Annotated in this window: 49 protein-coding genes and 3 tRNA genes (1 of these 52 running past the window's edge); 21 read left to right on the forward strand and 31 right to left on the reverse strand. The window is 69.3% G+C overall.

The genetic code is table 11. From position 1 onward, the window contains the following. Nucleotides 1–35: 35 nt before the first annotated feature. Both ACFU5F_RS27825 and ACFU5F_RS27830 read right to left on the reverse strand, forming a co-directional pair. Nucleotides 36–626 carry a TetR/AcrR family transcriptional regulator gene (locus ACFU5F_RS27825; protein ID WP_383892733.1) on the reverse strand — a complete coding sequence of 197 codons (591 nt, stop codon included), beginning with the start codon at nt 624–626 and terminating at the stop codon, nt 36–38. Further along, nucleotides 623–2,140, reverse strand: coding sequence for a 3-hydroxyacyl-CoA dehydrogenase (locus tag ACFU5F_RS27830; protein ID WP_383892735.1), 1,518 nt, complete (start codon nt 2,138–2,140; stop codon nt 623–625). The genes ACFU5F_RS27825 and ACFU5F_RS27830 overlap by 4 nt, the downstream gene beginning before the upstream one ends. Before the next feature lie 212 nt (nt 2,141–2,352). Here ACFU5F_RS27830 and paaN point away from each other — a divergent pair, with 212 nt between their 5' ends. After that, on the forward strand, nt 2,353–4,065 hold the full coding sequence (paaN, locus tag ACFU5F_RS27835; protein ID WP_383892738.1) for a phenylacetic acid degradation protein PaaN: 1,713 nt from the start codon (nt 2,353–2,355) through the stop codon (nt 4,063–4,065). Nucleotides 4,066–4,099: 34 nt separating this feature from the next. On the opposite strand, the gene ACFU5F_RS27840 is transcribed toward paaN, so the two are convergent. Genes ACFU5F_RS27840 through ACFU5F_RS27850 form a run of 3 tightly spaced genes read right to left on the reverse strand, consistent with a single transcriptional unit; the run spans nt 4,100 to nt 7,406 of the window. Then, nucleotides 4,100–4,957, reverse strand: coding sequence for a TrmH family RNA methyltransferase (locus tag ACFU5F_RS27840; protein WP_383892741.1), 858 nt, complete (start codon nt 4,955–4,957; stop codon nt 4,100–4,102). Continuing rightward, nucleotides 4,954–6,198 (reverse strand): HTTM domain-containing protein, encoded by a 1,245-nt coding sequence (locus ACFU5F_RS27845; protein WP_383892744.1) that lies wholly within the window; start codon nt 6,196–6,198, stop codon nt 4,954–4,956. The genes ACFU5F_RS27840 and ACFU5F_RS27845 overlap by 4 nt, the downstream gene beginning before the upstream one ends. A 47-nt stretch (nt 6,199–6,245) precedes the next feature. Then, nucleotides 6,246–7,406: a DUF5819 family protein gene (locus tag ACFU5F_RS27850; protein WP_383892747.1), complete on the reverse strand. Its 1,161-nt coding sequence runs from the start codon at nt 7,404–7,406 to the stop codon at nt 6,246–6,248. Nucleotides 7,407–7,769: 363 nt separating this feature from the next. On the opposite strand from ACFU5F_RS27850, the gene ACFU5F_RS27855 reads away from it, so the two are divergent. Continuing rightward, a complete protein-coding gene (locus tag ACFU5F_RS27855) occupies nt 7,770–8,975 on the forward strand; it encodes an acyl-CoA dehydrogenase family protein (protein ID WP_383892750.1) in 1,206 nt (401 codons plus the stop codon). 104 nt (nt 8,976–9,079) lie between these two features. On the opposite strand, the gene ACFU5F_RS27860 is transcribed toward ACFU5F_RS27855, so the two are convergent. The 4 genes from ACFU5F_RS27860 to ACFU5F_RS27875 all read right to left on the reverse strand — a co-directional run bounded on the left by ACFU5F_RS27860 (nt 9,080) and on the right by ACFU5F_RS27875 (nt 12,594). Next, entirely contained in the window at nt 9,080–9,409 is a 330-nt protein-coding gene (locus ACFU5F_RS27860) for a rhodanese-like domain-containing protein (RefSeq protein WP_383892856.1), read from the reverse strand. 48 nt (nt 9,410–9,457) lie between these two features. Continuing rightward, the gene (locus tag ACFU5F_RS27865) at nt 9,458–10,435 is read right to left on the reverse strand and encodes a hypothetical protein (RefSeq protein WP_383892753.1); all 978 of its coding nucleotides are present in this window, start codon (nt 10,433–10,435) and stop codon (nt 9,458–9,460) included. Nucleotides 10,436–10,571: 136 nt separating this feature from the next. After that, nucleotides 10,572–12,059 carry a DUF2252 domain-containing protein gene (locus ACFU5F_RS27870; protein ID WP_383892756.1) on the reverse strand — a complete coding sequence of 496 codons (1,488 nt, stop codon included), beginning with the start codon at nt 12,057–12,059 and terminating at the stop codon, nt 10,572–10,574. Nucleotides 12,060–12,219: 160 nt separating this feature from the next. Beyond that, nucleotides 12,220–12,594 (reverse strand): winged helix-turn-helix transcriptional regulator, encoded by a 375-nt coding sequence (locus ACFU5F_RS27875; RefSeq protein WP_383892759.1) that lies wholly within the window; start codon nt 12,592–12,594, stop codon nt 12,220–12,222. 103 nt (nt 12,595–12,697) lie between these two features. Between ACFU5F_RS27875 and ACFU5F_RS27880 the strand changes: the two genes are divergently transcribed. Then, entirely contained in the window at nt 12,698–13,351 is a 654-nt protein-coding gene (locus ACFU5F_RS27880) for an FMN-dependent NADH-azoreductase (protein ID WP_383892762.1), read from the forward strand. Between the two features lie 60 nt (nt 13,352–13,411). On the opposite strand, the gene ACFU5F_RS27885 is transcribed toward ACFU5F_RS27880, so the two are convergent. After that, on the reverse strand, nt 13,412–16,222 hold the full coding sequence (locus ACFU5F_RS27885; protein WP_383892765.1) for a beta-L-arabinofuranosidase domain-containing protein: 2,811 nt from the start codon (nt 16,220–16,222) through the stop codon (nt 13,412–13,414). A 446-nt stretch (nt 16,223–16,668) separates the two neighbouring features. Then, a tRNA-Leu gene (locus ACFU5F_RS27890) sits at nt 16,669–16,752 on the reverse strand. A gap of 486 nt (nt 16,753–17,238) precedes the next feature. Here ACFU5F_RS27890 and ACFU5F_RS27895 point away from each other — a divergent pair. The 6 genes from ACFU5F_RS27895 (at nt 17,239) to pknB (ending at nt 25,366) form a co-directional block, all read left to right on the forward strand. Next, nucleotides 17,239–18,081 (forward strand): FhaA domain-containing protein, encoded by an 843-nt coding sequence (locus ACFU5F_RS27895; RefSeq protein ID WP_383892768.1) that lies wholly within the window; start codon nt 17,239–17,241, stop codon nt 18,079–18,081. 10 nt (nt 18,082–18,091) lie between these two features. After that, nucleotides 18,092–18,613 (forward strand): FHA domain-containing protein, encoded by a 522-nt coding sequence (locus ACFU5F_RS27900; RefSeq protein ID WP_383892771.1) that lies wholly within the window; start codon nt 18,092–18,094, stop codon nt 18,611–18,613. Between the two features lie 128 nt (nt 18,614–18,741). Further along, the gene (locus tag ACFU5F_RS27905; RefSeq protein WP_383892774.1) at nt 18,742–20,271 is read left to right on the forward strand and encodes a Stp1/IreP family PP2C-type Ser/Thr phosphatase; all 1,530 of its coding nucleotides are present in this window, start codon (nt 18,742–18,744) and stop codon (nt 20,269–20,271) included. Nucleotides 20,272–20,298: 27 nt separating this feature from the next. Next, complete coding sequence (locus tag ACFU5F_RS27910) at nt 20,299–21,738, forward strand: FtsW/RodA/SpoVE family cell cycle protein (RefSeq protein WP_383892776.1); 1,440 nt, start codon at nt 20,299–20,301, stop codon at nt 21,736–21,738. Continuing rightward, complete coding sequence (locus ACFU5F_RS27915) at nt 21,735–23,204, forward strand: peptidoglycan D,D-transpeptidase FtsI family protein (RefSeq protein ID WP_383892779.1); 1,470 nt, start codon at nt 21,735–21,737, stop codon at nt 23,202–23,204. Before ACFU5F_RS27910 ends, ACFU5F_RS27915 begins: the two co-directional genes overlap by 4 nt. A gap of 170 nt (nt 23,205–23,374) precedes the next feature. Continuing rightward, nucleotides 23,375–25,366, forward strand: a complete 1,992-nt coding sequence (gene pknB / locus ACFU5F_RS27920; protein WP_383892782.1) for a Stk1 family PASTA domain-containing Ser/Thr kinase — start codon at nt 23,375–23,377, stop codon at nt 25,364–25,366. A gap of 136 nt (nt 25,367–25,502) precedes the next feature. Here the strand turns inward: pknB and ACFU5F_RS27925 are convergent, their stop codons facing one another. From ACFU5F_RS27925 to ACFU5F_RS27950, 6 genes are read right to left on the reverse strand one after another with little or no spacing between them, the layout of a single operon-like run. Then, nucleotides 25,503–26,258, reverse strand: coding sequence for a class E sortase (locus tag ACFU5F_RS27925; RefSeq protein ID WP_383892785.1), 756 nt, complete (start codon nt 26,256–26,258; stop codon nt 25,503–25,505). A 34-nt stretch (nt 26,259–26,292) separates the two neighbouring features. Continuing rightward, nucleotides 26,293–27,579, reverse strand: a complete 1,287-nt coding sequence (locus ACFU5F_RS27930) for a class E sortase (protein WP_383892788.1) — start codon at nt 27,577–27,579, stop codon at nt 26,293–26,295. Then, the gene (locus tag ACFU5F_RS27935; protein ID WP_383892791.1) at nt 27,576–28,226 is read right to left on the reverse strand and encodes an aminodeoxychorismate/anthranilate synthase component II; all 651 of its coding nucleotides are present in this window, start codon (nt 28,224–28,226) and stop codon (nt 27,576–27,578) included. Before ACFU5F_RS27935 ends, ACFU5F_RS27930 begins: the two co-directional genes overlap by 4 nt. Continuing rightward, a complete protein-coding gene (locus ACFU5F_RS27940) occupies nt 28,223–28,384 on the reverse strand; it encodes a hypothetical protein (protein WP_020113582.1) in 162 nt (53 codons plus the stop codon). Before ACFU5F_RS27940 ends, ACFU5F_RS27935 begins: the two co-directional genes overlap by 4 nt. Nucleotides 28,385–28,437: 53 nt before the next feature. Continuing rightward, the gene (locus tag ACFU5F_RS27945; RefSeq protein ID WP_383892794.1) at nt 28,438–29,130 is read right to left on the reverse strand and encodes a class E sortase; all 693 of its coding nucleotides are present in this window, start codon (nt 29,128–29,130) and stop codon (nt 28,438–28,440) included. Nucleotides 29,131–29,148: 18 nt separating this feature from the next. Beyond that, nucleotides 29,149–29,994, reverse strand: a complete 846-nt coding sequence (locus ACFU5F_RS27950; protein WP_383892797.1) for a DUF881 domain-containing protein — start codon at nt 29,992–29,994, stop codon at nt 29,149–29,151. A gap of 142 nt (nt 29,995–30,136) precedes the next feature. On the opposite strand from ACFU5F_RS27950, the gene crgA reads away from it, so the two are divergent. Further along, nucleotides 30,137–30,391: a cell division protein CrgA gene (crgA, locus tag ACFU5F_RS27955; RefSeq protein WP_013002230.1), complete on the forward strand. Its 255-nt coding sequence runs from the start codon at nt 30,137–30,139 to the stop codon at nt 30,389–30,391. 303 nt (nt 30,392–30,694) lie between these two features. On the opposite strand, the gene ACFU5F_RS27960 is transcribed toward crgA, so the two are convergent. Together ACFU5F_RS27960 and ACFU5F_RS27965 are read right to left on the reverse strand one after the other, a co-directional pair. After that, nucleotides 30,695–31,588: a rhomboid family intramembrane serine protease gene (locus ACFU5F_RS27960; RefSeq protein WP_383892801.1), complete on the reverse strand. Its 894-nt coding sequence runs from the start codon at nt 31,586–31,588 to the stop codon at nt 30,695–30,697. A 155-nt stretch (nt 31,589–31,743) separates the two neighbouring features. Next, nucleotides 31,744–32,277 (reverse strand): peptidylprolyl isomerase, encoded by a 534-nt coding sequence (locus ACFU5F_RS27965; RefSeq protein ID WP_383892804.1) that lies wholly within the window; start codon nt 32,275–32,277, stop codon nt 31,744–31,746. Between the two features lie 386 nt (nt 32,278–32,663). Here ACFU5F_RS27965 and ACFU5F_RS27970 point away from each other — a divergent pair, with 386 nt between their 5' ends. Next, nucleotides 32,664–33,365: a DUF5324 family protein gene (locus ACFU5F_RS27970; RefSeq protein WP_383892807.1), complete on the forward strand. Its 702-nt coding sequence runs from the start codon at nt 32,664–32,666 to the stop codon at nt 33,363–33,365. Between the two features lie 457 nt (nt 33,366–33,822). Here the strand turns inward: ACFU5F_RS27970 and ACFU5F_RS27975 are convergent. Further along, nucleotides 33,823–33,895, reverse strand: a tRNA-Ala gene (locus ACFU5F_RS27975). 182 nt (nt 33,896–34,077) lie between these two features. Between ACFU5F_RS27975 and ACFU5F_RS27980 the strand changes: the two genes are divergently transcribed. Continuing rightward, complete coding sequence (locus ACFU5F_RS27980) at nt 34,078–34,626, forward strand: transcriptional regulator (protein ID WP_005482990.1); 549 nt, start codon at nt 34,078–34,080, stop codon at nt 34,624–34,626. 284 nt (nt 34,627–34,910) lie between these two features. Next, nucleotides 34,911–36,830 carry a serine/threonine-protein kinase gene (locus ACFU5F_RS27985; protein WP_383892810.1) on the forward strand — a complete coding sequence of 640 codons (1,920 nt, stop codon included), beginning with the start codon at nt 34,911–34,913 and terminating at the stop codon, nt 36,828–36,830. 41 nt (nt 36,831–36,871) lie between these two features. Here the strand turns inward: ACFU5F_RS27985 and ACFU5F_RS27990 are convergent, their stop codons facing one another. Together ACFU5F_RS27990 and ACFU5F_RS27995 are read right to left on the reverse strand one after the other, a co-directional pair. Next, complete coding sequence (locus ACFU5F_RS27990) at nt 36,872–38,425, reverse strand: hypothetical protein (RefSeq protein WP_383892813.1); 1,554 nt, start codon at nt 38,423–38,425, stop codon at nt 36,872–36,874. A 344-nt stretch (nt 38,426–38,769) separates the two neighbouring features. After that, a complete protein-coding gene (locus tag ACFU5F_RS27995; protein WP_003999697.1) occupies nt 38,770–38,898 on the reverse strand; it encodes a DLW-39 family protein in 129 nt (42 codons plus the stop codon). Between the two features lie 416 nt (nt 38,899–39,314). Between ACFU5F_RS27995 and ACFU5F_RS28000 the strand changes: the two genes are divergently transcribed. After that, nucleotides 39,315–39,680, forward strand: a complete 366-nt coding sequence (locus ACFU5F_RS28000) for a DUF6344 domain-containing protein (RefSeq protein WP_383892816.1) — start codon at nt 39,315–39,317, stop codon at nt 39,678–39,680. A gap of 235 nt (nt 39,681–39,915) precedes the next feature. On the opposite strand, the gene ACFU5F_RS28005 is transcribed toward ACFU5F_RS28000, so the two are convergent. From ACFU5F_RS28005 to dnaA, 9 genes are all read right to left on the reverse strand, one after another. After that, a tRNA-Ile gene (locus ACFU5F_RS28005) sits at nt 39,916–39,992 on the reverse strand. A gap of 168 nt (nt 39,993–40,160) precedes the next feature. After that, on the reverse strand, nt 40,161–40,973 hold the full coding sequence (locus ACFU5F_RS28010) for a DUF3566 domain-containing protein (RefSeq protein ID WP_383892819.1): 813 nt from the start codon (nt 40,971–40,973) through the stop codon (nt 40,161–40,163). Between the two features lie 18 nt (nt 40,974–40,991). Further along, nucleotides 40,992–43,586 (reverse strand): DNA gyrase subunit A, encoded by a 2,595-nt coding sequence (gyrA, locus tag ACFU5F_RS28015; RefSeq protein WP_383892821.1) that lies wholly within the window; start codon nt 43,584–43,586, stop codon nt 40,992–40,994. 42 nt (nt 43,587–43,628) lie between these two features. Further along, nucleotides 43,629–45,674 (reverse strand): DNA topoisomerase (ATP-hydrolyzing) subunit B, encoded by a 2,046-nt coding sequence (gene gyrB / locus ACFU5F_RS28020; RefSeq protein WP_383892824.1) that lies wholly within the window; start codon nt 45,672–45,674, stop codon nt 43,629–43,631. 417 nt (nt 45,675–46,091) lie between these two features. After that, a complete protein-coding gene (locus tag ACFU5F_RS28025; protein WP_319366169.1) occupies nt 46,092–46,625 on the reverse strand; it encodes a DciA family protein in 534 nt (177 codons plus the stop codon). Further along, on the reverse strand, nt 46,622–47,746 hold the full coding sequence (gene recF, locus ACFU5F_RS28030; RefSeq protein ID WP_383892827.1) for a DNA replication/repair protein RecF: 1,125 nt from the start codon (nt 47,744–47,746) through the stop codon (nt 46,622–46,624). Before recF ends, ACFU5F_RS28025 begins: the two co-directional genes overlap by 4 nt. 102 nt (nt 47,747–47,848) lie before the next feature. Then, nucleotides 47,849–48,724 (reverse strand): phosphogluconate dehydrogenase (NAD(+)-dependent, decarboxylating), encoded by an 876-nt coding sequence (gene gnd, locus ACFU5F_RS28035; protein ID WP_383892830.1) that lies wholly within the window; start codon nt 48,722–48,724, stop codon nt 47,849–47,851. 191 nt (nt 48,725–48,915) lie between these two features. Beyond that, nucleotides 48,916–50,046 carry a DNA polymerase III subunit beta gene (gene dnaN, locus ACFU5F_RS28040; RefSeq protein WP_037689673.1) on the reverse strand — a complete coding sequence of 377 codons (1,131 nt, stop codon included), beginning with the start codon at nt 50,044–50,046 and terminating at the stop codon, nt 48,916–48,918. Between the two features lie 924 nt (nt 50,047–50,970). Beyond that, nucleotides 50,971–52,995 (reverse strand): chromosomal replication initiator protein DnaA, encoded by a 2,025-nt coding sequence (gene dnaA, locus ACFU5F_RS28045; protein WP_383892833.1) that lies wholly within the window; start codon nt 52,993–52,995, stop codon nt 50,971–50,973. Nucleotides 52,996–53,413: 418 nt separating this feature from the next. Here dnaA and rpmH point away from each other — a divergent pair, with 418 nt between their 5' ends. The 7 genes from rpmH to ACFU5F_RS28080 all read left to right on the forward strand — a co-directional run. Beyond that, complete coding sequence (gene rpmH / locus ACFU5F_RS28050) at nt 53,414–53,551, forward strand: 50S ribosomal protein L34 (RefSeq protein ID WP_005482975.1); 138 nt, start codon at nt 53,414–53,416, stop codon at nt 53,549–53,551. A 21-nt stretch (nt 53,552–53,572) separates the two neighbouring features. Next, entirely contained in the window at nt 53,573–53,944 is a 372-nt protein-coding gene (rnpA, locus tag ACFU5F_RS28055) for a ribonuclease P protein component (protein WP_078531538.1), read from the forward strand. Continuing rightward, nucleotides 53,941–54,294 carry a membrane protein insertion efficiency factor YidD gene (gene yidD / locus ACFU5F_RS28060; protein WP_383892837.1) on the forward strand — a complete coding sequence of 118 codons (354 nt, stop codon included), beginning with the start codon at nt 53,941–53,943 and terminating at the stop codon, nt 54,292–54,294. Before rnpA ends, yidD begins: the two co-directional genes overlap by 4 nt. Nucleotides 54,295–54,297: 3 nt before the next feature. Beyond that, nucleotides 54,298–55,578 (forward strand): membrane protein insertase YidC, encoded by a 1,281-nt coding sequence (gene yidC / locus ACFU5F_RS28065; protein WP_383892841.1) that lies wholly within the window; start codon nt 54,298–54,300, stop codon nt 55,576–55,578. 15 nt (nt 55,579–55,593) lie between these two features. Further along, nucleotides 55,594–56,106, forward strand: a complete 513-nt coding sequence (locus ACFU5F_RS28070) for a protein jag (RefSeq protein ID WP_383892844.1) — start codon at nt 55,594–55,596, stop codon at nt 56,104–56,106. 115 nt (nt 56,107–56,221) lie between these two features. After that, on the forward strand, nt 56,222–56,938 hold the full coding sequence (rsmG, locus tag ACFU5F_RS28075; protein ID WP_383892847.1) for a 16S rRNA (guanine(527)-N(7))-methyltransferase RsmG: 717 nt from the start codon (nt 56,222–56,224) through the stop codon (nt 56,936–56,938). Between the two features lie 288 nt (nt 56,939–57,226). After that, nucleotides 57,227–57,671, forward strand: the start of a protein-coding gene (locus ACFU5F_RS28080; RefSeq protein WP_078852329.1) for a ParA family protein. It continues 629 nt past the right edge of the window; 445 of the gene's 1,074 nt are visible here — the first part of the coding sequence; its start codon is at nt 57,227–57,229; its stop codon lies beyond the right edge, outside the window.

Consider the following 57,671-nt stretch of genomic DNA (forward strand, 5'->3'; position numbering starts at 1 on the left):
TGAGCCCGCCGACGGCCCGGCCTCCCCGCAGGCGCTCACTCCTGGGCGCGCAACCCCGAGAAGACCAGGTGCGTCACCGCTTCGGACACTTCCCGCTCGCCCATGCCCCGCCCGTCCGGCCGGTACCACTCCACGATCGAGTTGATCATCCCGAACACCAGCCGGGTCGCGAGCCGCACCTCCACGTCGCGCCGTACGTCGCCCTCGGCGGCCGCGGCCTTCAGCAGGTCGGCGACCCGGTGGTCGAAGTCGCGGCGCCGCTCCAGCGCCCAGCGCTCGGTGTCGGTGTTGCCGCGCACCCGCAGCAGCAGGGTCACGTAGGGCAGTTCGGCCATGAGCACCTCGACCATGCGCCGCACGACGTGCTCCAGGCGCTCCACCGCGCGCCCGGCGCGCGCGGGCTCCTCGTCGAGGATGCCGAAGAGGCCGTCCAGCGCCCGGCTGACGGCCCGGCGCAGCAACTCCTCCTTGCCCGTGACGTGGTGGTATATCGACGACTTGGAGATTCCGGCCGCCTTGGAGAGATGCTCCATGGAGGTGCCGTCGTAACCACGTTCGTTGAAGACCCGGACCGCGACGGACAGCAGCGTCTCCGGGGTGTATGTGTCGCGCTTGGCGGTCGTCATGAGGACGTGCCCTCCCGCTTGTCCGAGGCGTAGGCGTGGCGGTAGAGCGCCAGCGAGGGCGCGTAGCGCCCGGAGGGGTCGCGCAGGTGCAGGTCGTCCAGGAGGGCGTACGCCCAGTTCCGGCCCAGTCTGCGGCTCCATTCGAAGGGCCCCAGCGGGTAGTTGACGCCCAGCCGCATCGCCGTGTCGATGTCCTCCTGGGTGGCCACGCCCTTGGCGACGGCGTCGTGCGCGAGGTCGATGATCCGCGCGACCGTGCGCGCGACGATCATGCCGGGGGCGTCCCCGATGACGCTGACGTCCTTGCCGAGCGCCTGGAAGAGGCCCGTGGCCTCCGCGAGGGTCTGCGGCGAGGTGTCCTGGGAGGCGGACAGGGCGATCCGGGTGGCCCTGCGGTAGTCGAGCGCGAGGTCGAAGTAGACGACGTCCCGGAACTCTACGGAGGTCTGACCGTCGGCGAGGGCCAGCTGGCCACCGCTCGGCAGGACGAGCCGGGTGCCGTGGTCCTCCTCGTCCTCGCGGACCGAGACACCCGCCTCGCGGATCAGGGTGAGCAGGTCGGCGGCGGGGCCGAGGTCGCCCTCGACGACCACGTACGCGGGCGCCGGGACCGGGTCGGCGGTGTGCGGCTCGGGACGCTCGGCGTCGTCGCCGTGGTCGTACCAGCCGTGCCCCGTCTTGCGGCCGAGACGGCCCGACTCGACGAGCCGGCGCTGGGCCAGCGAGGGCGTGAAGCGCACGTCCTGGAAGAAGGCCCGCCACACGGACTGGGTGACTGATTCGTTGACGTCCTGCCCGATCAGGTCGGTCAGCTCGAAGGCGCCCATCCTGAACCCGCCGCACTCGCGCAGGATCGCGTCGATGGTGACGGGCTCGGCGGCCTGCGACTCGTACACCGCGAAGGCCTCGGCATAGAACGGCCGTGCGATGCGATTGACGATGAACCCGGGGGTGTCGGCGCAGGCGACCGGCGTCTTGCCCCAGGCGCGGGCCGTCTCGTACGCGCGCGTGGCCGAGGTGACGTCGGTGGCGAAGCCGGAGACGACCTCCACGAGGGGCAGCAGCGGCGCGGGGTTGAAGAAGTGCAGGCCCACGAAACGGCCCGGGTTGCGCAGGGCGCCGCCGATGGCGGTGACGGACAGGGACGAGGTGTTGGTGGCGAGCAGGCAGTCCTCGCCGACGACGTCCTCCAGCGCGCGGAACAGCTCCTGCTTGACGTCCAGCCGCTCCAGGACGGCCTCGACGACCAGACCGCAGTCCGCGAGGTCGGCGAGATCCTCGGCGGCGCGCAGCCGGGCGCGCGCGGCGTCCCGGTCTGCGCCGGTCATCCGGTCCTTGGCGACGAGCCGGTCGAGCCGGGCGCCGATCGCGTCGGCCGCCTCCCGCGCTCGGCCGGGCGCGGCATCGAACAGCCATACGAAGTGGCCCGCGGTCAGTGCGACCTGGGCGATGCCCTGGCCCATGGTGCCGGTGCCTACGACGGCCACGGGGCTGCCGGGGTCGAGTCCTGTCATGTGCGCGATCCTCCCGCACGGGGTTGTCCACAGATACGGCGGACCCCCTTGTCCCGACCGATCGTTCGGTTACTCTAACTCTGTCCGCCCACCCGCCGCCCACCCCTCGGTGCAACACGGCGCCTCGCGCCACCCCCCGAGCACCCCTCGAATCCATTCCTGCCCAGGTCAGAGCTTTGAGAAGAGTCTTTGACGTGAGGAGTTGGTCCAGCATGGCCGCCGAACCGTCCGCGCACGCCCTGATCGTCAAGCACCGGCCCGTCCTCGACCAGGCGCTGGAAGCGATCCGCACCCGCGCGTACTGGTCACCCCACCCCGAGCACCCCAAGGCGTACGGCGAGAACGGCAGCCTGGGCATGGCCGAGGGCAAGGCGGCCTTCGACGCCCTCCTCGGCACCCGGCTCGACCTCGGCCAGCCCGGCACCGACGACTGGGTGGGCGGGGAGATCTCCCCGTACGGCATCGAGCTGGGCGTCACCTATCCGCACGCCGACCTCGACACGCTGCTGCCCGCCATGAAGGCCGGGCAGCGCGCGTGGCGCGACGCGGGCGCCGAGGCGCGCGCGGCGGTGTGTCTGGAGATCCTCAAGCGGATCAGCGACCGCACCCACGAGTTCGCCCACGCCGTCATGCACACCAGCGGCCAGGCCTTCATGATGGCCTTCCAGGCGGGCGGCCCGCACGCCCAGGACCGGGGCCTGGAGGCGGTGGCGTACGCGTACGCGGAGCAGGTCCGCACCCCCGACGCGGCCGAGTGGAGCAAGCCCCAGGGCAAGCGCGACCCGCTCGCGCTCACCAAGAGGTTCAAGCCGGTGCCGCGTGGGACGGCCCTCGTCATCGGCTGCAACACCTTCCCCACGTGGAACGGCTACCCGGGCCTGTTCGCCTCCCTCGCCACCGGCAACGCGGTCCTGGTGAAGCCCCACCCGCGCGCGGTTCTGCCGCTCGCCCTCACCGTCCAGGTCGCCCGCGAGGTGCTCACCGAGACCGGCTTCGACCCCAACCTGGTCGCGCTGGCCGCCGAGCGCCCCGGCGAGGGCATCGCCAAGGACCTGGCCACCCGCCCCGAGATCCGCATCATCGACTACACCGGCTCGACGTCCTTCGGCGACTGGCTGGAGGCCAACGCCCGGCAGGCGGAGGTCTACACGGAGAAGGCCGGCGTCAACGCCGTGCTGATCGACTCCACCGCCGACTACAAGGGCATGCTCTCCAACCTGGCCTTCTCCCTGTCCCTGTACAGCGGCCAGATGTGCACCACCCCGCAGAACCTGCTCATCCCCCGCGACGGCATCACCACCGACCAGGGCCCCAAGTCCTACGACGAGGTCGTGGCCGATCTCGCCGGGTCGGTCGGCGGCCTGCTGGGCGACGACGCGCGCGCCAACGCCCTGCTCGGTGCCCTCGTGAACCCCGACGTCAAGGCCCGCCTCGACGCCGCCGCCTCGCTCGGCGAGGTCGCGCTGCCCTCACGGGAGATCACCAACCCCGAGTTCCCGGACGCGGTCGTCCGGACACCGGTGATCGTGAAGCTCGACGGCGCGCGGAAGTACTGGGAGCGCGCGGAGGACGAGGCCGCCTACCTGAGCGAGTGCTTCGGGCCGGTGTCGTTCGCCGTCGCCGTCGACTCGGCCGCGGAAGGGCTGGCGCTGCTGCGCCGGACCATCGGCGACAAGGGCGCGATGACCGTCGGCGCGTACACGACCTCCGACGAGGTGGCCGAGGCCGTCGAGGAGGTCTGCCTGGAGGAGTGCGCGCAGCTGTCGCTGAACCTCACGGGCGGGGTGTACGTGAACCAGACGGCTGCCTTCTCGGACTTCCACGGGTCCGGAGGCAACCCGGCGGCGAACGCGGCCCTGTGCGACGGAGCCTTCGTCGCCAACCGGTTCCGGGTGGTCGAGGTCCGCAGCGAGACGCTCCGGTAGGGCCTCCGGCTGCGGCGCGCGCTGCCTCGCCTCCTCAGAAGGAGCCCGCGCTCCAGTGGTACAGCGTCATCGCCACGCTCGTCGCCAGGTTGTAGCTGGAGACCTGGGGGCGCATCGGGAGGGACAGCAGGTGGTCGGCGCGGGCGCGCAGTCCGGCCGACAGACCGCTGCGTTCGGAGCCGAACGCGAGGACGGCGTCGTCCGGGAGCTTCAGGCCCCGGATGTCGTCGCCCTCGGGGTCGAGCGCGAAGATCGGGCCGGGAGGCAGGTCGGCAACCTCCAGTCGCTCGACGGCGGTGGCGAAGTGCAGCCCGGCCCCGCCCCGCACGACCGTGGGGTGCCAGGGGTCAAGGGTGCCCGTGGTGACCACCCCGGTCGCCCCGAAACCGGCGGCCAGTCGGATCACGGCCCCCGCGTTGCCCAGGTTGCGCGGATTGTCGAGGACGACGACGGGGGCGGCGCGCGGGATGCGGGCCAGCACCGCCAGGTGCTCCGCCCGCGAGGGCCGTACCGCCAGCGCGGCGACGGCGGTGGGGTGCGGGCGCGGTACGAGCGCCTGGTACGTCTCCTGCGGGACCTCCTGGAGGAGGTCCGCGAGCCGGTCCCGTACGTCCGGAGCCAGGTCGTCGGCGAGCGCGAGGGCAGCCGTACGGTCGGCGGTGACGGCCACCGGCACCTCGGCGCCGAAGCGGACGGCGTGCTTGAGCGCGTGGAAACCGTCGAGCAGGACGGCGGTGTCGGCGAGACGGCGCCAGGCGCGCAGGGGGTCGCCCGCCGGGCGGCCGGTCGTAGCAACCTGGCCGGCCGCGGGTCCCGTCACAGGACCGGCGGGGGATCCGGCCGCCGGTCCGGCCGCCGGGTCGCCCGCGGGTCCGCTCACCGGATCGTTCATGCGGTGAAGCCTACGCGGGCCTGCTCGGCCGCCTCCCCTTCGTCGGGGACGCGTGGCCGGCGCGGGCCCGGGATCTTGAGGGCGCGACCCGGCAGGAGGCGGCGTACGACGCGGTCGCGTACGCCTGCCACCAGTCCGCCCAGGCGCTTCAGGAAGGGCGTGGGCAGGAAGACGGCATCGGCGGCGATCATCGCGAGCGAGAAGAACGGCAGGCCGAGCACGACGGCGATCACGGCGTGCTCGGTCATCATGACCGCCAGCAGCACGTTCTTGACGCGCCGGTTGAAGAGCGTGAACGGGAAGGCGACCTGCACGATCACCGTCCCGTACGTCGCCAGCATCACCATCGTGCCGCTCGACGACAGGAGGTCGGAGAGCGAGGCCCAGGGCGAGAAGTAGTCCAGGTGGAACGGGTAGTAGGCCGCCGTACCGTCCTGCCAGCGCCCGCCCTGGATCTTGTACCAGCCGGCCGCCGCGTAGATCAGACACGCCTCGGCCATGATCACGACGAGCGCGGCGTTGTGCGCGAGGTTGCCCACGATGTCGAGCAGCGCGCGCGGCTTGCTGTCCGACTCGATGCGCCCGGCGGCCCACCACAGGGCGTGCACCGTCCACAGCCCCCAGAAGAACGTCAGCCAGCCGCCCAGCAGACCTCCGGGGACCAGACCGCCGAAGGTCGCCAGCAGCAGCGCGAACCCGAGCGCGCACCACAGCGCGACGCCGACCCGGTCCTCCGGCACCCTGCCGTCCAGCTCCGTGCGCGCGCTTCCGCGTCGCGCGCGCCGCGCGTCCAGCGACCAGACCTGGGCACAGCGGACGAAGACGAGATAGATCGCCATGAGGTGGAGGACGTTGTCGCCGCCGTCGCCCATGAAGACGCTGCGGTTCTGCAGCGAGAGCACGCCGATCATGAACAGCACGCTCATGGCACGGGTGCGCCACCCGAGCAACAGAAGCACGGTGGACAGGACGGCGACGGCGTAGACGATCTCGAACCACACCATGCTGTCGGACCACATCAGCACCGTGAGCGCGTCGTTGCTCGCGGTGAGCTGCTGGGCCAGCTCCCAGCTCCAAGGCCCGTTCGGGCCGTAGAGCTCGCGTCGGTGCGGGAACTCGCGCAGCAGGAACAGCAGCCAGGTCGCGGAGAAGCCGATACGGATGATCGCGCTCTGGTAGGGGCCCAGGGCGCGATCCGTGACACGGGTGATCCCGTTGCCTATCGGGGCGGTCAGCCGCATCAGAGGGCTCCCCTGGCGGACCGGGCCGGTCGGACGCACGGAGCCGCTCATTCGGCACTCGCCTCCGTCCGGCCGGTGGTGGCCCGGCCGGCGCCTCCCGCGTTGGCGGCGGCGTCCGCCCGGTCGTCGTCGGTCACCTGCCACCAGGGCAGCTCTCGGACGACTGGCTTGTCGGACACCTTTTCCTCGCTCCACTCGGGCGGTGGCACGTTGGTGGTACGGGACCGGAGCTGGATCCGCTCGATCACACCGCCGGACTCGCCGGCCCCCTCGCGGTCGAGGCGCATCACCACGATCCGGCGCACATAGCGCTGGGAGAGGTCACCGCGCGAGGTGGTGGCGCGGTTCTCCGCGTCGTGCGTGGAGACATAGAAGTCCCAGGCCCGGCGCAGTTCGTTCTGCTGGGTGTGACTCGGCACCGGGTTCCCGTCGATCGCGGCGCCGTCCAGCGCGGACAGGTCGTACCAACCGGTCTCACGTGTCTCGCCGTCGGCGGTACGGACCTGAGCGCGCGCCTGCACGGCGATGTTCTGCTGCAGCGGGTTCGGCGCGAACAGTTTCCAGTTCTGCTCGAACTCCGGATACACCCATTCGTCCACCGCCCGACCGTGCTGCTTCGTCAGCGTGTTCGAGGGTGCGATATGGAGGAACACCAGCCCGAGATGGACACAGGTCACCACCCCCACGACCGCGAGCACCAGCGCCACGGCGATCTGGTACGGCAGGGTCAGCGCGGCGATACCGGCCGCCGGCCGCGCCGGTCCGCCCGCCCGGTCCGCCCGCGGCCACGGAGAGGACTCCTGTGACGGGTCCGACGACGCGTCCGGCGAGAGTGCCGATACGGAACCCGCCGCCGAGCCGGACACGGGGACCGCGGTCGGGCCGGTCGTCAGGCCGCCGGTCAGGCCGCCGGTCAGGCCGCTCGCCAGACCGGTCGCCGTGTCCGGCGCCGCGTCCGGGGACGACTGCACCGAGGAGGCCGGAGCGGGGTCTGCGGTCACAGGCGGAACAGGCTCCGCGGTCACGGACGGGACAGGCTCCCCTGTCACAGGCAGGACGGGGTCGGCGGTCCCCGGGACGGGGTTCGCCGGGTCCGGTATCGGCCGGGAATCCCGCGGAACCCGCGCGTCCGCTTCGCTCGCGGAGTCGGAGCCCTCGGGCTCGTCCGGCCCCCGCCGGGCGTTCGAGACCTCGTCGTTCGCGTCCATTCCGCCCAGCTCCCCGATTCCTACGACCCGGTCCACTTCCCCACCGGAACTTACTCAGCCACACCCGTCCGGCACACCCCGATGGTCACAACAGTCACATCGTCACACCGCTCGCAGGGCATTCCTGAGGTTATCCACAGCGGGGGACACCTTACGGCGCGGTGGGGTCCGCCTCCCGCCGGAAAGCCGCCCAGTCACTCGGCCCCTCGCTCAGGCCCTCGGACCCCCAGCTCCCGCAGCCGCCCGTCGCACCCGTCCTGTGCGCCGTGCCTGGCGCGACCGTCCCGGCCCCACACCATTCCCCTCTTCTAGAACCTGTTCTATCTTGACGCCCTGTCATCGGCGACACGGAAGGGCGGAACCGTGGACTTCACCTTCACCGAGGAACAGCAGGCGGCGGCCGAGGCGGCGAGGGCGGTGTTCGCCGGGGTCGCGCCGGACGGCGTCCCGAGCCCGTCGCTCGTACCGGGAGCCGTGGCCGACGACTTCGACCGGGCCCTGTGGGCGAAGCTGGCCGACGCGGACCTCCTCAGCCTGTTGCTGGACCCCGCGTACGGCGGGTCGGGCCTGGATCCCATCGCGCTGTGCCTGGTGCTGCGCGAGTCGGCGAAGGTGCTGGCCAGGGTGCCGTTGCTGGAGAGCAGTGCCGCCGCCGTGGCCGTACAGGCGCACGGGAGCGAGGAGCTGAAGGCGGAGCTGCTCGCCCGCGTCGGCCGGGGCGAGGTCGTCCTCACCGTCGCCGCGCACGGACTGACCGGTCACGACCCCGCCGAACTCGCCGTGACCGCACGGCGGGACCCCGACGGCGCCTGGGTCCTGGACGGTGTGCAGACGGCGGTGCCCTGGGCTCAGCAGGCAGAGTTCGTCGTCGTCCCCGCGACCCTCTCGCCGGAGTCCGCCGCCGGCCTCTCCGCCGACGGGACCGCCGACGAGACCGAGGACGGCCGGGCAGCCGCCGACGGCCGGGCCGTGCTCGCCCTCGTTCCCCGCGCCCACGCGGGGGTGACGCTCGCCGAGCAGATCTCCACCCACGGTGAACGGCTGGCGGAACTGCGTCTGGAGTCGGTACGGATCGCCGCCCGGGACGTCATCGACGCGCAGGGGGCGTGGGAACGGCTGCGGGAGCTGCTGGCCACCGGGACGTGCGCGCTGGCCCTCGGCCTGGGCGAGGCCGTCCTCGGCATGACCAGCGAGTACGCCGGCAAACGCGAGCAGTTCGGCTTCCCGATCGCCTCGTTCCAGGCCGTCGCCGTGCAGGCCGCCGACCGCTTCATCGACCTGCGCGCGATGGAGGCGACACTGTGGCAGGCCGCCTGGCGGATCACCTCGGGAGCGGGAGGTGCGCTGCCCGCCGCCGGGGACGTCTGCGTGGCCAAGATCTGGGCCTCGGAGGGTGTACGACGGGTCGTGCAGACCGCACAGCATCTGCACGGGGGCTTCGGCGCGGACGTCGAGTACCCCCTGCACCGCTATCACGCCTGGGCCAAGCACCTGGAGCTCTCGCTCGGCCCCGCGGCGGCCCACGAGGAGGCGCTGGGCGACCTCCTGGCGGCACACCCACTGGGCTGAGTGCCGCGCACATCACACCCCGGGGCGCGCACGTCCTGTCCGCGCGCCCCACTCTCCTCACGGCGCCTACGCCTTTCCCGGCGCCCGCCTCCGAGGAAAGGGCTCTACAGAACGAACCCGGCCCCGCCCTTGTCGTCCACCACCGGGCGCCCGGCGGCCGCCCAGAGCTGCATCCCGCCGTCCACGTTCACGGCGTCGATGCCCTGCTGGACGAGATACATGGTGACCTGCGCCGACCGACCGCCCGAGCGGCAGATCACATGGACCCTGCCGTCCTGCGGAGCGGCCTCGGTCACCTCGCCGTAGCGCGAGACGAACTCACTGATGGGGACGTGCAGTGCCCCTTCGGCATGACCCGCCTGCCACTCGTCGTCCTCCCGGACGTCCAGCAGGAAGTCGTCGTCCTTGAGGTCTCCGACCTCGACCGTGGGCACACCAGCTCCGAGATGCATGCGTACGACGCTACCCGACCCGGCCCCGGGCTACTCGTCCCGGGCGAGCAGCCCCGCCAGCTCGGTCTCCCGCTGTTCGACCTCCGCCAGCAACTGGTCGGCGATCTCGTCGAGGAGCCGGTCGGGGTCCTCCGGCGCGAGACGGAGCATCGAACCGATGGCCCCCTCCTCCAGCTCCCTGGCGACGAGGGTGAGCATCTCCTTGCGCTGGGCGAGCCATTCGAGCCGGGCGTAGAGCTCCTCGGCCCGGCTCGGCCTGCGCTCCTCCGGCACGGGCCCGGCCGCCCACTCCTCTGACAGCTCCCGCAGCAGCACCTCGTCACCGCGGCCGTACGCCGCGTTCACACGGGCGATGAACTCGTCCCGCCGCGCCCGCTCCTTGTCGTCCTGGGCCAGGTCCGGGTGTGCCTTGCGGACCAGCTCCCGGTAGAGCCTGCGGGCCTCGTCGCTCGGGCGCACCCGCTCCGGGGACCGTACGGGCTGATCGGTGAGCATGGCCGCGGCCTCGGGAAGCAGGCCCTCCGAGTCCATCCAGCCGTGGAACAGCTCCTCCACCCCGGGCATGGGCATGACCCGGGCCCGTGCCTCCTGGGCCTTGCGCACGTCCTCGGGGTCACCGGTCCGCGCGGCCTTCGCCTCCGCGATCCGGGCGTCCAGTTCGTCGAGCCGCGCGTACACCGGGCCGAGCTTCTGGTGGTGCAGCCGGGAGAAGTTCTCCACCTCGACCCGGAAGGTCTCGACGGCGATCTCGTACTCGATCAGCGCCTGCTCGGCCGCCCGTACGGCCCGCTCCAGTCGCTCCTCGGGCCGCCCCGAACCCCCGCTTCCGGCGGACGCCGAGCCCTCGGCGGAAGTCACGTCCTCGGCGGAGGCCTCGCTGCCGACGGACGCCGTGCCCTCGGCGCCCTCGGTCGGTGCCGCGCCTTCGACGGGCTCGGTGACCTCATCGGGCCGCCCGGGCTCGGTGGGGCGCTCGGACGGTGTCTGCTCGGCTTCCGGGGTCGTCACCCGGCCCAGCCTAGGCCACGGTTCCGCCCCCTGGCGAAAGCCACCGGAGGCCGGGAACGGAGGCACGACCCCAGCCCGTCCAGCCACTCGCCCTGCTTCGCCCGGTGCGTCCGGACGCCCCTCACCGGCCCTCCCGTCAGACCCCCATCTCCGCCGCTATCCGTCCCGCCCGCACGGCTGTCACCAGGTCCGCGTGGTCCGCCTCCGTGCGGTCCGCGTAGGTCACGGCGAACGTGGCCATGGCCTCGTCCAGTTCGTCGTTCTTGCCGCAGTAGCCGGAGATGAGGCGGGGATCGGCGCTGTGGGCGTGGGCGCGGGCGAGAAGGGCGCCGGTCATGCGGCCGTAGTCGTCGAATTGGTCGGCGGCCAGGGCGGCGGGGTCGACGCTGCCCTTGCGGTTGCGGAACTGGCGTACCTGGAAGGGGAGTCCGTCGACCGTGGTCCAGCCCAGCAGCATGTCGCTGACGACCTGCATGCGCTTCTGCCCGAGGACCACCCGGCGGCCCTCGTGGTCCACCTCCGGCACCTCGAAACCGGCCGTGGCGAGGTGCGGCTCCAGAGCCGAGGGCCGGGCCTCCTTCACCTGGAGGACGAGCGGCTCCCCCCGGTGGTCCAGGAGCAGGACGACGTACGAGCGGGTACCCACACTGCCGGTGCCGACCACCCGGAACGCCACATCGTGCACGGCGTACCGGGCGAGCAGCGGATGGCGGTCCTCCGACAGCGTGGTCAGGTACTGCTCCAAGGAGGTGGCCACGACGACCGCCTCCTCGTCCTGCACGCGGCGCAGCACCGGCGGCGCGTCCACGAAGTGGCGGCCGCCGCCCTCGACCGCTCGGGTCGCCTTGGCCGCGAAGCGCCCGCTGGTGTTGGCGCGTGCCTTCTCCGAGACCCGCTCCAGCGTGCCCAGCAGGTCGTGGGCGTCGGCGTGCGAGACCAGTTCCTCGTCCGCGATGGCGTTCCACGCGTCGAGCGCCGGGAGCTTGGCGAGCAGCCGCATCGTGCGCCGGTAGGCACCCGTCGCGTCGTACGCCGCCTTGCGGCAGATGTCCTCGTCGGCGCCCGCCTCACGGCCGGCGAGCACCAGGGAGGCGGCAAGGCGCTTGAGGTCCCACTCCCAGGGGCCGTGCACGGTCTCGTCGAAGTCGTTGAGGTCCATGACCAGACCGCCGCGGGCGTCGCCGTACAGACCGAAGTTGGCCGCGTGGGCGTCGCCGCAGAGCTGGGCACCGATGCCGGTCATGGGCGTACGGGCGAGGTCGTGGGCCATGAGGCCCGCCGAACCGCGCAGGAACGCGAAGGGGGTGGCCGCCATCCTGCCGACCCTTATCGGGGTGAGGCCGGCGATCCGGCCGCGGTTGGACTCCTCCACCGCGGACACCGCGTCCGGCCGGTCGGTGGTGAGCGTCAGATCCGCGTGCGCGCTGCGGGGCACCCGTGTGCGCAGCGCCTTGCCCTCGTCCTTGGGCGAACCCACCGAGGGCCACCGGGCGAAGCCCGCCACCCCCGGCACCCGCACGGCGGCCGACGGCGACACCGCCGCGCCCGCCCCTGCCTCCCGGGACTCCGCCGCCCCCGCTTCGGCCCCCCGCCCCGCCCCTGCCGCCGTCCCGACCTCGGTCATCACGACCGCCTCCCCCGTACACGTCCACACGCGACCATCGACTCGTGCTGACGTTACAGCCGGTGGCCGAAACGCGTCAGAGCCTGTGGAAAACTCCCCGCCCCACCCGCCGCACCAGCGGAAACCCCGGGCGCCACCCCACGCGACCCGGCCGGTCGCCCTAGGCCCGCCCCGCCCCCGCACAGGGCCAACTACGCGACAGATGGCTCTCGGACCAGTTCCTGAGCTCCCGCAGCGCCGGATCCAGCGCCGCCCCGGCCTCGGTCAGCCGGTACGTCACACGCAACGGCGGCCCGTCGTCGACCTCGCGCACCACCAGCCCGGCCGCGCCGAGTTCGGTGAGCCGGTCGGAGAGCATGCGCTCGCTGATGCCGGGAATCGCTCTGCGCAGATCGACGAAATGTGCGGGATGCGGCATCAGGACGGCCACGATCAGACCCGTCCAGCGCTTCCCGAGCAGGGCGAACACCCGGGTGATGCCTTCGTCGACCTGCTGGCACGGCCCGGCGCCATGGATGCCCTGCTGCTCCGCCATGAGAACAAGAGTACTGGGCCGGAGTTCGGTGGTGAAAAAAAGTAAGTGACTGTGTTATTCATAGTGGAGTACGAAATCGAAGCCACTTCTTCTGGAGTACTCCATGGCTACGCTGCTGCACCTGGACTCGTCCGTGTTTCCCGCCGGCGCCTCGTCGTCGCGCGCGGTGACGGAGACCTTCCGCAAGGCCTGGCAGGACCAGCACCCGGACGGCACGGTCATCTACCGCGACCTGCACGCCGATCCCGTTCCGCACATCGGCGCCGCCGCGCACACCGCCGGTTTCGCCGACCCGGCCACGCACACCCCCGAGCAGGCCGCGGCCTTCGCCGAGCGGGAGAAGCTCATCGTGGAGCTGGAGCAGGCGGACGCGATCCTGATCGGCGCCCCCATGTACAACTTCTCGATCCCGTCCACCCTCAAGGCGTGGCTGGACAACGTCGTCCTCATCGGCCGCACCGCCATGACCGAGGACTCGAAGACCAAGGGCACCCCGGCCATGGTCGTGGCCAGCCGCGGCGGCTCCTACGCTCCGGGCACGCCCCGCGAACCCCTGGAGTACGTGCAGAACTACCTGACGGCGGTCCTGTCCGAAACGCTCGGCCTGGAGGTCGACTTCATCGTCCCGGAGCTCACGATGGCCCCGCACAACCCCGCCATGAGCGAGCTGATCCCCCTCTCGGAGGCTTCCCGCGCCAAGGCCCTCGACGACGCCGTCGTCAAGGCCAAGAACCTGGCCGCGCGCCTCGCCGCGTAGCCAGCGGGGCGGAACGCGAAAGACGGCCGCCCCCGCCCCCGGGAGCGGCTGCCCCTGCCCTCAGGCCGCGTACGTCGCGTTCCGGGCGGTGGTCACCACCCGCTCTCCGTCGGCCTGGCTGAGCCGCCCGGCCGACACCCAGGAGGTGACGGTCGACTGCACCCGCGCCACCAGCGCGCCCTTGTCGGCGAACGGCGCCCCGGCCCAGATCTCGTCCAGCAGGCTGGTGCCGTCGGAATTCACCGGGTTGGCGACACCCGAGTCGGTGCCGCCGAGGACCACCTTCGGTTCCGTACGCCTGACGTAGGCGTGGGTCGGGTCCTCGCTCCCTTCGTGGAAGGGCGCGAACTCGGTGCCGTCCAGTGTGTAGTGCAACGCCTTTCCGCTCACCGGGGTGAGGGAAGGCAGCAGGTCACCGGAGAGCCCCGCGTTGCGGTACAGCCCGACCGGCAGGTAGCTCGTGGCGCTGTTCCTGCCGACCAGGTTGACCGGCCCGTAGAACAGCGTCTGGAGCGACGGGTCGTCGAGGGCCTTCTCCGTCCGCAGACGGAACGGGATCGACACCCGCACGACATCCCCGTCGCTCCAGGTGCGGGAGGGGATCGTGAAGTAGCTCCCCGGGTCCGGAGTGCCGCCCACCGCACTGCCGTTGACGGTCACCCGGAAGCCGGCACCCGCCCAGGACGGCACCCGCAGCCGCATCGCGAAGGCCGCGCCGCCGCCTCCGACGGTGATCGTGGTGCCCTGTTCCCGGGGGTAGTCGGTGCTCTGGGCGATCGTCACCCCCTTCGCGGACCAGTCCAGCGTCGCGGCGCTGTACAGGTTGACGTACAGCGCACTCCCGTCGGCCCGGGCGAAGTACACCGAGTCCTGGTACTTGGTGGCGCTCTCCATGCCCGTGCCCTCGCAGCAGGTGGTGCCCTGCTTGGGGGTGTAGTCGCGCACGTGTCCGGGCTTCAGCCCGATGAAGTACGTGACCAGGGGCTTCTCAGCGTCGGCCTTGTCCTGCTTGGACCCGAGGACCTGGTTGAGCAGGGCCCGCTCGTAGTAGTCCATGTACCTGGGGTCCTGCTCGTGGAAGAACAGGATCCGGCTCAGCTTGAGCAGGTTGTACGCGCAGCAGGTCTCGGCGTTGGTGTCGCTGATCGTCCCCGCGACGGCCCCGCGCGCCTTCCAGAACTCGGCCGTGCTGGTGCCGCCGATCCCGTACATCCGCTGGGGGATCACCATGCCCCAGAAGTTCTTCGCGGCGCTCAGATACCGCGCCTCGCCCGTGACGTCGTGGAGCCGGACGAGTCCGGTGAAGATCGGGATGTGCTGGTTGGCGTGCAGACCGTCGAGCGTGTCCGTGTTCGCGGCACAGGCGTCGATGAGCTTGTCCAGGTCGAACAGCTTGGCCAGGGCCAGATGGTCCGCCTTGCCGGTGATCGCGTACAGGTCGACGATCGCCTCGACCAGGCCCCCGTACTCCCCGCTGGAAAAGATGCCCCACATCCGCTGCAGGGTGGCGTCCGGCAGTTTCGACAGCCTGGAGTACATCCAGTCGCACAGGCCCGACGCCAGGTCGAGCGCCCGCGCGTCGTCGACATGGAGATACGCGTCGAGCAGGCCGCGCAGGATCTTGTGCGCGGTGTAGTACGGCGCCCACACACGCGTGTAGTCGCCGCTGGTCATCGACTCCAGCTCGATGAACTGCGTCTCCGGGTACGCAGCCAGGAAGCCGTCATGGCTCGGCGCGCCCCAGGTGCGGCGCAGGGTGGCGGTCAGGCCCCGCCCGGAACCGTCCGCGAAGGTGCCCCCGCCGGTCTCGAAGAAGTCGTACGAGGCCAGGTCGCCCCGCCCCGCCGACGAGTCCGCGGCTCGACCGCCCTGGAGCGAGGTGATCTCGGCGGCCGTCAGCGCCCGTGACCAGACGTTGAATTCGTCGAACGCCCCCGCGAAGACGGGATCGGTCCGGAAGTTGGACCGGCCGAGCCAGTTGTTCGCCAGGGTGCCGAGGGCCGCCGGGGTGAGGGACATCGCGGTGTTCCGCGTGACGGCCGTGCCGTTGACGTAGAGCGTGCCGGTGCCGCCTCCGATCGTCACCGCGAGATGGCTCCACCGGTCGAGCGGCAGGGCGGCGGTGCCGTTGAGCCCCTGTTCCCCGCCGGGCCCGTTGGTGGTGATGGCGAAGCGGGGGACACCGCTCGCGTTGCGCGCCGCCAGGTACAGATAACGGGTGGTGTTGTCGCCGAAGTCGAAGATCCGCGCCCAGTCGGCGTGGTGCGTGGGCTTGACCCAGGCCGACAAGGTGATCGCGGAGGCACCGCCGAGCACGTTGTTCGGCAGGTCGACGTACTGGTAGGAGCCCCGGACGTTCTCCTGCGCGGTACCGAATTGTCCGGGCACGGCGAGCATGCGCGGGCCGGTGCGCAGCGCCTCGCGCACCTCGGCCAGGGCTCCGATCATGTAGCGGATCCGGTCGGAGTAGACCGTGTCCTTGGTGCTGGCGTAGGCCTGGGCGAGCATCGTCAGGAAGTGCCCGGTGTAGTGGCCGCGGAGGTTGCCGTTGGCCTCGCCGTCCAGTCCCTCCCAGCCGCCGGGCGCGACCGCGCCCTTGGTGGACAGGCCCGCGTTCGCCCGGAAGACCTGCAGCAGACGGTCGACGTCGTAGCCACGGCCGTGGTCGAGCATCAGCCGGCGCTTCTCGGCGAACAGGCCCTGGCCGAGCGTCACGTCCTTCAGTTCGAACGGGCGGACCGACCAGGCGGGAGGCGTCGGGACGGTGGCGGCGACCGCGCGGCCGCTCCCCGCCGCGACGGAGACTCCGGGCGCGGCCACCGTGAGCAGCACGGACTGGAGGAGGAAACGTCGGGAGAGCGGCGGAGCCATGTGCGCCTCGTCTCTTGCAGGTGTGGGGGCGACTCGGCGAATCGAGCAGTCTGTTCGAAAATACGAACGCCGTGCGAATTGCCGACCAGAAGATAGAGAGGAGGCGGACAGGCGTCAACGGTTCTCACAGGTTTCGCGCATTCGCCGCCCGGACGGAGCCGCCGCCCCTCAGTCACTCAGCGCCGTTTCACGTGAAACATCGCCCATGTCCCCACGTACAACGATTCACCTGACGCTGACCCGGGCGCCACCCGCACCGCGCGCACGGGGCGCGGCACGCCCCCATGACGTTCCGCGCGCCCGAAAGCCGAAAGCCCTTGCCCGCCCTCTGAGACACTCCTCACACTTCAGAGCCCGCCTCTCGATGCATCCGGCACCGCCGAGCTGGTCGCGAGCGCACAAAAAAGAAGCGGTCCCATCGTGACTACGATGGGACCGCTTCGCTGTGCGCGAGGGGGGAGTTGAACCCCCACGCCCTTGCGGGCACTGGAACCTGAATCCAGCGCGTCTGCCTATTCCGCCACCCGCGCATTGGGTGTGTCATCAGGCCCTGTTCCTTGCGGCGTCGGCGCCTTCCGACATGCAGAAGATTAGCACGCTGGGGAGGGTGGCTTCACATCACTTGTTCACGGCCGGCCCGCTGCGCGGTGACGCGACGGGAACGACCAGCACGGACCGAACACACAGCCCCTCGGGTCACGTATCAAGGCGTGCCGGTTCACGTATCAACCTCGTACCGGTCCCGGCCATCTCCACCGGAGAGGGACGGGGCGCACAGTCCGGTGCGGGACACTGGTCTCGCACCGCCTCTACGATCCTTGGCAGAGTTCGGACGAGGTAGTTCGAAGAGGAGCTCCGGCGGGAATCCGGCAGGGGGACCTCAGTGGGCTCCGACACCGGATGACACCGGTCGACCGGGCCGACCGGGGGAACCAGCCGATTTCCCGGCGCGTGGATACGATCAGTAAGCAGTACCGACACGGTACGCAGAGCGGTGACGACGGAGGAGGTGCCCCATGGGAGTCCTGAAGAAGTTCGAGCAACGTCTCGAAGGTCTGGTCAACGGCACCTTCGCCAAGGTGTTCAAGTCCGAGGTCCAGCCCGTGGAGATCGCGGGAGCGCTCCAGCGGGAGTGCGACAACAACGCGACCATCTGGAACCGCGACCGTACGGTCGTCCCCAACGACTTCATCGTGGAGCTGAGCACGCCCGACTTCGAGCGCCTCAGCCCCTACTCCGGCCAGCTCGGCGACGAGCTCGCCGGCATGGTGCGCGACTACGCGAAGCAGCAGCGCTACACCTTCATGGGCCCCATCAAGGTCCATCTGGAGAAGGCCGACGATCTCGACACCGGTCTCTACCGGGTACGCAGTCGTACGCTCGCCGGATCCACGGACCAGCAGGCGCCCTCGGGCGCCCCGGCGAGCCCGGCCGCCGGCCGCCCCGGTGGTTACGGCTACCCGCCCACCGCGGCACCCGCGGGCGCTCCGCCCATGCCGGCGTCGCCACCGGGCGGTGGCCGCCCCGGCGCCGCCCCGCTCGGCCAGCGACCGCCCGGCGCTCCTGCGGCCGGCGGGCGCACGCGCTACTGGATCGAGGTCAACGGCACCCGCCATCAGATCTCGCGCCCGACGCTGGTGCTGGGACGCAGCACCGAAGCCGACGTGCGGATCGACGACCCCGGCGTCTCCCGCCGGCACTGCGAGATCCGGACCGGAACGCCCTCGACGATCCAGGATCTCGGATCCACCAACGGCATCGTGGTGGACGGGCAGCACACCACCCGCGCTACGCTCCGCGACGGCTCGCGGATCGTCGTGGGCAGCAGCACCATCATTTACCGGCAAGCCGAAGGGTGAAGCGGGGGCAATGTCAGAGCTGACCCTCACGGTCATGCGGCTGGGTTTCCTGGCCGTACTGTGGCTGTTCGTGATCGTGGCCGTGCAGGTCATCCGCAGCGACCTTTTCGGTACGCGCGTCACCCAGCGGGGGTCGCGCCGGGAGCGGCCGCAGGCGGCCGCCCGCCAGGCCGCGCCACCGCAGCAGCGCGGCCAGCAGCCCGCGCCCGCCACCGGCGGCGGCCGCCGAGGGCGCAACGCCCCGACCAAACTCGTCGTCAGCGAGGGCACGCTGACGGGCACCACCGTGGCGCTGCAGGGCCAGACCATCACCCTGGGCCGCGCGCACGACTCCACGATCGTGCTGGACGACGACTACGCCTCCAGCCGGCACGCCCGGATCTACCCGGACCGCGACGGCCAGTGGATCGTCGAGGACCTGGGGTCCACCAACGGCACGTATCTCGACCGGAACCGACTGACGACTCCCACGCCGATTCCGCTCGGCGCGCCGATCCGCATCGGCAAGACCGTCATCGAGCTGCGGAAGTAGTGCTACATCATGAATAGGCGCGAGCGGAGCGAGCACGCAGCGGAGTCCCCCACCAGGGGCCCCGGCGCGCTCCCGACCGGAGGGTGGGCACCGTGCGGATGTACCCGGAGCCGACGGGCGAGGTGCGCATGAGTCTGTCACTGCGCTTCGCCGCCGGATCGCACAAAGGCATGATCCGCGAGGGCAACGAGGACTCGGGCTACGCCGGTCCCCGGCTGCTCGCGATCGCCGACGGCATGGGCGGCCAGGCGGCCGGCGAGGTCGCCTCCTCCGAGGTGATCTCCACCCTCGTCACGCTCGACGACGACGTCCCCGGCTCCGACATCCTCACCTCGCTCGGCACCGCCGTTCAGCGCGCCAACGACCAGCTGCGCGCCATGGTCGAGGAGGACCCCCAGCTGGAGGGCATGGGCACCACGCTCACCGCCCTGCTGTGGACCGGGCAGCGTCTCGGCCTCGTGCATGTCGGCGACTCCCGCGCGTACCTCCTCAGGGACGGCGTCCTCACCCAGATCACCCAGGACCACACCTGGGTGCAGCGTCTGGTCGACGAGGGCCGCATCACCGAGGAGGAGGCCACCACCCACCCGCAGCGCTCCCTGTTGATGCGCGCGCTGGGCAGCGGCGACCACGTCGAGCCCGACCTCTCCATCCGCGAGGTCCGCGCCGGCGACCGGTACCTGATCTGCTCCGACGGACTGTCCGGCGTCGTGTCCCACCAGACGATGGAGGACACCCTCGCCAGCTACCAGGGCCCGCAGGAGACCGTGCAGGAGCTGATCCAGCTCGCGCTGCGCGGGGGCGGCCCGGACAACATCACGGTCATCATCGCCGACGTCCTCGACCTCGACACCGGAGACACCCTCGCGGGGCAGCTCTCCGACACCCCGGTCGTGGTCGGCGCGGTCGCCGAGAACCAGCTCCACCTGCAGGACAACGGCATCATGCAGACCCCGGCCGGCCGCGCCTCCGGTCTCGGCCGCCAGGGACACGGACAGGGCGGCGGCGAGTTCGGCCCGCCCGGCTCGGGCGACGCCACCGGGTACATGCCGGCCGCGGGCTCCTTCGACGACTACTCGGACGACGACTTCGTCAAGCCCCGCAAGAAGCGCAGGTGGCTGAAGAGATCCTTCATCGGTGTCCTCGCCCTCGCCGTGGTGGGCGGGGGTCTGTACGGCGGTTACCGCTGGACCCAGACGCAGTACTACGTCGGCGCCAACGACGATCACGTGGCGCTGTACCGAGGCATCAGCCAGGACCTGGCCTGGATCTCGCTCTCGAAGGTGCAGAAGGACCACCCCGAGATCGAACTCAAGTACCTCCCGCCTTACCAGCAGAAGCTGGTCGAGGCCACGATCGCCGAGGGCGGTCTGGGCGACGCCGAGAAGAAGATCACGGAACTGTCGACCCAGGCGTCGGCGTGCAAGAAGAACGCCGAGCGCCGCGAGGCGGCGGACAACAACGCCAAGACCGGCGAGGGCGAGGCCGGCGGGGTCACGGGAACCACGAAGACCTCCCTCACGTCCAAGGCCACACCGACCCCGACGCCGACAGAGTCGACGTCCCCGACCCCGACCCAGACCGCACCCACACCGTCGACCGGCCCCAGCCTCTCGGAGCAGGAGCAGGAGCTGGTCTCACGGTGCGGTGAGCAGTAGGCAAGCCGCGAGGGGCCCAGTCACACGATGAGCAGTACTACCAACCCGTCGACGCAGCACACGTCCACGATCGGCGCGATCGGCACCCCGAGCCGACGCAACACCGAGCTGGCCCTGCTGGCGTTCGCGGTCGTCATCCCGGTGTTCGCCTACGTCAACGTGGGTCTCGCCCTGAACGACGAGATCCCGACCGGCCTGGCCGCGTACGGCATCGGCCTCGGCGTGCTGGCAGGCATCGGCCACCTCGTCGTACGCAAGTTCGCGCCATATGCGGACCCGCTGATGCTGCCGTTGGCCACACTGCTGAACGGGCTGGGGCTGGTGGCGATCTGGCGACTGGACCAGTCGAGACTGCTCCAGCAGATCGGACAGGCCGGCGGCAAGGCGACCAATCAGCTGGTCTACACAGCAATGGGCATCGCTCTTCTCATCGCTGTACTGATCTTCCTCAAGGACCACCGCACCCTCCAGCGCTACACGTACATCTCCATGGCCGGTGCCCTGGTCCTGCTGCTGCTCCCCCTGGTTCCGGGCCTCGGCGCCGAGATCACCTACGGCGCCAAGATCTGGATCCAGGTCGGCAGTTTCACCATCCAGCCCGGCGAGTTCGCCAAGATCGTGCTGGCGATCTTCTTCGCCGGCTACCTGATGGTGAAGCGCGACGCGCTCGCGCTGGCCAGCCGCCGCTTCATGGGCCTGTACCTGCCTCGCGGCCGCGACCTCGGCCCGATCATCGTCGTCTGGGCGATCTCGATCCTCATCCTGGTCTTCGAGACCGACCTCGGTACCTCGCTGCTGTTCTTCGGCATGTTCGTGATCATGCTGTACGTCGCCACTGAGCGGACCAGCTGGATCGTCTTCGGTCTGCTGATGTCCGCGGCCGGCGCCGTCGGCGTGGCCTCGTTCGAGATCCATGTGCAGCAGCGCGTCCAGGCCTGGCTGGACCCCATGGGCGAGTGGGAACTCTCCAAGACTGTGGCCGGCCACTCCGCGCAGTCCATGGAGGCCCTGTGGGCGTTCGGCTCCGGCGGCACCCTCGGCACCGGCTTGGGCCAGGGTCACTCCGAACTCATCCGGTTCGCAGCCAACTCCGACTTCATCCTCGCCACCTTCGGTGAGGAGCTGGGCCTGGCCGGCGTGATGGCGATCCTGCTGATCTACGGCCTGATCGTGGAGCGCGGTATCCGCACGGCGCTCGCCGCCCGTGACCCGTTCGGCAAGCTGCTCGCCGTCGGACTGTCCGGCGCGTTCGCCCTCCAGGTCTTCGTCGTCGCTGGCGGCGTGATGGGGCTCATTCCCCTGACCGGTATGACGATGCCCTTCCTGGCGTACGGCGGTTCCTCCGTCATCGCCAACTGGGCGCTCATCGGCATTCTGCTCAGAATCAGCGACACCGCTCGTCGGCCCGCGCCCGCCCCCGCTCCCAACCCCGACGCCGAGATGACCCAGGTGGTCCGCCCGTCATGAACAAACCCCTGCGCCGTATCGCGATCTTCTGCGGGCTCTTGGTCCTCGCCCTACTCATCCGCACCAACTGGCTCCAGTACGTCCAGGCCGATTCCCTCGCCACCGACAAGGACAACCGGCGCGTCGCCATCGAGCGCTACGCCATGCCTCGTGGCAACATCATCGTCGACGGCAAGGCCATCACCGGGTCCGCGGCTTCCAAGGGCCTCGACTACAAGTACAAGCGCACCTGGAAGAACGGCGAGATGTGGGCGCCGGTCACCGGCTACTCCTCCCAAATCATCGGCGCCACCCAGTTGGAGGCCCTTGAGGACGGCATCCTCACCGGCAACGACGACCGGCTCTTCTTCCGGAACACGCTGGACATGATCACCGGCAAGAAGAAGGAAGGCGGCAGCGTCGTCACCACCCTCAACGCCGCCGCGCAGAAGGCGGCCTTCGAGGGTCTCGGTGACAAGAAGGGCGCCGTGGTCGCGCTCGACCCCAAGACCGGCGCGATCCTCGCCCTGGCCTCGACACCGTCGTACGACCCGTCAACCTTCGCCGGCATCAGCAACAAGGACAGCCAGACCTTCTCGAAGCTGGAGAAGGACTCCGACAAGCCGATGCTGAACCGCGCGCTGCGCGAGACCTACCCGCCGGGATCCACGTTCAAGGTGGTCACGGCCGCAGCGGCGCTGGAGAGCGGCATCGTCTCCGGCATCGACGAGAAGACGAAGACCCCCGACCCGTACCCGCTGCCGGAGTCGTCCAACAAGCTCACCAACGAACACGGCGTCTGCAAGAACGCCACCCTGCGCTACGCGCTGATGGTCTCCTGCAACACCGTCTTCGCGAAGATGTCGCACAGCGTCGGCAACGAGGGGATGCGGGCGCAGGCCGCGAAGTTCGGCTTCAACGAGGCCGAGCTGGACGTCCCGGTGCGCGCCGCCGAGAGCGTCTACCCCGAGGACAACGATCCGCAGAACGCGATGGCCGGCATCGGGCAGGCCTCCAACCGCGCCACCCCACTGCAGATGGCGATGGTCGCCTCCGCCGTCGCCAACGACGGCGAGCTGATGAAGCCGTACATGGTCGACCAGCTGCGCGCCTCGAACCTCGACGTCATCGAGACACACGACCCCGAGACGCTGTCCCAGCCGATGTCCTCGGAGACCGCCCAGAAGCTCCAGGACATGATGGAGACCGTCGTCAACGACCCCCAGGGGACGGGCGGCAGGGCGAAGATCGGCGGCGACGTCACCGTCGGCGGCAAGACCGGAACCGCGCAGCACGGCGTGAACAACAAGGAGAAGCCGTACGCCTGGTTCATCTCCTACGCCAAGCTCAGCGACGGCAGCTCGCCGGTCGCCGTGGCCGTGGTCGTCGAGGACGGTGCGGCCAACCGCGGGGACATCTCCGGTGGCGGTGTCGCCGCCCCGATCGCGAAGAGCGTGATGCAGGCAGTGATCAACAGCAAGAAGTGACCCCGCTCACGTCACCTTCACATCGGTGCACGTTGCGATACCGGTCCTGTATCGGGTGACGCGGTTGGCCAGGTCACAGAAGGCGCGCCGGGTACCGTATGCCCGGAGCACAGCCGCCGGACCACACATCGGTGCGGTCGGGATCCGACGGAGAGGGCTGGTAGGAAGCTATGGAAGAGCCGCGTCGCCTCGGCGGCCGGTACGAGCTGGGCCAGGTGCTCGGCCGTGGTGGCATGGCGGAGGTCTACCTCGCGATGGACACCCGCCTCGGCCGCACCGTGGCGGTGAAGACGCTGCGAGCGGACCTCGCGCGCGACCCCACCTTCCAGGCCAGGTTCCGCCGGGAGGCCCAGTCGGCCGCCTCGCTCAACCACCCCGCGATCGTGGCGGTCTACGACACGGGCGAGGACTACATCGACGGGGTCTCGATCCCGTACATCGTCATGGAGTACGTCGAGGGTTCCACCCTCCGTGAGCTTCTCCACAGCGGCCGCAAGCTGCTGCCGGAGCGGGCCATGGAAATGACCATCGGCATCCTGCAGGGCCTGGAGTACGCCCACCGCAACCAGATCGTCCACCGCGACATCAAGCCGGCCAACGTCATGCTGACGCGCAACGGCCAGGTCAAGGTCATGGACTTCGGCATCGCCCGCGCCATGGGCGACTCCGGCATGACGATGACACAGACGTCCGCTGTCATCGGCACCGCCCAGTACCTCTCCCCGGAGCAGGCCAAGGGCGAGCAGGTGGACGCCCGTTCCGACCTGTACTCGACGGGCTGTCTGCTCTACGAGCTGCTGACGGTCCGCCCGCCGTTCATCGGCGACTCCCCCGTGGCGGTCGCCTATCAGCACGTGCGGGAGGAGCCCCAGCCGCCGAGCGTCTTCGACCCGGAGATCACGCCGGAGATGGACGCCATCGTCCTGCGTGCCCTGGTCAAGGACCCGGACTACCGCTACCAGTCCGCCGACGAGATGCGCGCCGACATCGAGGCCTGCCTCGACGGCCAGCCCGTCGCGGCCACGGCGGCGATGGGCTCGGTCGGCTACGGCGGCTACCCCGACGACCAGCCGACCACCGCTCTGCGCCCCGACGCGGGTGCCACGACCATGCTGCCCCCGGTGGGCCCGGACGACGGCTACGGCGGTTACGACGACCGCCAGGGCCGCCGCCGCCAGCAGAAGAAGAACAACACCTCGACGATCCTCCTGGTGGTCGCGGGTGTGCTGGTGCTGATCGGCGCGGTCCTCATCGGGCAGTGGATGTTCTCCGGGAACGACGCGGACAACGACACCCTCAAGACGCCGAACTTCGTGGGCCAGACGGAGGCAGAGGCGAGAGCGTCGGCCGAGAACGTCGACCTCAACGTGACGGTCACCAAGGCCGAGTGCGAGAAGGAGAAGACCGGAAACGTCTGCGAGCAGACACCGAAGGCCGACATTAAGGTCAAGAAGGGCGACACCATCGCCCTGACGATCTCGACGGGTGCTCCGAAGGTCACGGTCCCCGACCTCAAGGGCGTCAAGTTCGCTGAGGCCAAGGCCGAACTCGAGGACAAGGGCTTCAAGGTCGAGAAGGAGACCGAGGAGTCCGACCGCACGGCAGGCATCGTCATCAAGCAGGACCCGGACGGCGGCAAGATCGAGAAGGGGTCCACGGTCACGCTGACGGTGGCCAAGGCCCCCGACAAGGAAGTCGTCCCGGACGTGGCCCGGCAGAGCTGTGACGCCGCCAAGAACCAGATGGCGGCCAACAACCTCGTCGGCACCTGCACCGAGGTCGAGACCGATGACGACGGTCTCGTCGGCAAGGTCGTCGCGACCAGCCCCGAGGCGGGTTCCGAGCTGAACAAGGGCGACACGGTCACGATCCAGATCGGCAAGAAGGCCGAGGAGGAGAACCCGGAGGCCAAGGTCCCGAACGTCGTGGGACGGACCGTGGGCCAAGCCAAGCAGATCCTGCAGGCAGCCGGCTTCACCAACATCCAGTTCGCGAACGGCAGCGACCAGAGCGACACCGCGCTGGTCACCGACCAGGACCCGGACGGCGGCAACGACGCCGACCCGACCCAGACGACGATCACCCTGGCGTCGGTCGGCTTCGGCGGGAACAACGGGAACAACAACAATGGCGGGGGCGACGGCGGCGGCTTCTTCGGATAGCGCCGCCGGTTCCCGCAACGAAGGAGTCCCGGCCCCTGAGAGGGGGCCGGGACTCCTTCGTCATGGAGGCGATGTTTCACGTGAAACCGGGCGTTTCACGTGAAACATCCTCCCGAGAGGCCAGTAGGCGGGGCGGCTACCGAAGCTCCTTTGGCAGCGTGCGCTCCGCGTTCACCCGCTCCACGCGCTCCAGCTCGCCCCAGACGATGTACCGGTACCGGGACGTGTAGACGGGTGTGCAGGTGGTGAGGGTGATGTACTTGCCGGCCTTCTTCCTGCCGGACTCCCTGGGGATGTCCGACAGCACCTTGACGTTGTACTTCGTCGTCTCGGTGAGGGTGTCGTAGACCTTGTAGACGTACCAGTTGTCGCGGGTCTCGAAGACGATCGAGTCGCCCTTGCCGAGCTTGTCGATGTTGTGGAACTTCGCGCCGTGGCCGTCCCGGTGGGCGGCAAGGGTGAAGTTGCCGTCCTTGTCCGAGCCGGGAAGGGTCGCCTTCACCGGTTTGGTGTAGTAGCCGGCGACACCACCGTTGAGGATCTTGGCGGAGGTGCCCTTCTTCACCAGGACCTCGCCGTTGTTCATGGCGGGGACGTGCAGGAAGCCGATGCCGTCCTTGGTGTCGAGGGCGCCCGGACCGCTGTCGGCGGCCCAGTTGTCGCGGACCTTGCTCGCTTCCTTGTCCGCCTCACGGTCGGCGAGGACGTTCGTCCACCACAGCGAGTAGACGACGAACAGTCCGAGCACCAGGCCCGCCGTGATGAGGAGCTCACCGAAGACACTGACCGCCATGGCGAGCCGGCTCATTCGGCGGCGGCGCGGAGCGACCTCGGGCGCGCTCGTCTTCTCTCCGGTGTCGCTCGTCTTCTCTTCGGTGTCGTCGGTGGTCACTGCCACAGTTCTTCTTCCGCCCTCGGTCGAGCCCCTACTGGACGAGCGCGTCGGGCTTCCCCTTGCTGCGCGGCCGTTCCTCCACCATCTTGCCCCACACGATCATGCGGTACTTGCTCGTGAACTCCGGCGTGCACGTGGTCAGCGTGATGTAGCGGCCGGGCTTCGTGAAGCCGGAGCCCGGGGGCACGGCATTGAGCACGCTCACGTTCGACGGTGGTGTCACCGGCAGGATGGAGGACATGTCGTAGACGTAGTACGTGTCCTGCGTCTCCACGACGATCGGGTCGCCCGGCTTCAGCCGGTTGATGTAGCGGAACGGTTCACCATGGGTGTTGCGGTGGCCGGCGACGCCGAAGTTGCCGGTCTTGTCCTCGGGCATGGCCGTCTTGATGCTGTTCGCGTCGTAGTGGCCGACCATCCCGCGGTCCAGGACCTTCGACTTGCTGATGCCCTCGGCGATCGGCACGACGACGTCCAGCTTCGGAATGTGCAGGATGGCGAAGCCCTGCCCCGGCTCGAACGCTCCCGGCGCGCGCTTCCCGCTCTTCCACTCCTCCTGAAGGCTCGTCGCCTCCCTGCCCGCCTGCTGGTGGGCCCGGATGTTCGACCACCACAGCTGGTACGTGACGAACAGCAGCATCACCACACCGGTGGTGATGAACACCTCACCGATCACGCGGCTCGCGATCACCCCCACACTGGGCTTCTGCGCCCGCGCCGCCCGGCGCGCCTCGATGCGAGACAGCGGTGCCGACGCCCGCGGGGCCACACCTAAGGGCTGATCGGGCCCCTGAGCGGCTCTGGAGGCCGCGGGGGCGGCCGGGGAGCCTCCGCGCCTCCCGTGCCGTCTGGCGGCCTTACGGCGGGCCGCACGGCCCGCTGTGACGGCGGAGGGAGGTATGGACTCGGCCGTCGCCGCGATCCGCCGCGCCTCCTCCACCCTGAGCGCGACGGTCTCCTCGTCGATCGGAGGGTGCTCCTGTGCGGTGTCCGCCGGCAGGCCCCCCTGGACGCTCGTCGCCGCGTAGGTGTCGTACGCGCCGTCGTACGGGGTCTGGGGACGACCCTCGTACGAGGGCTGGGGACGCTGCTCGTAGTTCTCGTAGGCCCCGAACGACGACTCGGGGTACGGCTGCTGCCCGTACCAGTCGCCCTGGGCATAGGGAAATGCCTGCGGGACAGCCCACTGCTGGGGCTCGGCCGTGTCGCGGGAGGACACCCCGGGCTCGAAGGCCTCCGCCTCGAACGACTCGGCGCCCCCGTACGCGGCCTCGCCGCCGTAGGGGGCACTCTCGCGCTCGGGGCGCAGTGCCGTCACGCCGTGGCCCTGCCCACCACGGGGGCGAGCCCCGTCGACCTCGCCACGGCCGCTTGGTCGCCGCACTCCGCCAGCCAGTTGGCGAGCATGCGGTGGCCGTGCTCGGTGAGCACCGACTCGGGGTGGAACTGCACGCCCTCGACGGGCAGTTCCCGGTGCCTGAGGCCCATGATGATCCCGTCGTGGGTACGCGCCGTGACCCGCAGCTCGGCCGGTACGGTCGTCGGCTCGGCGGCCAGGGAGTGGTAACGGGTCGCCGTGAAGGGGGTGGGCAGGCCCGCGAAGACGCCCTCGCCCTCGTGCTCCACCAGCGAGGTCTTGCCGTGCAGCAGTTCGGGAGCACGGTTCACGACGCCTCCGTAGGCCACCTGCATGGACTGCATGCCGAGGCAGACGCCGAAGACCGGGACGCCGGTCGCCGCGCAGTGGCGGACCATGTCGACGCAGACGCCGGCCTCCTCGGGAGTGCCCGGTCCTGGGGACAGGAGCACGCCGTCGAAGCCGTCCTGGGCGTGGGCGGTCGCCACCTCGTCGTTGCGCAGCACCTCGCACTCCGCGCCCAGCTGGTAGAGGTACTGGACCAGGTTGAAGACAAAGCTGTCGTAGTTGTCGACGACGAGGACCCGGGCGGGTCGGGCGGCACTCACTGGTCGTTCACCGTCACATCGTTGAAGGGGAGCAGGGGCTCCGCCCAGGGAAAGACGTACTGGAAGAGGACATAGACGACGGCCAGGGTCAGCACGAGGGAGATCAGGGCCTTCAGCCACGCGTTGCCCGGCAGATGCCGCCAGATCCAGCCGTACATGCCGTCCCTTCCTTCACACCACGGCACCGGAATCACGCCGTACCGCCACCAGACTAACGGCGTAGTGCCTCCGGTTTCCCTGACTCCACGGGCTGTGTGGATTCCAGGTGGCCCCAGACGACGAGCCGATGGCTGTGTCCCCACTCCGGGTCGCACGTCGTCAGGGTCAGATAGCGCCCCGCGCGCGTGTACCCGGATTTCCTCGGCACGGGGTCGATGACCTGGACATCCGTGGGCAATGTCCGATAGGGACCCTTGTCGATGACGTACGTGAACCAGTCAGCACCGTCGGACAGCACGACCGCGTCGCCGGGGCGCAGCTTGGGAAAATCTTTGAAGGGATCACCGTAGGTGCGGCGATGGCCGGCGACCGCGAAGTTCCCCTTCTGCCCCAGCTGCGTGGTGTTCGCGTAGTGCCCGAGACCTTTTTTGAGTGTGTCCGTCTTCGTACCCTCCAGGACGGGCTTGCTCCACGTGGAACCGAGGCGGGGAATGTACATGAGCGAGAAAGGCTCGGCATCCCGGTACGGGGCGGGTCGCTCCGGAGCCGCCGAGACACCCGGGCCGGACGCCGGCCCCGCCGACTGCCTCGCCCACCGGTCCTGGAGCAGATCGACCTGGTGGTCCATGTCGGTGTCGGCCTTCACGCCCGTCCAGAACAGCACGTAGACGACGAACAGCACGATCAGGGTGCCCACGGTGATGCAGAGTTCGCTGACGGTCCTCACGATCACGCGCACCGACACGGGTCCCCCGGCTGCCAGTCACTCCACGGGCTTCGCGTACTTCAGATCCACTGTGCCCGAGTACCCGGGCAGAGTCACCGGCCCGTCCTCGGTGACTTTCCAGCCCAGTCCGTAGACGTTGACGTACACCATGTAGTTCTGGATCGCCTCGCTCGCGGCGAGCGCCTTCCGCAGCTTCTCCGGGTCACCGACCGCCTGGATCTTGTACGGCGGTGAGTAGACGCGGCCCTGGAGGATCAAGGTGTTGCCGACGCAGCGGACGGCGCTGGTGGAGATCAGGCGCTGGTCCATGACCTTGATGCCCTCGGCGCCACCGAGCCACAGGGCGTTCACCACGGCCTGCAGGTCCTGCTGGTGGATGACCAGATAGTCGGGCTGCGGCTCGGGGTAACCGGGGAGCTTGGCGGTGGCGTCGGGCGGGGCGTCGTTCAGGGTGACCGTGAGGGCCTCGCCCTTCAGCTTCTGGGTGCCGGCGTTCTTCTCCAGGGCCTTGAGCCGGGCGTCCTCGGCCTCGGTGCTGCCGTCGTCCCGCTCCGCCAGCGCCTCGACGTCGTCCCTGAGCACCGCATTGGTCTCGTCGAGCTGCCCGTTCTTGTGACTGCGCTCCTGGATCAGGTCGGAGAGCTTCAGCAACGAGGCGTCCGTACGGATGTTGGTGCCCTTGGCGGTGTCGAAGCTGGTGAAGAAGATCAGCCCGGCAAGGGCGAAGACGCCCACGGTGAGCACCCGCACGGGGCGGATCCCTCCGCGGGACGAGCTGTCGTCGCTCCGGTCGGCGGGGGCGGAGCCCGTCCCGGAGCCACCGGACCCGGCCTCCGGGGAGGTGCCGGAACCGGCCTCGGGGGAGTCGGCCGAATTGCTCAACGTACCCTTATCTCCTTAGGCGCCACGGAAGCACTACGCTAACGGACGCCCGGGGGAGCATTCAGTGTCCCCTTGTACTCTGCCCCGGAGCCCGCCACAGTTCCCTGCGCGGCCACGCAGCGCATCGACAGGAGAGACCCTCGTGCCGAAGTCACGTATCCGCAAGAAGGCCGACTACACGCCGCCGCCGTCCAAGCAGGCCACGAACATCAAGCTGAACAGCCGGGGCTGGGTGGCTCCGGTCATGCTGGCCATGTTCCTCATCGGGCTGGCCTGGATCGTGGTTTTCTACGTGACCGACGGCTCGTTGCCCATCGACGCGCTCGGCAACTGGAACATCGTGGTCGGCTTCGGCTTCATCGCCGCGGGATTCGGCGTCTCCACCCAGTGGAAGTAGCGGTCCCCGCCCGGCGGAAGTAGCTCTCCCCAGAGCCATCCACCGAGTTATCCACAGACGTTTTCCACAGTGGGGAAAAAGAACGACGATCTGTGGATAACTCACTGGGTGTTGACACCGGTATGACTGACCTACCGGCATCCGCAAGCACGTTCGCCCCCTGCCTGACCTGCGACAACGCAGGTGAGCGCCAGGGGGCGCACCTGTACCCGCACCCTATGCACAAGATCCGCCACGTTCTGTGGACAACAGTGCCCGGACGGTGCCGGTGGAGCGGCGGAACGGTGACGGTGCGCCATCACCTCAGGTCAGCTGTGCCGTCCGGAGCACCGTCATGATCACTACGGCGGCGAGTACCAGGGCGCACATGCCGTACTGGATCAGTGCCCGCCGCTCGCGGGGTGCGTGCACCATCGCGTAGCCGATCAGCACACCGCCGACGAGGCCGCCCACGTGGGCTTCCCAGGCGATGTTGAACATCGGACTGAAGGTGAAGATCAGGTTGATCACCAGCAGGATGATCAACGGACGCATGTCGTACCTGAGGCGGCGCATCAGGACGCCTGTCGCACCGAAGAGGCCGAAGATGGCGCCGGACGCACCGAGCGACGGTTGGTTCGGCTCTGCGAGCAGGTAGGTGAGCGCGCTGCCCGCGAGTCCCGAGGCGAAGTAGAGGGTCAGATAGCGGGCCCGGCCCAGAGCCGCCTCGAGGGGTCCGCCGATCCACCACAGGCTGAGCATGTTGAACAGGATGTGGGTGACGCTGCCGTGCAGGAACATCGACGTCACCAGCCGGTACCACTGCCCCTCGGCGACGCCTTGGAGCGAGGTGCCCAGTTCCGGGACCCACGCACGCCCGATGAGGTCGAACCGGTCGGTGAAGGTGTCGCCCACGGCCGTCTGCACCAGGAAGAGGAGCAGGTTCACGCCGATCAGGATCTTGGTGAGGAGCCGGGGGTCGGAGGCGATCGTGCCGCCCGCGAGGGTGCGCGGGGCGGAGGCGGAGGGGGCGTGGCCGGTGCCGGAGCCGCCACGGACGCATTCGGGGCACTGGAAGCCCACGGAGGCGCTCACCATGCACTCCGGGCAGATGGGACGCTCACAGCGGGTGCAGCGGATGCCGGTCTCACGGTCCGGGTGCCGGTAGCAGGTGGGCAGGCTCTGCGCGTCCTGCGGGCTGCTCGGCACCTGATCCATCGGGTCCCCTCCGTCTCGTGTGTGGAGCGCGTCGCCCCGCCCATCCCTACGGATGAGCGGGGCGATTGGTTCCCTTCAGGGCCTTGTGAACCTTTCGGTTCCGGCCTCGAGGCGAACCTTGCGTCCTCGGCCCTCGCGGCGCACGCCGACGGGGGTCAGCCCTCGCGGGTCTCCACGACGACCGACTCGATGACGACGTCGTTGACCGGACGGTCGGTGCGCGGGTTGGTCTGGGTGCCGGCGATGGCGTCCACGATCTTCTGGCTGGCCGCGTCGACCACCTCACCGAAGATGGTGTGCTTGCGGGTCAGCCACGCCGTCGGGGAGACGGTGATGAAGAACTGCGAGCCGTTGGTGCCCGGACCGGCGTTGGCCATGGCCAGCAGGTAGGGCTTGTCGAAGGCGAGGTCCGGGTGGAACTCGTCCGCGAACTGGTAGCCGGGACCGCCGGTGCCGTTGCCCAGCGGGTCACCGCCCTGGATCATGAATCCACTGATCACCCGGTGGAAGACCGTGCCGTCGTAGAGCTTGTCCGTGGACTTCTGGCCGGTGGCCGGATTGGTCCACTCACGCTCGCCCTGGGCGAGCTCGACGAAGTTACGGACCGTCTTGGGCGCGTGGTTCGGCAGCAGCCGCACCTCGATGTCGCCATGGTTGGTCTTCAGGGTGGCGTACAGCTGCTCTGCCACGATCTGCCTTCCGTTGTCCTCTGTGACTCCCCCGATCCTCGCACGACCGGCGCCGTGCGTCCCGCGACGCCCGCGCTCTCGTCCGGGGAGAGCGCGCAAAAACCGGTCGAGTAGTCGCGGTAGCGGCGCGCTTCGCGACGATCCGTGGCATTGTCGGCACTGTCGCGGACAAGTTCCCGTTGTCCCGCATTCATCCTCTATTGCACGGACCCCATCGCCCGGACCATCGCATGGACCGGTTCGGCACGGCTCCTGCTCGATGATCGGCCGGAGCCGGCGCCCATGACCCGGATGCCCGCCCGCACATGCCCCGGATCGCTCCGAGAGGCATGATCCCCAAAAGGGTGGAAAGTCGAATTACGTACGCCACCGAGGAGGAGGATCCCGTGACCCGCATCGACAGCGTGCGCGCCGCGACCGGCTCGGCAAAGGACAGCGTGCTGCACGCCGCGGAAGTGGTGGCGCCCTACGCCGACACGGCCAAGGACAAGGCCTCGCACTACGCGCACGAGGCACGCGTGCTGATCGCGCCGAAGGTGTCGCAGGCCGCGGAGCAGGCCCGCGTCCAGTACGGCGCCCTTGTCGTCCCGCGCCTGGAGCAGGCCCGCACGCATGTACCGCCAAAGGTCGACCACGCGGCCCATGAGGCCGCCGTCCGCACCCGCAAGGCGGCCCGTCAGGCCGCCGACTACTCCCGCCCCCGCATCGAGCAGGCCGTGGCCGCCGCCGGTCCGGTTCGTGAGGAGGCGACCGCGCGCAGCGTCGCGGCACTGGCCGCACTGCGTGGGCAGGTCTCACCCCAGCAGATCCAGAGGCTGGTCCGCAGGCAGCAGCGCCGCGCGAAGGTCGGGCGCGCCGTCAAGGGGCTGGCCGTGATCGGCGTCCTGGCCGGGGGCGCGTTCGCCGCCTGGAAGTGGTGGGACAAGCAGGCCAACCCCGACTGGCTGGTCGAGCCGCCCGCCGCCACCGAGGTCTCCGACTCCGGCCGACTGTCGTCCGTGGACGGCAGCGGGCAGTCCGTCCTCGATCCGGAGGTGGAGGCCAAGCAGGCCGAGGACGAAGCCGCGGACCGCGACAACCACCGCTGAGGGCCGACACCAGGTCATTTTTCGCACGGCCTCGACCGGTCGGCGAAAATTTCTCCTGCGGTCCGATCGTGCCCGAAGGCCCGTTCGGCGGGACATTCTCCAACAGCCCGGTGGGGCAGAAGACTTGCTGGTCTTCTGCCCCACCGGGCTGTTTCACGTGAAACAGCGGGCTCGCCCCGTTCGCATGCGCGCGCAATCCGGAATGTATTGGTCCGGTTGCAAAGAGTGAGGCCCGCATTCCGCCACTCCCGCGTGTGACGCACCACACCGTTTTCGCATATGCGCACACCGACATACGCCTGCGCACGTCGCCCCGTTCCAACGGCCCCTTCTCCGCAAAGTGCACACGTAGCGATCGCGACGAACCTCGCCCGAAGCAATACCTGCGAGTCGGCCCCGGGAGCGCGAAAAAGACCGGGCCGGATGTCGTACGACATCCGGCCCGGTCGATCCGCTGTGGAGCCTAGGGGAGTCGAACCCCTGACATCTGCCATGCAAAGACAGCGCTCTACCAACTGAGCTAAGGCCCCGGAGGCGAAGCATCCACCCGGAACAACCGACCACCGGGGGGCTTCGCAGACCAGAGTACCGGGTCACCCCCGGGATCTCGCAAAAAGATTGGGGGTCCCCGTGAACGACCACTCTCCGTAAGATGCTCGTCGTGGTTCGCTACAGCGAACCACGGTATTTGGGGAAGCGATGGGGAGACGCAATGGACGCCGCACAGCAGGAAGCGACCGCAAGAGCCCGGGAGCTGCAGCGGAACTGGTACGGAGAGCCGCTGGGGGCGCTCTTTCGTAGGCTCATCGAGGACCTGGGGCTCAACCAGGCCCGTCTCGCGGGAGTGCTGGGCCTGTCCGCACCGATGCTGTCGCAGCTGATGAGCGGTCAGCGTGCCAAGATCGGCAATCCGGCAGTGGTCCAGCGGGTGCAGCTGCTGCAGGACCTGGCGGGTCAGGTCGCGGACGGCAGCGTGAGCGCCGCCGAGGCGACCGAGCGCATGGACGAGATCAAGAAGTCACAGGGGGGATCGGTGCTCAGCAACACCACGCAGTCGACGACGAGTTCGGGGGCGCCCACGGTCAAGCGGGTCGTCCGTGAGATCCAGTCACTGCTTCGCTCGGTGGCGGCCGCGGGCGACATCATCGAGGCGGCGGACACCCTCGCCCCGACCCACCCGGAACTGGCAGAGTTCCTCCGGGTGTACGGCGCGGGCCGCACCTCGGACGCGGTGGCGCACTACCAGTCCCACCAGAGCTGAGCCCAAGGCCCGGTCCCCGGAAGGGGGTTCGGCGGCCGGGCCGAGGCCGAGATGGGAACGAGGGTTCTGTAGGCCCCTCTTGAGCCCCGGAGACATGGACGTAGGCTCCGGACAAGCCGGTGGACACAGCGGAAGGCGACCGAGGAACAAGGAAGCAGAAACGGGACATCGAACTGCGGAGAAGCCGGGCGCGTGCGAGCCGGCTCCGCACAGGGCGGCGGGTACGCCGTGTCCTCCGTCGGCGGACCGCCACGGGGGAGCCGAAGGGGGAACGACGCACAGCCATGGGTGAGGTCTTCGCCGGCCGGTACGAACTGGTCGACCCGATCGGACGCGGGGGAGTCGGCGCGGTCTGGCGCACCTGGGACCACCGCCGCCGCCGCTATGTGGCCGCCAAGGTCCTGCAACAGCGCGACGCGCACGCCCTGCTGCGCTTCGTCCGCGAACAGGCCGTGCGGATCGACCATCCCCATGTGCTCGCGCCCGCCAGCTGGGCCGCCGACGACGACAAGGTCCTGTTCACCATGGACCTGGTGGCCGGAGGCTCCCTGGTCAACCTCATCAACGACTACGGCCCCCTCCCGCCCGTCTACGTGTGCAGCCTGCTCGATCAGCTGCTGTCCGGCCTCGCCGCCGTACACGCCGAGGGCATCATCCACCGTGACATCAAGCCCGCGAACGTGCTGCTGGAGGCCACCGGCACGGCCCGGCCCCGCCTGCGCCTGTCCGACTTCGGCATCGCCATGCGCCTGGGCGAGCCCCGTCTGACCGAGACCAACTACGTGGTGGGAACGCCGGGTTACTTCGCTCCCGAGCAGATGCTGGGCGCCGACCCGGACTTCCCGGCCGACCTCTTCGCCGTGGGCCTCGTCGCCCTGTACCTCCTGGAAGGCGCGAAACCCGACTCCAAGGCCCTCATCGAGCACTTCGCCGCCCACGGCACTCCGAAGGCCCCGCGAGGCATCCCCGAGCCGCTGTGGCAGGTCATCGCCACGCTGCTGCAGCCCGACCCCGACTCCCGCTTCCGCACCGCCACGGGCGCCCGAAAGGCCCTCGCTGCCGCCACCGAGCTCCTCCCCGAACCTGGTCCGGACGACGAGCTGGTGGAGATCTTCGACCAACTCGGCCCACTGCCGTCCGGGTTCGCCCCCGAAGGACCCCTGCAGAGGGCGGCGGGTCTGGACAAGACCGGAACGGGCACGCACACCGGCAGCACGGGGACGGACAGTGGCATGTCCCCGCCGACTCCCGGCCCGGACACGGACGCTGCTTCCAGCCCGCTCGGCCGACAGACCCCTGCGTCTCTCTCGACTTCCCCTGCCTCCTCGGCTCCCGGCTCCTTTCCGTCGGCCGCCGTACCTCCCTCCCCGTCTGCGCCCTCGTCCTCGGCTTCGTCTCCGTCGTCGCCCTCGACTCCGGCCATGCCCTCCTCGCCCTCGCGCTCAGGACCGGTCATGGGAGGTGCCGCACCATCCGGTGCCGACACGACACCTCCGCCACCCCACAACCCGCCTGCCTACAACCCGACGTTCCAGGGGCCGCCACCCCCGCCAGGAACAGGCACCGCACCACCCACCACCCCGTCCGCTCCCTCCGGGCCCCAGCCCCACCAGCACACGGGCCTGATAGCGCACCCGCCCCCACCCATGCCCCCGACCGCTCCGCCCGCAGCATCTTCGGCGCCTTCGCCGCGCACCGGTCACATATCGCCGGGGCCGCCCCCCACACCCGTACCCCCGCGGCCCGAGCGCGACCCCGCTCCCTCGCGGCCGTCCACGATGTCGGACACCGGCAGTTTCCATCTGCCGCCGCCCCAGGTGCTCGCCGCCCACGCGCCAGCGCGACAGACGGAACAACAGCGCGGCCACAACCCGGGCTACCCGGAGCACCAACCCGAGCAGCAGGCCACTGCCCCCGGCGCGACGCCCGTACAGACCTCCCCAGGCCAGTACGTCGAATCCGCGCATGTCCCCTCCCCCCAGACCCACTCACCGCTGGGCCTCGCTCAGGGCCCGACAGCGCCGGTGCAGCAGCACGCTTACGCCTCTACTGGTTCATACACCGCTCGGCCGCCTCAGGTTCCACGACGATCGAGAGCCCTCCCCCGACGCCGCACGGGCCCTCCCCTCAAGGTGGTTCTCCCGGTCCTGTTGCTGGCGCTGGCCTGCTTCGCGGTGGGGTTCTGGGCGCTGGGCCAACTCTGACCCCAACTCCGGACCGGCACCGTTCGAGGGCCCAGCACACCTCACCGTCCCCGGGACGCCCCGTGCCGCCCCCGCGGTGTCCCGCCCGAGTCAGTCCGCCCGGCCTCCGTCTCCACCATCGACGGCGCCTTCGTCTTCGTCTTCGCGTCCGCGGACGCCCGCCTGCGCGCCACAAGGGTCCACACCACGAGTCCGAACACCAGCAGACTTCCCGTACCGATGCCGCCCGCCGCGACGACCGTCATGGCGAGACGCCGCTGCCCACCGGAGGAGTCGCCAGAATCCTCCCCGTCGGCGGAGGTCTCCGTGTCGTCCCCACCGTCACCGGTCCCCGCACCCTCCAGCGTCTCCCCCGCGGTTCCCTTCTCCGCGGCCTCCTGGTCCTCCGCGGTGACCTCGAAGACACCACGTGGCTCGGAGGTACCGAGATATCCCGGCCCGGCCCCGGCCCTGCCCTCCAGCCGCACCCGCAGGGTCAGCCCGACAGGCTCCTCGCCGTACCGGTCCGCGACCGAGGCCCCGAGATGGAGTGCCAGGTAGTACCAGCCGGCGAACCGCATCCCGCTCACTTCGCCGTTCGGGGAGAAACGGTTCTCGTACGCGACGGGCGGAAGCGGGTCGAGGGCGGTGGACCGTTGTTCGCCCCGGTAGTCGGCGGTCCTGTCGTCCACGAAGCCACGCACGGGGTTGTAGAGCGACATGGTGAACGCGTTCCCCACGTACCCGTCGCCGCCCGTCGTGCTGCCCAGATCGGCGGTGACGTGGAGCTGCTGTCCCCAGCCGACGGGCACCTTGTAGAACAGTGTCTCCCCGGCCCTGATCCCGGCCTCGTCCTGCCAGACCCCCTGCGCCACCGGGCTGGCCGTCGCGAAGCCGCTCCCGCCGCGCCGGCGCTCAGGGTCACCGGACAGGTCCTCCGGCGGTGTGGAGTCGAAGCTCTCGGGGGCGCTCGTCGAACCGCTCTTCGTCACGGCCGGCTCCGCCACGAAGCCGAGCTCCAGCCCCCACTTCGCCGACGAACCGTCCGCAGGTGAGCCCGACACCGATCCGGAAGCCGAGCCAGGCCCCGCCCCCGTACCGGTTCCCGGTCCCGCGCCCACCCCCACGCCGACCCGCTCGACGACGACGTAGTACGTCCCCGCCTCCTGACACATGTACTCGTCGCTGCCGATCTCACGCGAGGCCCAGGCGGTGACGGGATGCGCGCTGCGGGTCGGGCCGAAGCGGGCGGTCTCGTACGAGCAGCGATGCGCGTCGGCGTCCTGCAGAGAGACTCTGATGCCGTCCGCGGAGGCGACCGCGGCTCCGGCGTCGGGCACGGCCGTGGCCGAGACGTACGCGTTCGCGGCGGCACCGAGGTCGAGGCGGTAGTAGAGCTTCCCGCCAGGACCGATGGAGCTGTGGTAGGTCCCGCCGGCCGACAGCCGCAGGGCACCCGTGCTGCTGGTGGCACCCTCGACCGTCCTCGCACCCTCGGCATACGCGTACGGGGAGGGGTCGTCGTCGGCAGCCGCGGGTCCGGCCGCCGTGATCGCCGCGCACAGGGCCGCTCCCACGGCTGCCGCAGTTCGCCACCGGACCGTGCGCCGCCCCATCAAGCGCCACCCCTCGTCGTAGACCGAAGTCGCGGCTCCGGAGTCGAAGCCCGCGGAAACACTCGGAAGAACCGCCCGGAAACCGCCCGGAAGAAAGCCTGGAGTGAATGGGCCCATCCTGCCGGGCCGTGCCCGCCGGTGCCGTCGTTCCTGGGAAGGAGCGGCTGAAAACGGCCTCTACCCGACCTTGCTCTTTGCCTCGGCAATCACATCGTTCGCCAAGGCGAATCCTGTGCGGGCAGGACGTTCATGGATGTCCGGGCGAAGGCAGGTGAGACGTCCGAGCGACACAAAACCCCGACCGCGAGCGCGGCCGGGGTCTGCTCTGAGACTGATGTCGATGTTCACGAACCCGTGGGCACGGAGTCAGTAGCCTCCGTCCACAGGTCCTGCTCGGCGCGATCCGCCTGGATCTGGCGGTACACGAGGAGCCCGCCGATGGCGGCCAGTGCGACCAGGAGAAGCTTCTTCACCGCGCGACCTCGTCTTTCCTTGACGTAGGGGACCTCTGGCGCCCGACTATACACACCGACCGATACCGATCGGTGACCTGCGTCCCACCCCTCAACTGCCGCCGGAAAGGCCGCAGTAGAACCGGATGCGACTGTTCCGATCGCAGGTTCATCACACAGGTCCCGCACCCCCCTTCACGCGGCGCGAGCCCCACAGGGCCTCCGGTCTCAGCACATCCCACCCTGCACGGCCCCTGCCGCCCGCACCGCCCCTGCGGCCCCGTGCGCGCTTGAGGGAGCTTTCCAGGCCCCTTACGCCCATCCGAGTGCTGTTCATCCGACGATCCACACGCCACGGGCGTCGGTACACGATTTCAGAGCCCACATACACATCATGAGGAAAGTACGCAAATCGCCCGACCCGAAAGTGAGGGGCCATGGCCCAGAACACGGTCATGAAGCTGTGGACCGCCGTCGTCACCGCCGTCCTGGCGCTGTGCACGGCACTCGGACTGATCACGACCACGGCGTCGGCCGCGGTACCGCAGACCGGCACCACCCGCAACTGCGCGGCCCCCACGACGCTGCCGGCTACGGCCCTGCCGGTCCGGCCCCACGATCGCGCCCTGCCCCCCACGATGAAGCAACGCATCCGCGCCGAGGCCCACGGCTCCTCGCCCTCCTGCCGTCACCGCGCGCTCCTGGAATCGGCAGCCACGAACGCAGCGGACGCCATGGACGCCACCGCCCTGCAGCCCTCTTTCACCCAGGCCGAGCGACCCGCCCCACCCCTCCAGAGCTGATTCGACCCAGGCAGCAGACCAGCACAACCACCGTGGCGATCTTGCGTACGACGCCCCGCTGGACAGGCACACGGGAACGACCGAAGAGAACGACCGCAGAAAGCAACAGGAACCCCCGGCCGGGAGGGCCGGGGGTTCCTGCGTCAGTAACCGTCGATCATCAGTCGGCACCCAGAACGGTGGGCACCCAGAACGACGAAGACCCCCAACCGTCACCGGTTGAGGGTCTTCATGCTGGTGGGGCTAACAGGATTTGAACCTGTGGCCTCATCCTTATCAGGGATGCGCTCTAACCAACTGAGCTATAGCCCCGCCGCGCTGTGCGGTGTGTGTCCCGCGCGCTGACTCCTGAAGATTAGCGCACGACGTGGGGAGTCCCAAAATCGATACCCGCAGGGGAACCGCGACGCGGTCGGACACCCTGACGGGGACGGCGTCGGACGCCGTCCCCGGGGGCCGTTCCCTAGGTGGTGGCCGTGCTCACTCGTCCTCGGCGAGCGTCAGCTCGATGCCGCCGACGAAGGCCGCGGAGATGTTGTAGATGAAGGCGCCGAGCGTGGCGAGGGCGGTCGCGAGGACCACGTCGATGACCGCGATGATCGTGGTGAACACGAGCACGTTGGGCAGCGACAGGAACGACTGCAGATCGAAGCCGTTGGACTCGTTCGAGCCGGTGGCCTCGGAGATGGTGGCGCCGACCGTCGAGAACACGCCCATCGCGTTCATGACCATCCACAGCACCGCGGCCGCGACGACCGTGCAGATGCCGAGGGCGATGGAGAGCAGGAAGCTGACCTTCATCACGGACCACGGGTCGGCCTTGGCCACTCTCAGCCGCGCCTTGCGCGTCCGCGGCGTCGTGCGCACTCCCGGACGCGGCTTGCGGGACGCGCCGTCCGGCACCGGCTGGTACGCCTGCGGCGGGTGGTACGGGCCTGCCTGCTGCTGCGTCTGCCGCTCGCCGGGCAGTGCGGAGCCACCCGCCTGCGCCTGGGCGGGGGCCTGCGGGGGAGCAGGGCGCGCGGACCCGCTCGCAGCCGCGGCCGGGCTGCCCTGCGCGGGCTGCTGGGCCTGCGGACCACGGGTGTCCGTCACGGTTCCCCCCTGGGGTCCGGCCTTGTCGAGGGACGGCGCGGGTGCGACCGAATCGGTCGCACCCTTGATCGCTTTCAGTTGGGTCGTGTGCGTGTCCATCGCACGCGCGGCGGAGCCACGGCCGCCGCCGTCCGCCTCCGACCCGGTCGAAGTGCCGGCCGAAGTACCGGACGATCCCGCGTCCGTGGCTCCGCTCACGCTGACTCACTCCTCGTGCTACTCGGACGAGGGCGCCTCACCCTCGTCCGTACCGGTCGTCGCGGCACCCTCGGCGGTCTCGTCCACGGCCTCGTCGCCGTCGACCTCCTCCGCCTCCCGCCCCGCCTCGGCGTTACGAGCGATGCCGACGACGGCATCGCGCTTGCCCAGGTTGATCAGTTGGACGCCCATGGTGTCACGGCCGGTTTCCCTGATCTCGTTGACTCGCGTACGAATCACACCGCCCGACAGCGTGATGGCGAGGATCTCGTCGGTCTCCTCGACCACCAGCGCGCCGACGAGCGAGCCGCGGTCCTCGACGATCTTGGCGGCCTTGATACCGAGGCCGCCGCGACCCTGGACGCGGTACTCGTCGACGTTGGTCCGCTTCGCGTACCCGCCGTCTGTGGCAGTGAACACGAACGTACCGGGTCGAACAACATTCATCGAGAGCAGCTCGTCGCCCTCGCGGAAACTCATGCCCTTGACACCCGAGGTGGCACGGCCCATGGGCCGCAGTGCCTCGTCCGTCGCGGTGAAGCGGATCGATTGTGCCTTCTTGCTGATCAGAAGGATGTCATCTTCTGCTGATACGAGTTCGGCTCCGATCAATTCGTCATCGGAACCGTCCTCCTTCTCACGGAGGTTGATGGCGATGACACCGCCGGATCGGGGCGAATCGTAATCTTTCAGAGGCGTCTTCTTCACAAGTCCGCCCTTGGTGGCGAGCACCAGGTAGGGCGTGGCCTCGTAGTCGCGGATCGCGAGGATCTCGGCGATCGCCTCGTCCGGCTGGAACGCCAGCAGGTTGGCGACGTGCTGTCCACGCGCGTCACGTCCGGCGTCCGGCAACTCGTAGGCCTTCGCCCGGTAGACACGGCCCTTGTTGGTGAAGAACAGCAGCCAGTGGTGGGTCGTGGACACGAAGAAGTGGTCGACGATGTCGTCTTCCTTGAGCTTCGTGCCGCGCACGCCCTTGCCACCGCGCTTCTGCGCGCGGTAGTCCACCGTCTTGGTCCGCTTGACGTAACCGCCGCGCGAGACGGTGACGACGATGTCCTCCTCGGCGATGAGGTCCTCGATGGACATGTCACCGTCGTAGGGCACCAGCATCGTCTTGCGGTCGTCGCCGAACTTCTCGACGATCGCGGCGAGTTCCGCGCTGACGATGCCGCGCTGGCGGACCGGCGAGGCGAGGATCTCGTTGTACTCGCGGATCTTGGCCTGAAGTTCGTCGTGCTCCTGGATGATCTTCTGACGCTCCAGGGCGGCGAGGCGGCGCAGCTGCATCTCGAGGATGGCGTTGGCCTGGATCTCGTCGATCTCCAGGAGGTCCATCAGGCCCGTGCGCGCGATGTCGACGGTGTCGCTGCGCCGGATCAGCGCGATGACCTCGTCGATGGCGTCCAGGGCCTTCAGCAGGCCGCGCAGGATGTGTGCCCGCTCCTCGGCCTTGCGCAGCCGGAACTTCGTCCGGCGGACGATGACCTCGATCTGGTGCGTCACCCAGTGGCGGATGAACGCGTCCAGGGAGAGGGTGCGGGGCACGCCGTCGACCAGCGCCAGCATGTTGGCGCCGAAGTTCGTCTGCAGGTCCGTGTGCTTGTACAGGTTGTTCAGCACGACCTTGGCGACCGCGTCGCGCTTGAGGACGATGACCAGGCGCTGCCCCGTACGGGACGACGTCTCGTCACGGACGTCCGCGATGCCGCCGATCTTGCCGTCCTTCACGAGGTCGGCGATCTTCTGCGCGAGGTTGTCCGGGTTGACCTGGTAGGGGAGTTCCGTGACCACCAGGCACTGGCGGTTCTGGATCTCCTCGACCTCGACGACCGCGCGCATCGTGATGGAGCCGCGTCCCGTGCGGTACGCCTCCTCGATGCCCTTGCGGCCGACGACCAGGGCGCCGGTCGGGAAGTCGGGGCCCTTGATGCGCTCGATCAGCGCGTCCAGGAGGTCCTCGTGGGAGGCGTCGGGGTTCTCCAGGTACCACTGGGCGCCGGCCGCGACCTCGCGGAGGTTGTGCGGCGGGATGTTCGTCGCCATGCCGACCGCGATACCGGCCGAGCCGTTGATCAGCAGGTTCGGGAAGCGGGCGGGCAGGACGGTCGGCTCCTGGGAGCGGCCGTCGTAGTTGTCCGTGAAGTCGACGGTGTCCTCGTCGATGTCACGGACCATCTCCATCGACAGCGGCGCCATCTTGCACTCGGTGTAGCGCATGGCCGCCGCGGGGTCGTTGCCCGGAGAACCGAAGTTGCCGTTGGAGTCCACCAGCGGCATCCGCATCGACCATGGCTGCGCGAGGCGGACCAGCGCGTCGTAGATCGAGGAGTCACCGTGCGGGTGGTAGTTGCCCATGACGTCGCCGACGACACGGGCGCACTTGTAGAAGCCCTTCTCGGGCCGGTATCCACCGTCGTACATCGCGTACAGGACGCGGCGGTGCACAGGCTTGAGACCGTCGCGCACGTCGGGCAGCGCGCGGGACACGATGACGGACATCGCGTAGTCGAGGTACGAGCGCTGCATCTCGGTCTCGAGCCCGACGGGCTCGACGCGCTGGACGGTCTCGCCGCCCTCTTCGGGCGTCACTGGAGTGTTCTGGTCGGCCATGGCCGGTGAAGATCCTTCCTGGTGCGGTCAGCTGAGACCGACTCAGATGTCGAGGAAGCGGACGTCCTTGGCGTTGCGCTGGATGAACGCGCGACGGGCCTCGACGTCCTCGCCCATCAGGACCGAGAACAGGTCGTCGGCCTGAGCGGCGTCGTCGAGCGTGACCTGGCCGAGGACGCGGTGCTCCTGGTCCATCGTCGTGATGCGCAGTTCCTCGGCGTTCATCTCGCCGAGACCCTTGAAGCGCTGGATCGAGTCCTCCCGGATGCGCTTGCCGCGCTGCCGGCCCATCTCGATCAGCGCGTCCCGCTCGCGGTCGGAGTACGCGTACTCGATGTCCTCGCGCCCCCACTTGATCTTGTAGAGCGGCGGGCGGGACAGGAACACGTGCCCGGCCTCGACCAGCGGCCGCATGAAGCGGAACAGGAAGGTCAGCAGCAGGGTGTTGATGTGCTGGCCGTCGACGTCGGCGTCCGCCATCAGGATGATCTTGTGATAGCGCAGCTTCTCGATGTCGAAGTCCTCGTGGACTCCGGTGCCGAAGGCCGAGATCAGCGCCTGGATCTCCTGGTTCTGCAGGATCTTGTCGATCCTGGCCTTCTCCACGTTGAGGATCTTGCCGCGGATCGGGAGGATCGCCTGGTACTCGGGGTTCCGGCCGGACTTGGCCGAGCCGCCGGCGGAGTCACCCTCGACGATGAAGATCTCGCACTTGATGGGGTCGTTCGACTGGCAGTCGGAGAGCTTGCCCGGCAGCGACGCCGTCTCGAGAAGCCCCTTGCGGCGGGTCAGATCCCGGGCCTTGCGGGCCGCCACGCGCGCGGTGGCCGCCTGGATGCCCTTGCGGACGATGTCCGCCGCCTCGACCGGGTTGCGGTCCAGCCAGTCGTTCAGGTGCTCGTAGACGACCTTCTGGACGAAGGTCTTCACCTCGGTGTTGCCCAGCTTGGTCTTGGTCTGGCCCTCGAACTGCGGTTCGCTCAGTTTCACCGAGATGATCGCCGTCAGGCCCTCGCGGATGTCGTCGCCCGTGAGGTTGTCGTCCTTCTCCCGCAGGAGCTTCTTCTCGCGCGCGTACTTGTTGACCAGGTTCGTCAGCGCCGCGCGGAAGCCCTCTTCGTGCGTACCGCCCTCGTGCGTGTGGATGATGTTCGCGAAGGAGTAGACACCCTCGGTGTAGCCACCGTTCCACTGCATCGCGAGTTCGAGGGACAGGCTCCTGTCCTTGTCCTCGGCCTCCAGGTCGATCACGGTGGGGTGCACCACGTCCCCCTTGCGGGAGTTGAGGTACTTCACGAAGTCGACGATGCCGCCCTCGTAGTGGTACGAGACGCTCTTGACCTCGTGCTTCTCGTCCTCACCCGCTTCGTCCGCCCCGGCCGTGGCCTTCGCCGACTCCCGCTCGTCGGCGAGGTTGATCCGCAGTCCTTTGTTGAGGAACGCCATCTCCTGGAAACGGCGCGAGAGCGTCTCGAAGGAGTACTCCGTGGTCTCGAAGATGTCCGGGTCGGCCCAGAAGGTGACCGTGGTGCCATGCTCGTCCGTCGCCTCGTGCTGGGCGAGCGGGGCCGTCGGGACACCCAACTTGTAGTCCTGGGTCCAGCGGTGGCCGTCGGTCTTGATCTCGACGGACACCCTGGTCGACAGGGCGTTCACGACGGAGACACCCACGCCGTGCAGGCCGCCGGAGACCGCGTAGCCGCCGCCGCCGAACTTGCCGCCCGCGTGCAGGACCGTCAGCACGACCTCGACGGCCGGCTTGCCCTCGGAGGGGACGATGCCGACCGGGATACCACGGCCGTTGTCGACGACCCGCACGCCGCCGTCGGCGAGGATCGTGACGTCGATGGTGTCCGCGTGGCCGGCCAGCGCCTCGTCGACGGAGTTGTCGACGACCTCTTGCACCAGGTGGTGAAGTCCGCGCTCACCGGTGGAACCGATGTACATACCGGGCCGCTTGCGGACCGCGTCCAGGCCTTCGAGGACGGTGATGGCGCTGGCGTCGTACGCCGTGCCGGAGGCCTCGGCGACTCCGGCCGGGGCCTCGGTGGACAGGATGTTCTCGTTGGGGTTGCCGGAATCGGCCACGAAGCGCCCTTTCTGGCACAGCACAAGCCAGGCTCCCGGCGGGTTTGCCGGAGCGGCTGCGGCGTTGCGGTGGAAGCCTTTGTCTGTGTGGAACGGTGTTTCCGAAGCGGTCCCCACGAATGGGGCGGGATTAGCTTCCAGTCTACCGGTAGCGCCGACAGTGATGGGGGTTTGCCGGTACCTGAGTCCGCATGTGCCGCCCTGAACCGGTCTCTCCCGACTCCCCATATGGGGAACGGGGCTCCAAGAGGCTCACAGCGGCACTCAGCGCTTCCGGGTGTCAACCCTTTGCTACTCCCGGGTCACGTCCCTGTTCGCAACCGCACGCGGCGGCGCACACTTGAGCGCACGGCTGTTCACGAGGCGGCGCGGACCCTCCGGTGACGGGCACGACGGCACCCGGAAATGTGACTACGGTCACCCGTAGGTATCGCCGGGACCCGTGCTTCCCGGGGCCCGCAGGGGGCCGTAGCGACGGGCGGACCCGGCGGGGCCGTGGACCTTCAGCAGCCGTACGGTGCCGTGCCCGAGGTCCTCGTTGAGCCGGGCGACCAGTTGCGGAGCCAGCAGCCGCACGTTCGTCGCCCACGCCGTCGAGTCGCACCGCACGTGCAGGACCCGCTCGTCCTCGTCGTACCGCTCCGGCACGCACCGTCTGGCCAGGTCGTCGCCGACGATCTGCGGCCAGCGGCCCATGACCCCGCCGACGGCCGCCGGGGTCTCCCAGCCCCGCTCGGTGATCAGACGGTTGATCGCGGGGCCCAGTGGCATGGGATCGCGGCCATCGGCACGGGCGCCGGACCGCAGCCCGCCACCGCGCCTGGCCTGCTTCTTCTGCTGTGTGGCCTCACCACGCGCACGTGCGGCCTCCTTCGCGGCACGCAGCGCCACGCGCGCGAGGTCCACACCGGAGGGCTCGGGAGGTGTCGGGGTCGCCCCGGATCCGCTCATACGCGCTCCACCGTCCCGTCGGACACGACGTAGCGCGCCCCTGTCAGTACGTCCGGTACGTCGTCGTCGACCGCGGCGGTCACCAGGACCTGCTCGCCCGGCGCGACCAGTTCCGCCAGCCGCTCCCGCCGACGGCTGTCCAGCTCGGCGAAGACGTCGTCGAGGATCAGCACCGGCTCGTTCCCCTCGGCCCGGAGCAGATCGTACGAGGCCAGCCGCAGGGCCAGGGCGTAGGACCAGGACTCGCCATGGGAGGCGTAGCCCTTGGCGGGCAGCTGACCGAGCTTGAGGGTCACATCGTCCCGGTGGGGTCCCACGAGGGTGACGCCCCGCTCGATCTCCTGCTTGCGGCTCTCCGCGAGGGCGGCCGTCAGCTGCTCGTACAGCTCCTCGCGCGCGTGCCCGACGAGGCCGGGAGAGGAGGGTCTGTACTCCAGGCTCACCGGTCCGCCCCCGGGGGCCAACTGCTCGTAGGCCTTGTCGGCGAGCGGCTGGATCGCCGCGACGAGGTCCAGCCGCTGGGCGAGCAGCTCGGCGCCCACGCGCGCGAGGTGCTGGTCCCATACGTCGAGCGTGGACAGGTCCATGGAGCGGCCGCCGTGCCGACGGGCCAGCGCGGCCGACTTCAGGAGCGTGTTGCGCTGCTTGAGGACCCGCTCGTAGTCGGAGCGCACACCCGCCATGCGCGGGGCTCGTGCGGTGATCAGCTCGTCGAGGAAGCGCCGCCGTTCGCCGGGGTCGCCCTTGACCAGGGCGAGGTCCTCCGGCGCGAACAGCACCGTCCGCACGATGCCGAGCACGTCACGCGGCCTGACCTGCGAGGACCTGTTGATGCGCGCTCGGTTCGCCTTGCCGGGGTTCAGCTCCAGCTCGACCAGCTGCTGTCGCTCGCCCTGCCGCACCTGCGCCCGGACGATCGCGCGGTCGGCGCCCATGCGGACCAGGGGGGCGTCCGACGACACCCGGTGGCTGCCGAGGGTCGCGAGGTAGCCCACCGCCTCGACCAGATTCGTCTTGCCCTGGCCGTTGGGCCCCACGAACGCGGTGACGCCCGGGTCGAGCGGGACCTCGACCCGGGCGTACGAGCGGAAGTCGGCCAGCGACAGATGCGTGACGTGCATGGTCGGGTGCCGACCTCCCCCAGGGTTGTGGACCGCCGTGCGGTCCTGTGGACGACTGTGTGTCGACCGTTGGCGTGTGCGTCTCGTCCTCGGTCGCGCGGGCTACTTCGTCTCGACCGCGTGGCCGCCGAACTGGTTCCGCAGCGCCGCGATCATCTTCATCTGCGGAGAGTCCTCCTGGCGCGAGGCGAACCGCGCGAAGAGTGAGGCCGTGATCGCGGGCAGCGGCACGGCGTGGTCGATGGCTGCCTCCACGGTCCACCGGCCCTCGCCGGAGTCCTGTGCGTACCCCTTCAGCCGGTCCAGGTGCTCGTCCTCGTCGAGGGCGTTCACCGCCAGGTCGAGCAGCCAGGAACGGATCACCGTGCCGTCCTGCCAGGAACGGAAGACCTCGCGGACGTCCGTCACCGAGTCGGCCTTCTCCAGGAGCTCCCAGCCCTCGGCGTACGCCTGCATCATCGCGTACTCGATCCCGTTGTGGACCATCTTCGCGAAGTGCCCGGCGCCGACCTTGCCGGCGTGCACCGCCCCGAGGTCGCCCTCGGGCTTCAGCGCGTCGAGGACCGGCTGCACCTTGGCGACGTTCTCCGCGTCACCGCCGTACATCAGGGCGTAGCCGTTCTCCAGCCCCCAGACGCCGCCGGAGACACCGCAGTCGACGAAGCCGATGCCCTTGGCGGCCAGCTCCTCGGCGTGCTTCTCGTCGTCCGTCCAGCGGGAGTTCCCGCCGTCCACGACGACGTCCCCGGGCTGGAGGAGTTCGGCCAACTCGTCGACGGTCGACTGGGTGGCCGCACCGGCCGGGACCATCACCCACACGACCCGCGGGCCGTCGAGCTTGCCCACAAGTTCTTCCAGGCTGTGGACATCGGCGAGATCCGGGTTCCGGTCGTATCCGATGACGGTGTGGCCTGCGCGGCGGATGCGCTCGCGCATGTTCCCGCCCATCTTGCCGAGGCCGACGAGACCGAGCTCCATCAGTGGTTCCTTAGGTTGCGACGTGTGCGTGAGGGCACTTGCGTACCCACCCACGAGCCTAGACCCGGACGCTCACGCACACCTGTGGGCATACCCGCTCATAAGTAGCCCCCGACCTGCGGCTTCGCACCGAGGGCCCGGTGATCCACCGGGCCCCACAGCCTTGTGGACGCCTCCGACGGCCCGGCCGGTCAGCCGCTGAGCCGCACCGGCATGATCAGGTACTTGTAGGCCTCGTCCGCCTCGGCGTCCACGGCCGGCTTGCCGCTGAGCAGCGCGGGCTTGGTGGACGTGGTGAACGACAGCTGGGCGACCGGGGAGTCGATGGCGCTCAGGCCGTCCAGCAGGAACGTGGGGTTGAAGGCGATCGAGATGTCGTCGCCCTCCAGCTGGGCGTCGACCCTTTCCACAGCCTGTGCGTCGTCGCTGGAGCCGGCCTCCAGGATCAGCACGCCCTGCTCGAAGCTGAGCCGCACCGGGGTGTTCCGCTCGGCGACCAGCGCAACGCGCTTGACGGCCTCGACGAACGGGGCGGTCTCGATGACGGCCACGCTGTTGAACTCCGTCGGGAACAGCGTGCGGTACTTCGGGAGGTCGCCCTCCAGCAGCCGCGTGGTCGTACGACGGCCCGCGCCCTCGAAACCGATCAGCCCCTCTCCCGAGCCCGAACCGGAGAGCGCCAGAATGACGCTGTCGCCGCTCGTGAGGGCCTTGGCGGTGTCCAGGAGGGTCTTGGCGGGCACCAGGGCGACCGCGGACGCCTCGGGGTTCTCCGGCTTCCACAGGAACTCGCGGACCGCGAAGCGGTAGCGGTCGGTGGAGGCCAGCGTGACCGTGTCGCCCTCGATCTCGATGCGCACACCGGTGAGGACGGGCAGCGTGTCGTCGCGCCCGGCGGCGATGGCCACCTGGGCGGCGGCGGAGGCGAAGACCTCGCCGGGGACGGTGCCCGTGGCGTTCGGCATCTGCGGCAGGGACGGGTACTCCTCCACAGGCAGTGTGTGGAGGGTGAACCGCGAGGAGCCGCAGACCACCGTGGCCCGTACACCGTCTGTGGAGATCTCCACGGGCCGGTTGGGCAGGGCGCGGCAGATGTCGGCGAGCAGCCGTCCGGAGACGAGCACCGTGCCTTCCTCGTCGACCTCCGCCTCCACGGAGACCCGGGCGGAGACCTCGTAGTCGAAGCTGGAGAGGCTCAGCTGGCCTTCCTCGGCCTTCAGAAGGAGGCCGGCGAGGACAGGCGCCGGCGGCCGGGCCGGGAGGCTGCGCGCCGCCCAGGCCACGGCCTCCGCGAGTACGTCGCGTTCCACCCGGATCTTCACTGTTGCCGCCTCCTGCTGTTGCCGGCGCTTCTCGCCCTGCCTGGCTTCGTCGTCTGTCTCGGTGTCGGTGGTCCCTGTGACGGGAAGGACACCGGGGACCAGTCTGACGCACACCACTGACACTCGGAGCCTCTCGGGGTCAAGTCGTGACGAGGCGCGGTCAGGCAGCCAAGAGCGAGTTGTGCACAGGACCCACTTCGAAACGGATTCCCAGCTCTCTCTAGTTGGGAGTAGTAGTAGGGCCTGTGGAAACCGTGGATAACCCCGTTTTCGCAGCTCAGGCGGCAAATTTTGTCCACCGGGCCTGTGGGCGGAGCCGGTGGACAACCAGGGGTCTCTGTGGAGAACGGAAAGTTCTGCACACACCGTGCACAGCCTCGGGCCACTTCTCCCCAACGGCGTCCCCAGGTTTACCCGCCTTTCCCACAGCCCAACCGGGCAACTTCGTGTGACGCCTTTCACTCGACACGGTGAGGAGGGGCGTTGGCTTGCCGAACAGTGGACAGGCATGTGGAGAAGCCGTCGATCACTGGGGACAACCGGGTGCGGCCTGTGGGCCGTCGGTGGACAACCTCGTCCACAGTCTGTGGATCACGAACCTGTCCACAGCCTGTGGAGATCTTTCGTCCACGAATCCACAGGGGACTGACCTGGCCTGATGATCCCTCAACAACCGGCCCTGTGGACACGATCTGCATAACTTCCCGGTCCCCAGGGTGTGGACGGAAGAAAGTCCCCGAATCTGTGGAGGGAGGCCGTAACTCGACTGGTAATCGAACATCTGATGTCGGAGCGGCGACGTCCGAAGCCGCCGCCCACGACGTTCGAAGCCGGCCGGGCGACGTCCGAAGCCGCCCGGGAACGACGAAGGCGCCCTCGGGAACGCGTCCCGGGGCGCCTTCAGCGACGTACGACGGCCGTCCGTCAGCCGTTCTTGATGCGGTTCGTCAGCTCCGTCACCTGGTTGTAGATGGAGCGCCGCTCGGCCATCAGAGCGCGGATCTTGCGGTCGGCGTGCATGACAGTGGTGTGGTCACGGTTGCCGAACTGCGCGCCGATCTTGGGCAGCGACAGGTCGGTCAGCTCCCGGCACAGGTACATGGCGATCTGTCGGGCGGTCACCAGGGCACGGCCGCGCGAGGTGCCGCAGAGGTCCTCGACCGTGAGCCCGAAGTAGTCGGCCGTCGCGCCCATGATCGCGGTGGCCGTGATCTCGGGGGACGCGTTCTCGCCGCCGGGGATCAGGTCCTTGAGGACGATCTCGGTCAGCCCGAGGTCCACCGGCTGCCGGTTGAGCGACGCGAACGCCGTCACCCGGATCAGGGCGCCCTCCAGCTCGCGGATGTTGCGCGAGATGCGGGACGCGATGAACTCCAGCACCTCCGGCGGGGCGTTGAGCTGCTCCTGCACCGCCTTCTTGCGCAGGATCGCGATCCGCGTCTCCAGCTCGGGCGGCTGGACGTCGGTGATCAGACCCCACTCGAAACGGTTCCGCAGCCGGTCCTCCAGCGTCACCAGCTGCTTCGGCGGCCGGTCGCTGGAGAGCACGATCTGCTTGTTCGCGTTGTGGAGCGTGTTGAAGGTGTGGAAGAACTCCTCCTGCGTCGACTCCTTGTCCGCCAGGAACTGGATGTCGTCCACGAGCAGGATGTCCATCTCCCGGTACCGCTTGCGGAAGCTGTCGCCCTTGCCGTCGCGGATGGAGTTGATGAACTCGTTGGTGAACTCCTCCGAGCTCACGTACCGCACCCGCGTACCCGGATAGAGGCTCCGCGCGTAGTGCCCGATCGCGTGCAGCAGGTGGGTCTTGCCGAGCCCGGACTCCCCGTAGATGAAGAGGGGGTTGTACGCCTTGGCGGGCGCCTCGGCGACGGCCACCGCGGCCGCGTGCGCGAAACGGTTCGAGGCACCGATGACGAAGGTGTCGAAGAGGTACTTCGGGTTCAGACGTGCTGTCGGCTCACCGGGGCCGGGTGCCGGCGCGGGCTGCGCCGCCAGCGGGCCGGGCGCGCTGCTCGACGGGCCGCCCCGGTGCACGTGCCCGGAGCCCGGCGGAGGCTCGGGAAGCTCGCGCCGGTCCTGGCGCGGATAGTCGGAGTCGACACCCGGCCGGTCGTAGTCACCGCGGTGCTGGTCGTAGTCGGAACGCTGCTGGTCGTACGGTGACCGGTCCCTGGGCTGCGAACGGTAGTCCGAGGAGGGCGAGGCGTAGGGGTCCCGTTCCGGGAAGCCGAGCCGCTGCTGCTGCCAGCCGTAGTCGTCCTGCGACGGCCGCGGCCAGGCGCCCGGCTCGGGCCGCTGGTACTCGGACGGATAGGCGGGGCGCGCGGTCGGCAGCTGGTCCGAGCGGCCGGCGGGGTGCTCCGAGCGAGGGGGCGGCAACTGCTCGCCGGCCCCGCCGCCCAGCTGATCGCCGCGCCCCGGGCCGCGGTCCTCGGCCCGATGACGGCCGTATCCCTCGTAAGGGTCGCGGGGCTGGCCGTCGTATCCGTTCTGCGGCTCGTACGTGTTCTTGTTCTCGTACGCGTTCTGGTTCTCGTACCCACCGCGCCCGTCGCGCCCCTGGCCTTCGTACGGGGGTCTGCCGTCGTATCCGTCGCGGCTCTGGGCCGGGACGGAGGGCAGCTCCGGCTCCTCGAAGCGGTGCTGGACCGGCGGGGGCGGAGTCTCGCCGACGGAGCTGTCGACGGTGATCGCGATACGGATCGGGCGGCCGCACTCCCGGCTCAGGGTCTCGCTGACGATCGGCGCGAGACGACCCTCCAGTACGCCCTTGGCGAACTCGTTCGGGACGGCGAGCAGAGCCGTGTCCGCGACCAGTGCGAGGGGCTGGCAGCGCTTGATCCAGCGCTCGTCCTTCACCTCGACGCCTTGGCCGTGGCCCTCACCGAGGAGCTTCTCCAGTACGCGTGGCCACACTGCGGCAAGATCGGCAGGTACGTCAGCCACAGGGCACGCTCTCTCACAGGTCCCACGAACGTGTGGTTCTGGGACAGGTCGGTTCGGAACTCGGGTGGGGCACTCGGAAACGAGGTGCTGGTGGGTGGGTCGGGTCCCAGCAGCCAAAGGAAAAGGAACGAATCGGAGTTCAGTCACGGTAGTCACGGCGACGGGTACGGTTCAAGTTGTTGTCCCCAGCCTGTGGACAGTGTCTCCCCGTGACCTCTGGTTTGACCGGATGGCGTAGCCGCGCGTACCGTAACCAGGTCGAGTTGTCGATGGCTGCTGCCGCCTGCCTCCGATGGGCACAGATCGCGTCAGGTGATCGGACAGCGGTGCACTCGGGCGTTTATACGAGCTACTCGTGGGCGCACGGTGACAGCCAGGACGGCACCCGCAAACACCGATTTCTTTCTGGAGCCCCCGAGTGAGCAAGCGCACCTTCCAGCCGAACAACCGTCGTCGCGCGAAGACCCACGGCTTCCGCCTGCGGATGCGTACCCGTGCCGGTCGCGCGATTCTCGCGAACCGTCGCAGCAAGGGTCGCGCCAGCCTGTCCGCCTGATCCCGATCAGGTCATGACGTCGTGCTGCCTACCGAGCATCGGCTGAGGCGGCGCGAGGACTTCGCGACCGCGGTACGACGAGGACGCCGGGCCGGCCGCCCGCTCCTCGTCGTTCACCTACGTAGCGGTGCCACGGACCCGCACGCGCCTGGGGAGAGCGCTCCCCCGACGCGTGCGGGTTTCGTCGTGAGCAAAGCCGTCGGTGGCTCGGTCGTCCGTAACAAGGTGAAGCGCAGGCTTCGCCATCTGATGCGCGATCGAGTCGCTCTGTTGCCCCCCGGTAGCCTGGTAGTAGTACGAGCGCTGCCCGGAGCGGGTGACGCCGACCACGTACAACTGGCCCAAGACCTGGATGCCGCCCTGGGGCGGCTGCTGGGAGGGGGCGCACGATGAAGTACCCGCTGCTGGCGCTGATCAAGCTGTACCAGTGGACGATCAGTCCGCTGCTGGGGCCGGTGTGCAAGTACTACCCGTCGTGCTCCCACTACGGCTACACGGCCATCGACCGGCACGGTGCGATCAAGGGAACGGCACTCACCGCCTGGCGCATCCTGCGGTGCAATCCGTGGTCGCTCGGCGGTGTGGACCACGTCCCGCCCCGCAAGCGCCCACGGTGGCACGAGATGGTGCGTGGCACGTGGCGCGTACGCAAGGGCGGGTCCTCCGCCGCCGAACCGGCCACCGAGGGGCACGTTCCTTCGAGCCCGGCCGCCGAGAGCCCGTCCCATGCCCAAGGAGCATGATTAGTGGACACGATTGCCAGCCTCTTCAGCTTCATCACGACACCTGTCTCCTGGGTCATCGTCCAGTTCCACAGCGTGTACGGCGCCCTCTTCGGCGCTGACACCGGATGGGCCTGGGGCCTGTCCATCGTGTCCCTGGTGATCCTGATCCGTATCTGCCTGATCCCGCTCTTCGTGAAGCAGATCAAGGCGACCCGGGCGATGCAGACGCTGCAGCCCGAGATGAAGAAGATCCAGGAGCGCTACAAGAACGACAAGCAGCGTCAATCCGAAGAGATGATGAAGCTGTACAAGGAGACGGGTACCAACCCGCTCTCCTCGTGCCTTCCCATCCTGGCGCAATCCCCGTTCTTCTTCGCGCTGTACCACGTGCTCAACAGCATCGCGAACAACGACACCATCGGTGTCATCAACGAGAGCCTGCTGCAGAGTGCCCAGAAGGCGCACATCGTCGGTGCTCCCCTGGCCGCGAAGTTCACCGACAGCTCCGCGGACGTCTCCGCGCTCGACGCCTCGCTGACCACCGTCCGCATTGTGACCGCGGTCATGATCGTCCTGATGTCGGCGTCGCAGTTCTACACGCAGCGTCAGCTGATGACGAAGAACGTCGACACCACGGTGAAGACGCCGTTCATGCAGCAGCAGAAGATGCTGATGTACGTCTTCCCGGTCATGTTCGCGGTCTTCGGCATCAACTTCCCGGTCGGTGTCCTCGTCTACTGGCTGACCACCAACGTGTGGACCATGGGCCAGCAGATGTACGTCATCCACAACAACCCGACCCCGGGCTCCAAGGCGCAGGCAGCCTACCTGGAGCGCCTCTTCAAGCACGTCACGCGGCACGGCAAGACCCGCAACCGCCGCGAGCGCGCCATCGTCAAGGCCATCGTCGTCAAGGGCCGTGACCGTAACGAGTACGAGCGGAAGTTCATCACCGGCCTGGGCAAGGAGGGCCTCGCGGCCCAGGGTGACGGCACCGTGATCAAGAGCGAGGTCGCCGTCGCCACGGCCGAGGACGGTACGCCCACCCCCGGCACGCCCAAGCGCCAGCAGCCGAAGCGTCAGAGCAAGGCCCAGCGTCAGTCCGGCGGCGCGAGGAGCGCCGACGAGGACGAGCCGAAGACCGAACCCACGTCGCTGAGCAAGTCCGACCAGCCCGAGGACGCCGAGCCTGCGGCCGCGGCCAAGAAGGCCGCGCCCAAGGCCGGCACCGGTGGCCGCAGCAAGGCCCAGTCCGGTCAGCGCAAGGGCCAGCAGCGCCCCAAGTCCCCGTCCAAGAAGTAAGAAGGAGTTCCTCCCGTGACGGAAGGCATCACCTCCACCGCCTCCGAGGGTGGCGACACCCTGACCCGCCTGGAGCAGGAGGGTGAGATCGCGGCGGACTACCTGGAAGGTCTGCTGGACATCGCAGACCTCGACGGCGACATCGACATGGACGTCGAGGCCGACCGTGCCTCTGTCTCGATCATCAGTGACTCCGGTGGCCGTGACCTGAACAAGCTCGTCGGCCGCGAGGGCGAGGTGCTCGAGGCGCTTCAGGAGCTCACACGCCTGGCCGTGCACCGCGAGACCGGTGACCGCAGCCGTCTGATGCTGGACATTGCGGGCTACCGTGCCCAGAAGCGCGCCGAGCTCTCCGAGCTGGGCGCCAAGGCTGCGGCCGAGGCCAAGAGCAGCGGCGAGCCCGTGAAGCTGAAGCCGATGACGCCGTTCGAGCGCAAGGTCGTGCACGACGCGGTCAAGTCGGCCGGCCTGCGCAGCGAGTCCGAGGGCGAGGAGCCGCAGCGCTTCGTCGTCGTGCTGCCCGCCTGATTCGGTACGTACGTTTCCCCGGCCCCGTCTGCCCGCAGGCGGGGCCGAACTTTGTCAGCCTGTTGTTCTGATGTCAGCGCCCAGTGCGCTCTTGCGGTACGGAAGGACGGTCCCCGTGACGGAGTCAGTGGAGCTCCCCCCTGCGCCCGAGCAGGCACGCGACGTATTCGGTGATCGCTACGCGGACGCGGTCCGGTACGCCGAGCTCCTGGCCGAGGCGGGAGTGCAGCGAGGGCTCATCGGCCCGCGCGAGGTGCCCCGTCTGTGGGAGAGGCATTTGCTGAACTGTGCGGTGCTCTCCGAGGTCGTCCCGGAAGGTGTCACGGTGTGCGATGTCGGCTCCGGCGCCGGACTCCCCGGTATTCCGCTGGCCCTCGTCCGGCCGGACCTGAAGATCACGCTGCTGGAACCGCTGCTGAGGCGCACGAACTTCCTGACCGAGGTCGTCGAGCTCCTGGGCCTCGATCATGTGACCGTCGTCCGGGGCCGGGCCGAGGAGGTCCTCGGCACCTTGCAGCCGGTTCACGTGGTGACGGCCCGGGCCGTGGCCCCATTGGACCGATTGGCCGCCTGGGGCATTCCTCTGCTGCGCCCCTACGGAGAGATGCTCGCCCTCAAGGGAGACACCGCCGAGGAGGAACTGAAGAGCGCGGCCTCGGCTCTCAGTAAGCTCGGCGCGGCGGAGACCTCGGTCCTTCATGTCGGCGAGGGAGTGGTGGATCCTCTGTCCACGCTGGTCCGTGTGGAGGTCGGGGAGAGCCCGGGTGGCGTGCGCTTCGCCGCGAAGCGGGCCAAGGCGGCCCGGACCGGTCGAGCCCGCCGACGCCGCTAGGCCTCGGTCCTGGCCCTTTACTGATCCGTCCTGACGACGCCCCTACTCCACACAAGCTGCCAAACCCACGCGTCCCGGAGTGTCGCGTCAGCGTGGCCTGTGCCGCTGGGCATCGTGTTTCACGTGAAACGTCGCTCATTGCTGCACGGCATCATCAGCCGCGGCCGCGCCGCGGCCGAACCGCGTGACCGGAGGCCTCTCGGGTCACTCGAAGAGGTAACGGAGTTTTCCACAGAGGTGGAATTCTCCACAGAAGACCAGGCCTCACTGGTTCACGACCCCGAAGGCATGGGAGGCTCTGTTCATTGCGAGCCTGAAGTCGAGGAGAGTGAATCCTTGCGGTCCGACGCCAACATCGCGGGACCGATGACCGATCCGGTCCCCGGTCCCCGTACCGAGTCGATGGGGGACGATGTTTCACGTGAAACACCGCCCCCGATGGACGACACTCCCATCGGTCGTGCTGCCCAGCTGGCGGTAGAGGCTCTGGGCCGGGCCGGTGAAGGTCTGCCCCGGCCCGAGCAGACCAGAGTCATGGTCGTCGCCAATCAGAAGGGCGGGGTCGGCAAGACCACGACAACAGTCAACCTCGCCGCTTCGCTGGCTCTGCACGGCGCCCGGGTCCTGGTGATCGACCTCGACCCCCAGGGCAACGCGTCCACCGCGCTGGGGATCGACCACCACGCCGAGGTGCCCTCCATTTACGACGTGCTGATCGACAGCAAGCCCCTGG

The organism is Streptomyces sp. NPDC057438 (genome assembly GCF_042802995.1).
Taxonomy (GTDB): domain Bacteria; phylum Actinomycetota; class Actinomycetes; order Streptomycetales; family Streptomycetaceae; genus Streptomyces.

What these genes read in the sequence shown, in the direction of transcription:
- ACFU5F_RS28025 (WP_319366169.1), bottom strand. Translation starts at nt 46,625, where the DNA reads ATGAGCGGATCCGGGGCGACCCCGACACCTCCCGAGCCCTCCGGTGTG.
- ACFU5F_RS27980 (WP_005482990.1), top strand. Translation starts at nt 34,078, where the DNA reads ATGGACGCCGCACAGCAGGAAGCGACCGCAAGAGCCCGGGAGCTGCAG.
- ACFU5F_RS27940 (WP_020113582.1), bottom strand. Translation starts at nt 28,384, where the DNA reads ATGTACGGCTGGATCTGGCGGCATCTGCCGGGCAACGCGTGGCTGAAG.
- paaN (WP_383892738.1), top strand. Translation starts at nt 2,353, where the DNA reads ATGGCCGCCGAACCGTCCGCGCACGCCCTGATCGTCAAGCACCGGCCC.
- ACFU5F_RS27915 (WP_383892779.1), top strand. Translation starts at nt 21,735, where the DNA reads ATGAACAAACCCCTGCGCCGTATCGCGATCTTCTGCGGGCTCTTGGTC.
- ACFU5F_RS27845 (WP_383892744.1), bottom strand. Translation starts at nt 6,198, where the DNA reads ATGCGGCTGACCGCCCCGATAGGCAACGGGATCACCCGTGTCACGGAT.
- ACFU5F_RS27895 (WP_383892768.1), top strand. Translation starts at nt 17,239, where the DNA reads ATGGGAGTCCTGAAGAAGTTCGAGCAACGTCTCGAAGGTCTGGTCAAC.
- pknB (WP_383892782.1), top strand. Translation starts at nt 23,375, where the DNA reads ATGGAAGAGCCGCGTCGCCTCGGCGGCCGGTACGAGCTGGGCCAGGTG.
- ACFU5F_RS27910 (WP_383892776.1), top strand. Translation starts at nt 20,299, where the DNA reads ATGAGCAGTACTACCAACCCGTCGACGCAGCACACGTCCACGATCGGC.
- ACFU5F_RS27850 (WP_383892747.1), bottom strand. Translation starts at nt 7,406, where the DNA reads ATGGACGCGAACGACGAGGTCTCGAACGCCCGGCGGGGGCCGGACGAG.
- ACFU5F_RS27900 (WP_383892771.1), top strand. Translation starts at nt 18,092, where the DNA reads ATGTCAGAGCTGACCCTCACGGTCATGCGGCTGGGTTTCCTGGCCGTA.
- ACFU5F_RS27905 (WP_383892774.1), top strand. Translation starts at nt 18,742, where the DNA reads ATGAGTCTGTCACTGCGCTTCGCCGCCGGATCGCACAAAGGCATGATC.
- ACFU5F_RS27880 (WP_383892762.1), top strand. Translation starts at nt 12,698, where the DNA reads ATGGCTACGCTGCTGCACCTGGACTCGTCCGTGTTTCCCGCCGGCGCC.
- ACFU5F_RS27885 (WP_383892765.1), bottom strand. Translation starts at nt 16,222, where the DNA reads ATGGCTCCGCCGCTCTCCCGACGTTTCCTCCTCCAGTCCGTGCTGCTC.
- ACFU5F_RS27840 (WP_383892741.1), bottom strand. Translation starts at nt 4,957, where the DNA reads ATGAACGATCCGGTGAGCGGACCCGCGGGCGACCCGGCGGCCGGACCG.
- ACFU5F_RS27830 (WP_383892735.1), bottom strand. Translation starts at nt 2,140, where the DNA reads ATGACAGGACTCGACCCCGGCAGCCCCGTGGCCGTCGTAGGCACCGGC.
- gyrA (WP_383892821.1), bottom strand. Translation starts at nt 43,586, where the DNA reads ATGGCCGACCAGAACACTCCAGTGACGCCCGAAGAGGGCGGCGAGACC.
- recF (WP_383892827.1), bottom strand. Translation starts at nt 47,746, where the DNA reads ATGCACGTCACGCATCTGTCGCTGGCCGACTTCCGCTCGTACGCCCGG.
- ACFU5F_RS27870 (WP_383892756.1), bottom strand. Translation starts at nt 12,059, where the DNA reads ATGACCGAGGTCGGGACGGCGGCAGGGGCGGGGCGGGGGGCCGAAGCG.
- gnd (WP_383892830.1), bottom strand. Translation starts at nt 48,724, where the DNA reads ATGGAGCTCGGTCTCGTCGGCCTCGGCAAGATGGGCGGGAACATGCGC.
- ACFU5F_RS28000 (WP_383892816.1), top strand. Translation starts at nt 39,315, where the DNA reads ATGGCCCAGAACACGGTCATGAAGCTGTGGACCGCCGTCGTCACCGCC.
- ACFU5F_RS27960 (WP_383892801.1), bottom strand. Translation starts at nt 31,588, where the DNA reads ATGGATCAGGTGCCGAGCAGCCCGCAGGACGCGCAGAGCCTGCCCACC.
- ACFU5F_RS27875 (WP_383892759.1), bottom strand. Translation starts at nt 12,594, where the DNA reads ATGGCGGAGCAGCAGGGCATCCATGGCGCCGGGCCGTGCCAGCAGGTC.
- ACFU5F_RS27985 (WP_383892810.1), top strand. Translation starts at nt 34,911, where the DNA reads ATGGGTGAGGTCTTCGCCGGCCGGTACGAACTGGTCGACCCGATCGGA.
- ACFU5F_RS27825 (WP_383892733.1), bottom strand. Translation starts at nt 626, where the DNA reads ATGACGACCGCCAAGCGCGACACATACACCCCGGAGACGCTGCTGTCC.
- ACFU5F_RS27990 (WP_383892813.1), bottom strand. Translation starts at nt 38,425, where the DNA reads ATGGGGCGGCGCACGGTCCGGTGGCGAACTGCGGCAGCCGTGGGAGCG.
- yidD (WP_383892837.1), top strand. Translation starts at nt 53,941, where the DNA reads ATGAAGTACCCGCTGCTGGCGCTGATCAAGCTGTACCAGTGGACGATC.